48 protein-coding genes and 3 pseudogenes (2 of these 51 only partly in view) are annotated in these 56,728 nt (G+C 68.3%); 22 read left to right on the plus strand and 29 right to left on the minus strand.

The window, feature by feature from the left end:
- The 4 genes from ftsA to ACHMXA_RS08485 all read left to right on the plus strand — a co-directional run.
- Nucleotides 1–1,171, plus strand: the 3' portion of a protein-coding gene (gene ftsA, locus ACHMXA_RS08470) for a cell division protein FtsA (RefSeq protein ID WP_093196937.1). 59 nt of this gene lie to the left of the window's left edge; 1,171 of the gene's 1,230 nt are visible here — the last part of the coding sequence; its start codon lies beyond the left edge, outside the window; it ends in the stop codon at nt 1,169–1,171.
- A gap of 170 nt (nt 1,172–1,341) precedes the next feature.
- A complete protein-coding gene (ftsZ, locus tag ACHMXA_RS08475; RefSeq protein WP_176667833.1) occupies nt 1,342–2,556 on the plus strand; it encodes a cell division protein FtsZ in 1,215 nt (404 codons plus the stop codon).
- A gap of 255 nt (nt 2,557–2,811) precedes the next feature.
- The gene (lpxC, locus tag ACHMXA_RS08480) at nt 2,812–3,735 is read left to right on the plus strand and encodes a UDP-3-O-acyl-N-acetylglucosamine deacetylase (RefSeq protein ID WP_176667834.1); all 924 of its coding nucleotides are present in this window, start codon (nt 2,812–2,814) and stop codon (nt 3,733–3,735) included.
- Nucleotides 3,736–3,750: 15 nt separating this feature from the next.
- Nucleotides 3,751–3,927 (plus strand): hypothetical protein, encoded by a 177-nt coding sequence (locus ACHMXA_RS08485; RefSeq protein ID WP_019656766.1) that lies wholly within the window; start codon nt 3,751–3,753, stop codon nt 3,925–3,927.
- Nucleotides 3,928–3,963: 36 nt separating this feature from the next.
- Here ACHMXA_RS08485 and ACHMXA_RS08490 read toward each other — a convergent pair whose 3' ends face one another.
- The gene (locus tag ACHMXA_RS08490) at nt 3,964–4,917 is read right to left on the minus strand and encodes a LysR family transcriptional regulator (RefSeq protein ID WP_395320063.1); all 954 of its coding nucleotides are present in this window, start codon (nt 4,915–4,917) and stop codon (nt 3,964–3,966) included.
- Nucleotides 4,918–5,034: 117 nt separating this feature from the next.
- Here ACHMXA_RS08490 and glyA point away from each other — a divergent pair, with 117 nt between their 5' ends.
- Nucleotides 5,035–6,360, plus strand: coding sequence for a serine hydroxymethyltransferase (glyA, locus tag ACHMXA_RS08495; protein WP_395320065.1), 1,326 nt, complete (start codon nt 5,035–5,037; stop codon nt 6,358–6,360).
- Nucleotides 6,361–6,373: 13 nt separating this feature from the next.
- On the opposite strand, the gene ruvC is transcribed toward glyA, so the two are convergent.
- Nucleotides 6,374–6,922 (minus strand): crossover junction endodeoxyribonuclease RuvC, encoded by a 549-nt coding sequence (ruvC, locus tag ACHMXA_RS08500; protein WP_395320067.1) that lies wholly within the window; start codon nt 6,920–6,922, stop codon nt 6,374–6,376.
- A 149-nt stretch (nt 6,923–7,071) separates the two neighbouring features.
- Between ruvC and ACHMXA_RS08505 the strand changes: the two genes are divergently transcribed.
- Nucleotides 7,072–9,150 carry a tetratricopeptide repeat protein gene (locus ACHMXA_RS08505; RefSeq protein ID WP_395320069.1) on the plus strand — a complete coding sequence of 693 codons (2,079 nt, stop codon included), beginning with the start codon at nt 7,072–7,074 and terminating at the stop codon, nt 9,148–9,150.
- 330 nt (nt 9,151–9,480) lie between these two features.
- On the opposite strand, the gene ACHMXA_RS08510 is transcribed toward ACHMXA_RS08505, so the two are convergent.
- The 3 genes and pseudogenes from ACHMXA_RS08510 to ACHMXA_RS08520 form a co-directional block, all read right to left on the minus strand.
- Nucleotides 9,481–10,470: a phosphatidate cytidylyltransferase gene (locus tag ACHMXA_RS08510; protein WP_395320071.1), complete on the minus strand. Its 990-nt coding sequence runs from the start codon at nt 10,468–10,470 to the stop codon at nt 9,481–9,483.
- 10 nt (nt 10,471–10,480) lie between these two features.
- Entirely contained in the window at nt 10,481–11,017 is a 537-nt protein-coding gene (locus ACHMXA_RS08515) for a lysophospholipid acyltransferase family protein (protein ID WP_395320073.1), read from the minus strand.
- Between the two features lie 124 nt (nt 11,018–11,141).
- Nucleotides 11,142–11,369 (minus strand): annotated as a pseudogene (locus tag ACHMXA_RS08520) (1-acyl-sn-glycerol-3-phosphate acyltransferase); the annotation flags it as partial.
- Nucleotides 11,370–11,378: 9 nt separating this feature from the next.
- Between ACHMXA_RS08520 and ACHMXA_RS08525 the strand changes: the two are divergent.
- Complete coding sequence (locus tag ACHMXA_RS08525; RefSeq protein WP_395321257.1) at nt 11,379–11,801, plus strand: DUF2809 domain-containing protein; 423 nt, start codon at nt 11,379–11,381, stop codon at nt 11,799–11,801.
- On the opposite strand, the gene mtgA is transcribed toward ACHMXA_RS08525, so the two are convergent.
- The 5 genes and pseudogenes from mtgA to ACHMXA_RS08550 form a co-directional block, all read right to left on the minus strand.
- Nucleotides 11,767–12,510: a monofunctional biosynthetic peptidoglycan transglycosylase gene (gene mtgA / locus ACHMXA_RS08530; RefSeq protein WP_176667841.1), complete on the minus strand. Its 744-nt coding sequence runs from the start codon at nt 12,508–12,510 to the stop codon at nt 11,767–11,769. The genes ACHMXA_RS08525 and mtgA overlap by 35 nt on opposite strands.
- Nucleotides 12,507–13,358, minus strand: a complete 852-nt coding sequence (gene aroE, locus ACHMXA_RS08535; protein ID WP_395320076.1) for a shikimate dehydrogenase — start codon at nt 13,356–13,358, stop codon at nt 12,507–12,509. The genes mtgA and aroE overlap by 4 nt, the downstream gene beginning before the upstream one ends.
- Nucleotides 13,359–13,408: 50 nt before the next feature.
- Nucleotides 13,409–14,263 carry an energy transducer TonB gene (locus ACHMXA_RS08540; protein ID WP_395320078.1) on the minus strand — a complete coding sequence of 285 codons (855 nt, stop codon included), beginning with the start codon at nt 14,261–14,263 and terminating at the stop codon, nt 13,409–13,411.
- Nucleotides 14,264–14,318: 55 nt separating this feature from the next.
- Nucleotides 14,319–16,386, minus strand: a pseudogene (locus ACHMXA_RS08545) (ribonuclease catalytic domain-containing protein).
- A 124-nt stretch (nt 16,387–16,510) separates the two neighbouring features.
- Nucleotides 16,511–17,104, minus strand: a complete 594-nt coding sequence (locus ACHMXA_RS08550) for a YqiA/YcfP family alpha/beta fold hydrolase (protein WP_176667845.1) — start codon at nt 17,102–17,104, stop codon at nt 16,511–16,513.
- A gap of 399 nt (nt 17,105–17,503) precedes the next feature.
- On the opposite strand from ACHMXA_RS08550, the gene ACHMXA_RS08555 reads away from it, so the two are divergent.
- The 6 genes from ACHMXA_RS08555 (at nt 17,504) to ACHMXA_RS08580 (ending at nt 24,840) form a co-directional block, all read left to right on the plus strand.
- A complete protein-coding gene (locus tag ACHMXA_RS08555) occupies nt 17,504–18,238 on the plus strand; it encodes a response regulator (protein ID WP_395320080.1) in 735 nt (244 codons plus the stop codon).
- 33 nt (nt 18,239–18,271) lie between these two features.
- Nucleotides 18,272–20,107 carry a sensor histidine kinase gene (locus ACHMXA_RS08560; protein WP_395320082.1) on the plus strand — a complete coding sequence of 612 codons (1,836 nt, stop codon included), beginning with the start codon at nt 18,272–18,274 and terminating at the stop codon, nt 20,105–20,107.
- Between the two features lie 32 nt (nt 20,108–20,139).
- Entirely contained in the window at nt 20,140–21,294 is a 1,155-nt protein-coding gene (rodA, locus tag ACHMXA_RS08565) for a rod shape-determining protein RodA (RefSeq protein ID WP_176667848.1), read from the plus strand.
- 119 nt (nt 21,295–21,413) lie between these two features.
- A complete protein-coding gene (gene tldD, locus ACHMXA_RS08570) occupies nt 21,414–22,874 on the plus strand; it encodes a metalloprotease TldD (protein ID WP_395320085.1) in 1,461 nt (486 codons plus the stop codon).
- Between the two features lie 83 nt (nt 22,875–22,957).
- On the plus strand, nt 22,958–23,491 hold the full coding sequence (locus ACHMXA_RS08575) for a hypothetical protein (protein WP_395320087.1): 534 nt from the start codon (nt 22,958–22,960) through the stop codon (nt 23,489–23,491).
- A 230-nt stretch (nt 23,492–23,721) separates the two neighbouring features.
- Nucleotides 23,722–24,840 carry a 3-deoxy-7-phosphoheptulonate synthase gene (locus ACHMXA_RS08580; RefSeq protein WP_395320089.1) on the plus strand — a complete coding sequence of 373 codons (1,119 nt, stop codon included), beginning with the start codon at nt 23,722–23,724 and terminating at the stop codon, nt 24,838–24,840.
- A gap of 6 nt (nt 24,841–24,846) precedes the next feature.
- Here the strand turns inward: ACHMXA_RS08580 and ACHMXA_RS08585 are convergent, their stop codons facing one another.
- Together ACHMXA_RS08585 and mpl are read right to left on the minus strand one after the other, a co-directional pair.
- Nucleotides 24,847–25,356 carry a cupin domain-containing protein gene (locus ACHMXA_RS08585; RefSeq protein ID WP_395321259.1) on the minus strand — a complete coding sequence of 170 codons (510 nt, stop codon included), beginning with the start codon at nt 25,354–25,356 and terminating at the stop codon, nt 24,847–24,849.
- A gap of 5 nt (nt 25,357–25,361) precedes the next feature.
- On the minus strand, nt 25,362–26,765 hold the full coding sequence (gene mpl, locus ACHMXA_RS08590; RefSeq protein WP_395320091.1) for a UDP-N-acetylmuramate:L-alanyl-gamma-D-glutamyl-meso-diaminopimelate ligase: 1,404 nt from the start codon (nt 26,763–26,765) through the stop codon (nt 25,362–25,364).
- A gap of 111 nt (nt 26,766–26,876) precedes the next feature.
- Between mpl and ACHMXA_RS08595 the strand changes: the two are divergent.
- The 7 genes and pseudogenes from ACHMXA_RS08595 to ACHMXA_RS08625 all read left to right on the plus strand — a co-directional run bounded on the left by ACHMXA_RS08595 (nt 26,877) and on the right by ACHMXA_RS08625 (nt 33,427).
- Nucleotides 26,877–27,474, plus strand: a pseudogene (locus tag ACHMXA_RS08595) (hypothetical protein).
- Nucleotides 27,475–28,023 carry a TlpA family protein disulfide reductase gene (locus ACHMXA_RS08600; RefSeq protein WP_395320093.1) on the plus strand — a complete coding sequence of 183 codons (549 nt, stop codon included), beginning with the start codon at nt 27,475–27,477 and terminating at the stop codon, nt 28,021–28,023.
- A gap of 100 nt (nt 28,024–28,123) precedes the next feature.
- Nucleotides 28,124–28,594 (plus strand): acetyl-CoA carboxylase biotin carboxyl carrier protein, encoded by a 471-nt coding sequence (gene accB / locus ACHMXA_RS08605; RefSeq protein ID WP_395320095.1) that lies wholly within the window; start codon nt 28,124–28,126, stop codon nt 28,592–28,594.
- A gap of 2 nt (nt 28,595–28,596) precedes the next feature.
- Nucleotides 28,597–29,946, plus strand: coding sequence for an acetyl-CoA carboxylase biotin carboxylase subunit (gene accC / locus ACHMXA_RS08610; RefSeq protein WP_125948340.1), 1,350 nt, complete (start codon nt 28,597–28,599; stop codon nt 29,944–29,946).
- Nucleotides 29,947–29,961: 15 nt separating this feature from the next.
- Nucleotides 29,962–30,852: a 50S ribosomal protein L11 methyltransferase gene (gene prmA / locus ACHMXA_RS08615; protein WP_395320097.1), complete on the plus strand. Its 891-nt coding sequence runs from the start codon at nt 29,962–29,964 to the stop codon at nt 30,850–30,852.
- An 85-nt stretch (nt 30,853–30,937) separates the two neighbouring features.
- The gene (locus ACHMXA_RS08620; protein ID WP_395320100.1) at nt 30,938–32,467 is read left to right on the plus strand and encodes a zinc-ribbon and DUF3426 domain-containing protein; all 1,530 of its coding nucleotides are present in this window, start codon (nt 30,938–30,940) and stop codon (nt 32,465–32,467) included.
- Nucleotides 32,468–32,524: 57 nt separating this feature from the next.
- Nucleotides 32,525–33,427, plus strand: a complete 903-nt coding sequence (locus tag ACHMXA_RS08625) for a carbohydrate kinase family protein (protein ID WP_395320102.1) — start codon at nt 32,525–32,527, stop codon at nt 33,425–33,427.
- Nucleotides 33,428–33,530: 103 nt separating this feature from the next.
- On the opposite strand, the gene ACHMXA_RS08630 is transcribed toward ACHMXA_RS08625, so the two are convergent.
- The 8 genes from ACHMXA_RS08630 to ACHMXA_RS08665 form a co-directional block, all read right to left on the minus strand.
- Nucleotides 33,531–34,040, minus strand: coding sequence for a histone H1-like DNA-binding protein (locus ACHMXA_RS08630; RefSeq protein ID WP_019656794.1), 510 nt, complete (start codon nt 34,038–34,040; stop codon nt 33,531–33,533).
- A gap of 196 nt (nt 34,041–34,236) precedes the next feature.
- A complete protein-coding gene (locus tag ACHMXA_RS08635; RefSeq protein ID WP_176667860.1) occupies nt 34,237–35,493 on the minus strand; it encodes a ribonucleotide-diphosphate reductase subunit beta in 1,257 nt (418 codons plus the stop codon).
- Between the two features lie 192 nt (nt 35,494–35,685).
- Entirely contained in the window at nt 35,686–38,601 is a 2,916-nt protein-coding gene (locus tag ACHMXA_RS08640) for a ribonucleoside-diphosphate reductase subunit alpha (RefSeq protein WP_395320104.1), read from the minus strand.
- A 349-nt stretch (nt 38,602–38,950) separates the two neighbouring features.
- On the minus strand, nt 38,951–39,556 hold the full coding sequence (gene ampD, locus ACHMXA_RS08645) for a 1,6-anhydro-N-acetylmuramyl-L-alanine amidase AmpD (RefSeq protein ID WP_395320106.1): 606 nt from the start codon (nt 39,554–39,556) through the stop codon (nt 38,951–38,953).
- Nucleotides 39,543–41,114, minus strand: a complete 1,572-nt coding sequence (locus ACHMXA_RS08650; protein WP_395320108.1) for a sigma-54-dependent transcriptional regulator — start codon at nt 41,112–41,114, stop codon at nt 39,543–39,545. Before ACHMXA_RS08650 ends, ampD begins: the two co-directional genes overlap by 14 nt.
- A 4-nt stretch (nt 41,115–41,118) precedes the next feature.
- Nucleotides 41,119–42,816, minus strand: a complete 1,698-nt coding sequence (locus ACHMXA_RS08655) for a nitrogen regulation protein NR(II) (protein WP_395320110.1) — start codon at nt 42,814–42,816, stop codon at nt 41,119–41,121.
- A complete protein-coding gene (locus tag ACHMXA_RS08660; protein ID WP_176667865.1) occupies nt 42,813–43,076 on the minus strand; it encodes a PP0621 family protein in 264 nt (87 codons plus the stop codon). Before ACHMXA_RS08660 ends, ACHMXA_RS08655 begins: the two co-directional genes overlap by 4 nt.
- A gap of 1 nt (nt 43,077) precedes the next feature.
- Complete coding sequence (locus tag ACHMXA_RS08665) at nt 43,078–43,893, minus strand: inner membrane protein YpjD (RefSeq protein WP_395320113.1); 816 nt, start codon at nt 43,891–43,893, stop codon at nt 43,078–43,080.
- A gap of 115 nt (nt 43,894–44,008) precedes the next feature.
- Between ACHMXA_RS08665 and ffh the strand changes: the two genes are divergently transcribed.
- A complete protein-coding gene (gene ffh / locus ACHMXA_RS08670; protein WP_395320115.1) occupies nt 44,009–45,397 on the plus strand; it encodes a signal recognition particle protein in 1,389 nt (462 codons plus the stop codon).
- An 86-nt stretch (nt 45,398–45,483) separates the two neighbouring features.
- Here the strand turns inward: ffh and ACHMXA_RS08675 are convergent, their stop codons facing one another.
- The 9 genes from ACHMXA_RS08675 to ACHMXA_RS08715 form a co-directional block, all read right to left on the minus strand.
- Nucleotides 45,484–46,623, minus strand: coding sequence for an AAA family ATPase (locus tag ACHMXA_RS08675; protein WP_395320117.1), 1,140 nt, complete (start codon nt 46,621–46,623; stop codon nt 45,484–45,486).
- On the minus strand, nt 46,620–47,519 hold the full coding sequence (locus tag ACHMXA_RS08680; protein WP_395320119.1) for an RNA ligase family protein: 900 nt from the start codon (nt 47,517–47,519) through the stop codon (nt 46,620–46,622). The genes ACHMXA_RS08675 and ACHMXA_RS08680 overlap by 4 nt, the downstream gene beginning before the upstream one ends.
- Before the next feature lie 293 nt (nt 47,520–47,812).
- Nucleotides 47,813–49,825, minus strand: a complete 2,013-nt coding sequence (mdoH, locus tag ACHMXA_RS08685; RefSeq protein WP_176667871.1) for a glucans biosynthesis glucosyltransferase MdoH — start codon at nt 49,823–49,825, stop codon at nt 47,813–47,815.
- A 5-nt stretch (nt 49,826–49,830) separates the two neighbouring features.
- Nucleotides 49,831–50,034 (minus strand): hypothetical protein, encoded by a 204-nt coding sequence (locus tag ACHMXA_RS08690; protein WP_093056182.1) that lies wholly within the window; start codon nt 50,032–50,034, stop codon nt 49,831–49,833.
- Nucleotides 50,035–50,227: 193 nt separating this feature from the next.
- A complete protein-coding gene (locus ACHMXA_RS08695) occupies nt 50,228–51,616 on the minus strand; it encodes a sigma 54-interacting transcriptional regulator (protein ID WP_176667872.1) in 1,389 nt (462 codons plus the stop codon).
- A gap of 61 nt (nt 51,617–51,677) precedes the next feature.
- A complete protein-coding gene (locus ACHMXA_RS08700) occupies nt 51,678–52,343 on the minus strand; it encodes a hypothetical protein (RefSeq protein WP_395320122.1) in 666 nt (221 codons plus the stop codon).
- A gap of 58 nt (nt 52,344–52,401) precedes the next feature.
- Nucleotides 52,402–53,829, minus strand: a complete 1,428-nt coding sequence (locus tag ACHMXA_RS08705; protein ID WP_395320124.1) for a sensor histidine kinase — start codon at nt 53,827–53,829, stop codon at nt 52,402–52,404.
- Complete coding sequence (gene miaB / locus ACHMXA_RS08710) at nt 53,829–55,142, minus strand: tRNA (N6-isopentenyl adenosine(37)-C2)-methylthiotransferase MiaB (RefSeq protein ID WP_395320126.1); 1,314 nt, start codon at nt 55,140–55,142, stop codon at nt 53,829–53,831. Before miaB ends, ACHMXA_RS08705 begins: the two co-directional genes overlap by 1 nt.
- Before the next feature lie 127 nt (nt 55,143–55,269).
- The gene (locus tag ACHMXA_RS08715; RefSeq protein ID WP_395320128.1) at nt 55,270–55,566 is read right to left on the minus strand and encodes a hypothetical protein; all 297 of its coding nucleotides are present in this window, start codon (nt 55,564–55,566) and stop codon (nt 55,270–55,272) included.
- A gap of 415 nt (nt 55,567–55,981) precedes the next feature.
- On the opposite strand from ACHMXA_RS08715, the gene ACHMXA_RS08720 reads away from it, so the two are divergent.
- Nucleotides 55,982–56,728, plus strand: partial view of an efflux RND transporter periplasmic adaptor subunit gene (locus ACHMXA_RS08720; RefSeq protein WP_395321261.1) — the 5' portion only. It continues 441 nt past the right edge of the window; only the first 747 of its 1,188 coding nucleotides appear in the window; its start codon is at nt 55,982–55,984; the stop codon falls past the right edge of the window.

Below are 56,728 nucleotides of genomic sequence, written 5' to 3' on the forward strand. Positions count from 1 at the left end.
GGTGGTCGTGGCCGAGGTGCTGCCCGGCGGCGAGCTCAAGCTGGCCGGCCTGGGTATCGCGCCGAGCAACGGCCTCAAGCGCGGCGTGGTGGTGAACATCGACGCCACCGTGCAGAGCATCCAGCAGGCGCTGAAAGAGGCCGAGCTGATGGCCGACTGCAAGATCAGCCGCGTCTACACCGGCATCACCGGCAGCCACATCCGCGGCATCAACTCCAGCGGCATGGTGGCGGTGAAGGACAAGGAAGTGACGCCCGCCGACGTGGCCCGCGTGGTGGAGACGGCGCGCGCCATCAACATCTCCAGCGACCAACGCCTGCTGCTGGTGGAGCCGCAGGAGTTCGTGATCGACGGCCAGGACGTGAAGGAGCCGATCGGCATGAGCGGCATGCGCCTGGAGGCCAAGGTGCACATCGTGACCGGCGCGCAGAGCGCGGCCGAGAACATCATCAAGTGCGTGCGCCGCTGCGGCCTGGAAGTCGACCAGCTCATGCTGAACCCGCTGGCCTCCAGCCAGGCGGTGCTCACCGAAGACGAGCGCGAGTTGGGCGTGGTGCTGGTGGACATCGGTGCGGGCACGACCGACGTGGCGATCTTCACCAACGGCGCGATCCGCCACACGGCAGTGATCCCGATCGCGGGCGACCTCATCACCAGCGACATCGCGATGGCGCTGCGCACGCCCACGAAGGACGCGGAAGACATCAAGGTCGAGAACGGCTTCGCCAAGCAGCTGCTGGCCGACCCCGAGACGCAGGTCGAAGTGCCGGGCCTCGGCGACCGCGGCCCGCGCATGCTGAGCAAGCAGGCGCTGGCCGGCGTGATCGAGCCGCGCATCGAGGAGATCTTCTCGCTGGTGCAGCAGGTGGTGCGCGAGTCGGGCTACGAAGAGGTGCTGTCGTCGGGCGTGGTGCTCACGGGCGGCAGCGCCGTGATGCCCGGCATGGTCGAGCTCGGCGAGGACATCTTCCTCAAGCCCGTGCGCCGCGGCATCCCGAAGTATTCGAGCGCGCTGTCGGACATGGTCGCGCAGCCCCGCGCCGCGACGGTGATGGGCCTGCTCGAGGAAGCACGCTTCGCACGCATGCGCGGCTTCAAGGTCGCGCAGAAGAATGGGTCGGTAAAGACTGCATTCGGACGTTTCAAGGACTTCATCGTGGGGAATTTCTAGCCATGATCAAGTCTCCACTCTGGCTCGCCCGCGGCAGCCCCCCAATGCATTTCAACGAGCGATGGCGACGAACAGGTCCACCATCGCGACGGGCTCTTCGTTGATCCCGTCAGTACACAAGAAATATTCACAGACACATAACGGCAACTGCAAGATTCAAGGAGTTAAAAATGACCATCGAAATGATCGAAGTCGAAGAGTTCAACCAGGGCACGCAGATCAAGGTGATCGGTGTCGGCGGTGGCGGCGGCAATGCGGTCGCCCACATGATGGAGCGTGGCGTGCAGGGCGTTCAGTTCGTCTGCGCGAACACCGACGCACAGGCCCTGCAGCGCAGCAACGCGCACAAGATCATCCAGCTGGGCACCAGCGGCCTGGGCGCCGGCAGCAAGCCCGAGAAGGGCCGTGACGCGGCCGAAGCCGCGGTGGACGACATCCGCGCCGCCATCGACGGCGCGCACATGCTGTTCATCACGGCCGGCATGGGCGGCGGCACCGGCACCGGCGCCGCTCCGGTGATCGCGCGCGTGGCGAAGGAAATGGGCATCCTCACCGTGGGCGTGGTGACCAAGCCCTTCGACTGGGAAGGCGGCCGCCGCATGACCAACGCCGACGCCGGCCTGGCCGAGCTCGAAGCCAACGTCGACTCGCTGATCGTCGTGCTCAACGAGAAGCTGCTCGACGTGCTGGGCGAGGACGTCACGCAGGACGAAGCCTTCGCGCAGGCCAACGACGTGCTGAAGAACGCCGTGGGCGGCATCTCGGAAATCATCAACGAGTACGGCGGCGTGAACGTCGACTTCGAAGACGTGCGCACCGTGATGGGCGAGCCCGGCAAGGCCATGATGGGCACGGCCGCGGCCGCCGGCCCCGACCGCGCGCGCATCGCCGCCGAACAGGCCGTGGCCTGCCCGCTGCTCGAAGGCATCGACCTCTCGGGCGCCAAGGGCGTGCTGGTGCTGGTGACGGCATCGAAGGGCTCGCTGAAGCTGAACGAGTCGAAGCTGGCGATGAACACCATCCGCGCCTACGCTTCGCCGGATGCGCACGTGATCTACGGCGCCGCCTACGACGACAGCCTGGGCGACGAGATGCGCGTGACCGTGGTGGCCACCGGCCTCTCGCGTCCCGACGCTCGCCGCCAGCAGCCGACGCTGGAAGTCATCCGCACCGGCACCGACAACATCCCCTTCACCGTGCCGACGCTCGGTGGCGTGGGTCATGCCGGTGGCACGGGCGGCAGCCAGCCCAACTACGACGGCATGGCCGTTCCCAGCGTGTGGCGCACCAACCGCACGATGGCCGCCGCGAAGGTGGACGCGCTGTCTTCGGGCGGCATGGACGACTTCGAGATCCCCGCGTTCCTGCGTCGTCAAGCTGATTGAGAGAACACCCCATCCGATGGCCTCGCTGAGGCCACCGCAGGGGTGAACTCGGCCAGACGCAGAGGGCACGAGAGGGCGTAAGGGGCACGGGGACGACCCGAAAGGGACGTCCGCTGGCTCTAGGCGCTGCGCTCGCCTCGTGCCCTTTGCGTCCATTTCGGGCCAACTCGAAGCAATTGCATAGAACCCATGTCTATCGGTGCCATAGCGAGGGGCATAGGCCGCCACGCCCGTCGGGCGCCTAAAATCCCGGCCGTGCTGCAACAACGAACCCTCAAGTCCATCAGCCGCGCCGTGGGCGTGGGGCTCCACAGCGGCCAGCGCGTGGAGCTGACACTGCGGCCGGCGCCGGCCGATACGGGCATCGTGTTCCGCCGCGTCGACCTGCCCGAGCCGGTCGAGATCCGCATGACCGCCGAGTCGGTCACCGACACGCGCCTCGCGTCCACCGTCTCCACCGGCGGCGCCAAGGTGCAGACCGTCGAGCACATCATGTCCGCCTGCGCGGGCCTGGGCATCGACAACCTCTACATCGACATCACGGCCGACGAAGTGCCGATCCTCGACGGATCGGCTTCCTCCTTCGTGTTCCTGCTGCAGAGCGCGGGCATCGCGCTGCAGAAGGCGCCGCGCCGCTTCATCCGCGTGACCCGCAAGGTCGAGGTGCGCGAAGGCGAGGGCGCCAACGAGAAGTGGGCGAGCCTGGAGCCGTACCACGGCTACAAGCTGAGCTTCGAGATCGACTTCGACCACCGCGTCGTCAACTCCACCGGCCAGCGCGTGGAGTTCGACCTGGGCACCGACTCCTACAGCCGCGACATCGCCCGTGCGCGCACCTTCGGCTTCACGAAGGAGGTCGAGTACATGCGCAGCAAGGGCCTCGCGCTCGGTGGCGGGCTCGACAACGCCATCGTGATGGACGACACCAAGGTGCTGAACGAGGGCGGCCTGCGCTACGACGACGAGTTCGTGAAGCACAAGATCCTCGACGCGATGGGCGACCTCTACATCATCGGCAAGCCGCTGCTGGCCGCCTACAAGGCGTTCCGGTCGGGCCATGCGCTCAACAACAAGCTGCTGCGCGAACTGCTTTCGCACAGCGACGCCTACGAGGTCGTGACCTTCGAGGACGAGAAGCGCGCACCGCGCGGTTTCGGCGAAGTCGCGCGGGCCTGGTAAGGCCCCGCTCCTGACATGCTCCTGTTCCGCTGGGCCATCCTGCTGCTCCTGCTGGTGGCCGGCGTTTGCTTCGCGTTCTACGCGGGCACGGGGCAGGTCAAGTACCGACGCATCGGCTGGATCGTGCTGAAGTGGACGCTGCTGGCTGCCTTCGGCTTCTTCGCGGTGCTGATTGCCGAGCGAGTCGCGTAGAACCGGCTTCCCGACGGCAGGCCGGCTGATCGCCTCTCACGCCAGCGCCTGCAAGGCCTGCACCTGCCGCGTGAGCAGCGGCCCCTTGCGATGTGCGGGCACCAGCAGCATCACCGTATCTCCCAGCGCCTTCGGCCTTCCCCAGGGTGCATGCAGCTTGCCTTGCGCCAGCAGCGGCGCGACAAGGTGTTCGCGCCCCATCAGCACACCCTCGCCATCCACCGCGGCCTGGAGCGCCAGGCTGTAGAGCGAGAAGTCCGGCCCTGCGGCGAGCGCGTCTGCGTCGGCCGCCGTGGTGCCGGGCCGCACGGCCTGCAGCCAGCGCTGCCAGTCGTCCCGCCAGACGGTGTCGTGCAGTCCGCCGCTGTGCTGCAGCAGGTCGGCCAGGTCTTCGAGGGTGCGCGGGCGGCCGCTGGGCAGGGGCTCGCGAAGGCGCGGGCTGCACACGGGCAGCAGCCGGTCGCGCACCAGCGGAATCGCCTGCGCGCCCGCCGCGCTTTCGATGCGTTCGCTCGCGCGCGCATAGAACAGGCCCAGGTCGAAAGGCTCGCGGCGGAAGTTCGGCGGCTGCTCCAGCGCGGTCACCGACACCTGCACGCCGGGCAGTTCCGCCTTCAGCCGCGACAGGCGAGGAGACAGCCACAGCTGCGCCACGGCCGGCAGCGCGGCCACCTGCAGCGTGCTGCGGCGCGCGGCAGTCTGTGTCTCGTGGCGCAGCGCCTGCACGGCGAGGCCGAGCTGGTCGACGGCTGCGCTGAGGGCCGGCAAGGCGCGACGCCCGTGCGCGCTGAGGCGAATGCCCTGGCTGTGGCGCTCGAAGAGTGCGCCGCCGGCCCAGGTTTCCAGCGCCTTGATCTGCTGCGCGATGGCTGCCGGCGTGACGAACAGCTCCTCGGCCGCGCGCGCGAAGCTGCCATGGCGTGCGGCCGCCTCGAAGGCGCGCACCGCGGTGTGCGGCGGCAGGCGGGGACGCGGCGGTGCGAGCGGCATGGGGCGGGTCCTTCAGGCCAAGTTTTTCTATGGCTCGGGGCCAGATTATCCGGCTTGCCGCATCGGCGGGGGCAGGCGACGATGCAGCCATCCACCACTTCCTGCGAGATCCGCCGCATGCCTGCCGCCGCCCTGCAACGCCGCCCCTGGGTTCCCGCCGCCAGCGAGGACCACGTGCTTTCCATCGCCGCCGATGCCGCCGCGCGAGACGCCGCGGGCGTCGCCGCCGAGATCGAACGGCTGGTGGCCGACAACCATCGCATCCACGACGTGGACGGACTGAACCTCAACCCCGCCACCAACGTGATGAACCCGGCGGCCGAGGCGCTGCTGTCGCGCGGGCTGGGCTCGCGCCCGTCGCTGGGCTATCCGGGCGACAAGTACGAGATGGGGCTGGAGGCCATCGAGCGCATCGAGGTGGTCGCCGCCGAGCTGGCGGCCGAGGTGTTCGGTTCGAAGTTCGCCGAGGTGCGCGTGAGCTCGGGCGCGCTGTCGAACCTCTACGTGTTCATGGCGACCTGCCGGCCCGGCGACACCATCGTCGTGCCGCCGCCCAGCATCGGCGGCCACGTCACGCACCATGCGGCGGGCGCCGCGGGTCTCTATGGCCTGAAGCCGGTCTCCGCGCCGGTGGATGCCGACGGCTACACGGTCGACGTGGCCGCGCTCGCGAAGCTGGTGCGCGAGGCGAAGCCGAAGCTCATCACCATCGGCGGCAGCCTGAACCTGTTTCCGCATCCGGTGCCCGAGATCCGCGAGATCGCCGACAGCGTGGGTGCAAAGCTGCTGTTCGACGCGGCGCATCTCTCGGGCATGGTGGCCGGCAAGGCGTGGCCGCAGCCGCTGGAGCAGGGCGCGCACGCGATCACCATGAGCACCTACAAGAGCCTGGGTGGTCCGGCGGGCGGGCTGATCGTGTCGAACGACGCGGCGCTGATGGAGCGCATCGACGCCATCGCCTACCCCGGCCTCACGGCCAACTCGGACGCGGGCCGCACGGCCGCGCTGGCCCGCGGGCTGCTCGACTGGAAGGTGCACGGCGTCGCCTACGCGGCGGCGATGCGCGAGACGGCGCAGGCGCTGGCGCGCGAACTCGATGCGCTGGGCCTGCCGGTGTTCGCGAAGGCGCGCGGCTTCACGCAGTCGCACCAGTTCGCGATCAAGGCCGCGCGCTGGGGAGGTGGTCAGCACGCGGCGAAGAAGCTCGCGCAGGGCGGCCTGCTGGCCTGCGGCATCGGCCTGCCGATCGCGCCCGTGAAGGGTGACATCAACGGCCTGCGCCTGGGCGTGCCCGAGATCGTGCGGCTGGGCTTCACGCCCGAAGACATGCCGCCGCTGGCCGGCTGGATCGCGCGTGCACTCGAAGGCGATGCCGCATCGGTGGCCGCCGAGGTGCGCGAGCGCCGCAAGCGCCTGGGCGAACTGCGCTACATCGTGCGCTGAAGGCCGCTTCGCCTCAGCGTGAACGCCCCTGCCGGTAGGTGCCGGCATGGGTCTTCGACAGCTCCGCCGCCTCGGCCAGCCGCGCCATCGAGCGCCCCACCTGCGCGTGCGTGATGGCGATGCCCAGCGCATCCGCCGCGTCGGCGCCCGGCAGGCCGGGCAGGTCGAGCAGGCGCCGCACCATCTCCTGCACCTGCGCCTTGGCCGCCTGGCCGTGGCCGGCCACCGCCTTCTTCATCTGCAGCGCCGTGTACTCGGCCACCGAGAGGTTGTTGCTGACGAGCGCCGTCACGCATGCGCCGCGCGCCTGCCCCAGCAGCAGCGTGGATTGCGGATTCACGTTGACGAAGATGATTTCCACCGCCGATGCATCGGGCTGGTAGCGCGAGGTGATTTCCGCGATGCCGTCGAACAGCACCTTCAGGCGGGCCGGCAGGTTGCCGGTGCCCAAGTGCCGCGTGCTGATGGTGCCGCTGGCCACGTAGCGCAGCGCATGGCCGTCCGCATCGACCACGCCGAAGCCGGTGGTCTGCAAGCCGGGGTCGATGCCGAGAATGCGCATGAAAGGAAACGTAAAGGCCTAAGCCTGGGAAAAGATTGTCAAAGAGTTGCGAAGAGAGGGCCGAAAGCCGGCTGATCGTGGGCAGAATGCGCCCCGGTCCGTACCGTCCGCCCCGCCCCGCGCGGGGCGCGCCATTCAAGGAAGCGAATGTGAATGTAGTCGAGTCCTCCGCGCAGCAGCAACTGGACGAGGTGCAAGCCTTGATCGCACGCCTGCAGATGCACCCCGCCGAACGCGCGGCCGCCAGCTTCAGGCGCGTCGAACTGCTCGACGACATGGGACGCCGCCAGGAGGCGTTGGCCGCATGCGCGCGCATGCTCGACGAGTTCGCTTCGAAGCCCGAGGTCGGCGTCGTCGTGCCCTGCTGCCAGGCCTTGCGCCTGCTGGCGCACATGCTGCGCCAGATGCATCGCCCCGCCGACGCGCTCGCCACGCTCGACCGCCTGATCGCGGCGCACGGCCAGCGCGCCGAACCCGAGATCCGCGAGCACATCGCGCATGCGCTCTACCAGCGCACCTGGTGGATCGACGAGCCCGCCGCGCGTTGCGAAGCCTGCGACGCCATGAGCGAGCTCCTCGACGGCCAGCCCGATGCCGCGCTCGACACCTGGCACGTGGAGGCCCGGCTGCTCAAGGCCGAGATCGAGCACCACCGCGGCCTGCCGCAGGACGCGCTGGCCACGCTGGAGGCCGTCATCGAGCGTTTCGACGGCAGCACCGACCCCGGCGTGGTGCTGCGCGTCGCGCGTGCGCGCCTGGCTTGCGTGCTCAACCTGCGCGAGCTGGCGCAGCATGCGCAGGCGCAGGTGATGTGCCTCGCGGTGGCCGACCAGATCGAAGCCGACCTTGCCCATGCGGCGCCGGAGTTGCGCATCGAGGGCGTGCGGGCGCTGACGCTCTTCTTCGACGGCTTCGGCATCGACGAGCATGCGAACCGCGCCGAGCTGGTGGGCTGGCTGCTCGACCGCTACGGCCACGACGCGTCGCCGCAGGTGCGGCGCATGGCCGTGCGGCGCGCCTACGACTGGTCGGTGGGCCTGCGCGAATCGGACGACGGCGAGGCCGCGCTGGCCGCCTGCGATCGGCTGCTCGCCACCTTCGGCGCGGACACCGACGCGGTGGTGCACCGCACCGTGGCGAGCGCGCTGCTCAACAAGGGCTTCGTGCTGCTCGAGCGGCTCGGCCGCGCCGAGGAGGCGCTGCAGGTCTACCAGCAGCTCGCGAGGCAGCTGCAGGGCGCGTCCGAGGCCGAGCTGCAGGACGCGCTCGCCAAGGCCACCGCCGGCCGGCAGGCCTGCCTGAAGCGGCTGCGCAAGGCCGATGCCGAAGGCAACCTGCCGGAGCTTCCGGCAGAGCTGCGCGACGAGGTGCGCGACAAGGTCAGGCAAGGGCGCAGGTACGGCGACGCGGGCGAGTCGCGCGAGGCCATCGCGCTGTTCGACGAGGTGCTGGCCGCGCATGCCGCCTCGCCGCATCCGGAGCTGCGCCGCCAGTGCGCGCGGGCACTGGTCCACAAGGCCTTCTGCCTGGTCGCGCTGGAGCGTTTCGACGAAGTCGTCGCGGCCGCCGAGGCGATGGACGCGCGCTACGGCGCCGACCCCTCGACCGAGATGCAGGAGACGGTCGCGCTGTGCATGCAGTACAAGAGCACCGCGCTCGACCGCCTCGGCCGGCACGACGACGAGATGCGCGTGCACGACGAGATCGTCGCGCGCTGGGGCAATTCCGAACTGCCCGACCTGCGCGGACGCGTGGTCGGCGCGCTGTTCCGCAAGGGCGCCACGCTGCGCCAGACCGGCCGGCTCGAGGCGGCGGTGGCCTGCTACGACGAGGCCATCGCACGCACCAGCGGCGCGAGGGAAGGCACGCTGCAGCTCTGGGCCGCGAAGTCGCTGATCAACAAGGCCAAGGCGCAGGACAAGCTCGGCGACCCGGCTGGCCAGATCAAGACCTATCGCGCGCTCATCGCACGCTTCGGCGATTCGGGCGATGCCGCGCTGCGCGAGCGCGTCGTCAACGCCTGCGAGTGGCTCGCGGAGGCCGAAGGCCGGCAGGGGCGCGTGGAGGCGCAGCGCGCAGCGCTCGAGGCCGCGCTGGGCCGCTTCGGCACCGCGCTCTCGGCCGACCAGCGCGCTCGCCTCGCGCGCGAACTGCAGGCGCTGAAGGCCAGGGCCATCGGACGCAAGGCGAAGGAAGTCTTCGGCCGCGTGGTGCGGCGCAGGGCCTGAACCCACCACCCAACCCGATCAGCCCCAGGCGTTCTTCCAGGAATACCGTGGAACCGGCTTTGCCGGGCCACCGGTATTGCCCCCTGCAAGGGGGTGGCGAAGCGACACGAAGTGCGCAAGCCTGGGGGTTTGCCCAGCCTCCCGTGGAACCGGCTTTGCCGGGCCACCGGTATTGCCCCCTGCAAGGGGGTGGCGAAGCGACACGAAGTGCGCAAGCCTGGGGGTTTGCCCAGCCTCCCGTGGAACCGGCTTTGCCGGGCCACCGGTATTGCCCCCTGCAAGGGGGTGGCGAAGCGACGCGAAGTGCGCAAGCCTGGGGGTTTGCCAAGTTCAGACGTTGAAGTACCAGCGGATGGAATGGAAGAAGATGGGCGCGGCGAAGCACAGGGCATCGACGCGGTCCAGCAGGCCGTTGGCCCCCGTCACGCCCACGCCCTTCTTGCCCCAGTTCGGAATGCCCCGGTCGCGCTTGAGCGCCTTCATCACCAGGTGCCCCATCGACCCCGAGATGCACGCGATGACCGACACCGCGAGCGCCTGTCCGAACTTGAACGGCGTGATGAACGAGAACAGCGCGCCCACCAGGCTCGCCACCGCGATGCCGACGGCCCAGCTGGTCCAGTTGAAGCTGCGGCTCACGTTGGGCGCGAAGGGCGCGCGCTGCATGCGCCGCGAGATCAGGTGCTGCACCAGCACCGAGGTCTGCACCACGAACACCAGGAAGAACACGAGGAACGCGCTCTTGCCCTCGTAGCCCGGAAAGCTCAGCAGCAGCAGCGCCGGCACATGGCTCATGCCGTAGACGCAGACCATGATGCCCCACTGCAGCTTGGCGTTGCGCTCCAGGAACTGGCTCGGGTCGTTGGCCAGCGCGCTCGTCACCGGGATCGCGAGGAACACGTACACCGGGATGAACACGGTGAACAGGTCGAAGCGCGCCGTGGCCACCAGCCAGAACTGGATCGGCAGCACCACGAAGAAGGCCAGGATCAGGCTGCGGTGGTCGCCGCGCCGCGTGGGCGAGAGCGTGATGAACTCGCGCAGCGCGAAGAAGGAGATGAGCGCGAACAGCACCGTGGCCACCGTCTCGCCGAGCGCCCAGCCGATCCAGAAGACCAGCACCATGAACCAGGTCGTGCCCAGCAGGGCGCGGAAGTGCGCCAGCTCGGCCTGCCAGGCGGCGTCGTGCACGGGGTTGCGCTTTTCCCTGAAGCTCAGGAAGAAGGCGGTGGCGCTCACGATCGCGAGCACGCCGAAGATGATGAGGAAGAGCGCCGCGACCTGCTGGGTCGGGCTGAGGCTGCGCAGGAACTGGTTCATGTCGTCGGCGTCAGACGTCGCGCAGGGCGATCACGGCGGCGCGCGCCCGGTCGAGGAAGGGGCGGCGCTCCTCGCCTTCCTCCACGCGGATCGGCGCGCCGAAGGTAACGGAGCAGAGGATGGGCACCGGCACGATCTCGCCCTTGGGCATGACGCGCTGCACGTTGTCGATCCATGCGGGCACCAGCACCACCTCGGGGAACATCGTGGCCAGCGTGTAGAGGCCCGACTTGAACTTCTGCGGCTCGCCTGTGTGGCCGCGCGTGCCTTCGGGAAAGATGATGATCGAGTCGCCGCTGCGCAGGGCTTCGACCAGCGGGGCGAGCGGGTCGACAGGGGGAGTGGCCGCGACGGGCGGGGCTTCGGGCTCCGCCGGTGGTGGCGGCTCGGGCGGTGGCGCAGGTGGTGGAGCAGGGGGCTCCGGCAGGTCGAGCTGGCCCTGTGCGCCGGACGCGACGGTTTCCAGGGGAGCCTCGGGCGGGGTCAACGGCAGCAGCGGCTCCATCGAGGGCTCGATGCGCTCGGCCGGCGGGGGGAACCGGTGCACGTGCGACGGGCGGCGGTGGCGGCGCTTCGGCCACCACCGGTGCCGTCGGTGCGCTTGCCGCTGCAGCGGGCGTCGCCTGCCGCTCGACGTACACCGCGTTGAACACCTCCGTCGTGATCCAGCGCTTGACCGGCGTATTGGCCCAGTAGTCGCGCGCCGCGATCGGCCGGGTGATGCTGCGCAATTCTTCCGGCAGCGCCGCCCAGATCATCACCAGGTCAGCATGGCTCTGGTGATTGGCGAAGTAGATGCGCTGTTCGGCCTTGGGCGGACAGCCGTACCAGCGCGCCTGCGCGCCCGTGAGCAAGCGGACGATCCCAAGAAGCAGCCAACCCGTGAGCTTTGCCAGCATATGGGCGCGATGATACGGGCCATGCGATGGCGTTTCGATCCTCTTTCACTGGCGTGGGCGGTGGCCCTGTTTCTCGTTCTGCTGCTGCTGGCCACCGTCGGCGCGCGCTGGGGCTGGCTGCGCAGCTTCTTCGGCGACGTGCTTGCCGTGGTGTGGGTGTACTTCGTGTTCAAGACCGCGATTGGCGCGCGCGTGCTGCCGCTGGCGCTGGCCGCGCTGGGCGTGGGCCTTGCCGTCGAACTAGGGCAGTACCTGGCGGCGACGTGGCACCTGCACATTCCGAACCGCGCGCTGCGCATCGTGCTCGGCAGCACGGCCGACTGGTGGGACGTGCTGGCCTACACCATCGGCTTCGCCGCCGTGCTGGCCATCGAGGGCCTGCGCGGCGCTGCCGTCTTCAGGGCAGCTCGGCCGCGGGCATCCGCGCCATGACCGTCGAGGCGCGCCCGCTCAGGTAGGGCGAGCCGGTCCGGCGCTCGAAGAACTTGGGGCTGGGCAGCATCACCGCCAGCCGTGCCGCCTCTCCAGTGCCCAGGCGCGAGGCCGGCTTGCGGAAGTAGTACTGCGAGGCCGCCTGCGCGCCGAACACGCCTTCGCCCCACTCCACGTTGTTGAGGTAGATCTCCAGGATGCGCCGCTTGTCGAGCAGCACTTCGAGCAGCGTGGCCAGCACCAGCTCCTGCCCCTTGCGCAGCATGGTGCGCTCGCCCGACAGCAGCAGGTTCTTGGCGAGCTGCTGCGTGATGGTCGAGCCGCCGCGCAGCTGCACCGGCCGCACCGGCTTGCCGCGCGCGGCCGCACGTGCGGCCCGCTTGGCGGCCAGTTCCTCGGCCCTGGCGTTGCGCTGGCGCGCCCGCTCGATGGCCTCCCACTCCACGCCGTTGTGATCGACGAAGCCGGAGTCCTCGCTCGCGATGACCGCGCGCTTGAGCGTGTCGCTGATCTGCGAGTAGGGCACCCATTCCTGGCGCCAGCCGCCGCCGCTTCCCTGGTGGATGGCGATCTGGTAGGCCTCGGAGCGCTGGAACGCGGTGCTCTGCGGATCGATCACCGCCATCGCCGCGATGCGCGCCACGAAGAAGAGCTGCAGTGCCAGGCCCGCCACCGCGATGCAGGCGATCAGGCGCAGCGCGGCTTTCATTTCAGTTCGGCACGGATCTCGGCGAGCACCTGCGCCGAAGGCGGACGCACGCCGCGCCAGATCTCGAAGGACTCGGCCGCCTGCTCGACCAGCATGCCGAGCCCGTCGCGCGCCACCGCGCCGTGCGCCTGCGCCCAGGCCATGAAGCCGGCGGCGGCGGGGCCGTACATCATGTCGACCGCGAGCCCGCCTTCGCGCAGCACGCTGGCCTTCACGGGCACCGCGTCGCCCGCGAGGCTGGAGGCGGTGGCATTGACCACCACGTCGAAGGCGCCCGGCACCTCGTCGAGCGCCCAGGCTTCGAGCGAGGCGCCGTGGCGCAGCGCGACGGCCGCGTGGCGGCGCACCAGCTCGACCGCCTTGTCCACGGTGCGGTTGGCGACCACGACGCGCGAGGCGCCCGCATCGAGCAGCGGGCCCAGCACGCCGGCCGCGGCGCCGCCCGCGCCGATCAGCAGCAACGCCTTGCCCTCGAGCGGCACGCCCGCGTTGCGCACGATGTCGTTGACCAGGCCGATGCCGTCGGTGTTGTCCGCGTAAATGCCGCCGTCGGCGTCGAAGCGCAGCGTGTTCGCCGCCTGCGCGAGCAGGGCGCGCTCGCTGGTGTGCTGCGCCAGCGCCGCGGCCTCGAACTTGAAGGGCACCGTGATGTTGCAGCCGCGCGCGACGTCGCCGCGCTCGGCGGCCTCGCTGCGGAAGGCTGCGATGCCTTCGGCGAACGCGCCGAGCGGAATCAGCCGCCGGCCGTATTCCATCTGCTGCCGGCCGCAAAGCTCGGCGAAGCGCGCGTGGATGCGGGGCGAGCGGCTGTGCTCGACGGGGTTGCCCATGACGCAGTACAGGTCCATGGTGTCTGCCTCCTGTCTTTCGTTCTTGTCGTGTCCTGGCGGTCTTCCGGCTACTGCGATGAGAGTTCGACCGAGCCGTCGTGCGCGAAGCGGAAGTGCGGCCGGATCACGATCTGGTCGGCGTGCTCCTTGCGCATCGCGTCGGTGAAGGTGCCGAAGTTGCCCACGCTCGCGACGATGGCCTGCGCGCGCTTGTCCAGCACGGCCTGGCCCGAGCTTTCGTCGACCACCGTCGAGAGCAGCCGGCCGTCGAAGTTGACGGTGATGGTCATCGTGAGCTCGCCGTAGAGCTTCTTGCCGGCCAGCGTCGGGAAGTTGGCCGTGCCCTGCGCCTCTACCCGGCGGCGCAGCGAATCGACGTAGGTGGCGAAGGCTGCCTCGCGCGTGAAGGGGCTCAGGTAGCGCTTCTTGGGGCGCGCGTTTTCCTCGTTCACGCGGCGCTCGATCTCGGCCAGCAGGTTGATCATCTGGCGGCGCTTGTCTTCCTGCGCCTTGGCCTCGGCCGGGTCGCCGGGGTTGCGCGGGTCGGGCGCGGGCATCGCGGCCAGGTCGCGCTTGAGCTGGGTGAGCATCTGCATCTGCTCGGCCTGCATGGCGTCGACCTTGCGCTGCGCGTCCTCGAAGGAGTCGCCCACGGTGGTGAAGCTCGACGGCGGCAGCGGGCTGGTCGCGCGGCCCTTGTCGAGGTCGCCGCCGCCCGCCAGCGAGGTCTGCGCGCGCAGCCGGGCGGCGGGGTCGGGCCTGTCGTTGGTCTTGCTGTTGACCAGGATGACTTCGAGCGGCGTGTCGCTGAAGACCTTGTTGAACGACTCGGGATCGACGAAGCGCACCGCGAGCAGCGCGGCATGCACGACGACCGACACGCCCAGAGCGATCTGCAGCGTGCTGAGGTCCTTGAAGTTCATTCTCGAAACTCCTCCAGGAGCCGCATCATTTCTCCGGACGACGATCCGCCGGGTTTCATGCTGGCGTGTTTTCTTCTGGCGCGGCCTCGCTGTCGTTCAGGTCGACGGCAATGGCGATCGGGCCCGCAACCACTTCTTCTTCCTCTTCGTCGCTTTCCTGGCCGGCGGCCGCGTCGGCCTTCGGCGAGTCGAGCCGTTCGAGCACGGTGCCACTCACGTCGAGGGCGATCTCGTCGATCTCGCCGAGCTTCACGCGCAGGCGCGCGCCGCGCTCCTGCTGCCCGGCCACCGGGAACACCAGCGGCAGCGTGTCTGCACGCACCAGGGCACCGTTGGGCATGTCCTTGATGACGGTGGCTTCCAGCTCGGTGATGCCCTGCTGCTGCAGGTACTTCAGCGTCCAAAAGCGCTCCATGCCGCCCTGGTAGGCGTTGTACGCGGCATAGGCGGCGTCGAAGCCCGAGAGGATGGAGAACAGGTCGGCGTCCTTCGGCTTGAAGGGCGCGGCCAGCGCGGCGGTCTTTCCGTGGCGCGCGGCGGCGATGATCTGCCACTGGTTCACCAGGTCGGTGTAGCGGCGCAGCGGCGAGGTGCTCCAGGCGTAGCTCTTCACGCCCAGGCCCGCGTGCGGCAGCGCGCGCGTGCCCATGCGCACCTTGATGCCGGGCGCGAGGCTGGCCTGGCTGCGGTAGAGCCCCGGCACGCCGAGCTCGCCGAGCCAGCCGCCCCAGCTGCTGTTGGCCAGGATCATGGCCTCGGACACGATCAGGTCGAGCGGTGCGCCGCGCTGGCGCGTGCTGATCTGCACCTGCTCGTTCCCGGTGGGTTCGGCGCCGTCGTTGCCGACGAGGCGGAAGTTGTAGTCGGGCCGGTTGAAGCTCTCGGGCTTGCCGCGCACCACCTCGCGCTGCGCCTTCAGCTGTTTCGCGAGGCGGAACAAGAACGACAGGGGCGCGCGCATGCGGGCCGCGGCCTCGGGCGTGCTGTCGGCGTTGAACGTGGCATCTTCCAGCCACTGCTGCGTGACGACGGTGTCGAGCTGGTCGTGGCGCAGGTTGGCCACGATGGGCACGCGCTTCGAGCTTCGTCTCGGTGCCCTGCAGCTCCAGCGTGGCCTCGTCGAAGCGTGCGTACAGCGACACGGCCGGGCGGTCGCCGCCTTCGAGCAGCGTGTAGGTGTCGACCACTTCGTCGGGCAGCATCGTGATCTTGTAGCCCGGCATGTAGACCGTGGACATGCGCGCACGCGCCACGTTGTCGATCGGGCTGCCCGGCGTCAGCGCGAGGGCCGGCGCGGCGATGTGGATGCCGACCGTCACGGTGCCGGTGCCCAGGCCCTGCACCGAGAGCGCATCGTCGATTTCGGTGGTCTGCGAATCGTCGATGGAGAAGGCCTGCACGCCCTCGGCCAGCGGCAGGTCGTCGGCGATGGCGGGCGCCGCGAGCGCCGGGAAGCCGGTGCCCTTGGGGAAGTTCTCGAACAGGAAGCGCCGCCAGTGGAACTGGTAGGGCGAATCGATGGCGCCGGCGCGCTCCAGCAGGTCGAGCGGCGGGCGCTGCGTGGTGCGCGCGGCCTCGACGACGGCCTTGTACTCGGGGGCGTTCTTGTCGGGGCGGAAAAGAATCTTGTAGAGCTGCTCGCGCACGGGCGCCGGGCACACGCCCTCGGCCAGCTGCACGGCCCATTCGGCGATCTGCGCCTGGATGGCCTTCTTCTTCTCGATGGCGGCCAGCGCCTGCTGCACGATCTCGGCCGGGGCCTTCTTGAAACGGCCCTTGCCGGCGCGGCGGAAGTAGTGCGGCGCCTCGAACAGCGCGAACAGGGCGGCGGCCTGCTGGGCGAGCGAGGGCTTCTCGCTGAAATACTCGGCTGCCAGCTCGGCGAAGATGAATTCGCCCTCGGGCGCGAATTCCCAGGCGAGGTCGAGGTCCATGCCGGCGGCGAGCGCGCGCGCCTCGGCGATCAGGTCGGCGGGCGACGGTTTCTCGAAACGCAGGACGATGTTGGCGCCCTTGACCTTGACGCGTTTGCCGGTGTCGAGCTCGACCTGCGCCGACGCTTCGGCCTCCGACAGCACGCGGCCGCCGAGGTACTTGCCGGCTTCTTCAAACAATACAAACATCCGTCGATTGTCCCACGCGGAGTTAGGCTCACCCCAGGCTTGCCCACTTCGTGTGGCCTCCTTCCCCCTTCCGGGGGCGACACCTGCAGCCCGGCGAAGCCGGTTCTGCGGTGTCCCTGGAAATTCAAACGGGGTTGATGAAGGCCATCACGTCGTCGAGGTGGGCCTTTTCGAAGTCCGACAGGGCATGGTCGCCGCCTTCGAGCAGCTTGATGTTGCTGTCGGGGTAGCGCGCGGACATCTCGTGCCAGTCGAGCGCCTCGTCGCCCTTGGCGATGATGGCGAACACGCGCTCGGGCCGGGTGAGCGGGCCGACTTCCATCGCGCGCAGCTCATGGATGTATTCGGGGCGGAAATAGAAATGCTCCGCCGGGTCGTGCCAGAGGGTCTGGTCGCCGATGTAGCGCATGAGGTCGCGCGCGGGATGCACCGCCGGGTTGAGCAGTACCGCGCGGCAGCGCGTCATGCCGGCCACGTAGGTGGCGTAGTAGCCGCCGAGCGACGAGCCCACCACCGCCATCGACTTGCGCGGCCAGTGGGCGATGCCCTTCATCACCATGTCGATGGCGTCGTGCGGCGACGGCGGCAGCTGGGGGCACCACCACTGCAGGTTCGGATGGCGCCGCGCGACGCGGTCCGCGACGACCCGGGCCTTGGTCGAGCGAGGCGAGGAGCGGAAACCGTGCAGGTAGAGCAGGTGGGTGGTTTGCGGATCCATGCGAGGAAAAGACGGGAGGTGCGGCAACCGCACCTCGCTTGCCGGGAACGGGTAATTCTGCATGAGGTCTGTTCTCGCGAGGCCGCCTCCGACATACAAAAAACCCCGCGGGGCGAGTTCTTCGGTAAAGCCCCGGCCTGCAGGGGCCCCGGCTCGAGCCGGCATCCCGCCTGTCCCGTTCCAGTGCATGCCGCACGCCTGGAATTCGAAAGTATTCAGGTTTCGTTCGCGCGCTGGGCGAACCGCCTACGTTCCGGTTACTTCGTCCGCGCGGGGCAGCGGGGCAAGGTGCCCAAAAAAAGCGGCCAGAGTTTCCGACAGGCCCCGTGCCGGGCGTATCCCATGAACGGGGGATGAGCATATGGATTCCCCGTACGCGCCGAGGCTTATGCTCGGAGCATGAACATCGAGGCTCAGGACGACGCGACGCTACGCCGCTGGGGCGTGCTCGTCGTCGAAGACGACAGCCGCGCGCGCGCCTTTTTCGAGGCGAGCGTGCAGCGCAGCCCGCGCCTTTTCTGGCTCGGCAGCGCGGGCACCGTGCAGGAAGCGCTGGGCTGGCTGTCCCGCACCACCACCATCCCGGACGTGCTGCTCGTCGACCTGGGCATGCCCGACGGCACCGGCCTCGACGTGATCCGCGACGCGGTATCGCGCTTTCCCGGCTGCGAGCCGCTGGTCGTGTCGGTCTTCGGCGACGAGGAAAACGTTCTCGCCAGCATCGAGGCCGGCGCCGTGGGCTACATCCACAAGGACGCCGCGCCCGAGGACATCGCGCAGACCATCGTCGAGATGAAGGCCGGCGCCTCGCCCATCTCTCCCATGATCGCGCGGCGCGTGCTCGCCAAGTACCGCAGCCTGCAGACCGCGGCGCCCACCAGTGCAGCGCCGGGCTCTGCGCCCGAGGCCGCCGCCGAGGAGGCCGACCGCGGCCTGCTCTCGGCGCGCGAGCACGAGGTGCTGACGCTGATCGCGCGCGGCTTCTCCTATGCCGAGATCGCCCGGCTCAAGGGCCTGAGCGTTCACACGGTGCAGACCCACATCAAGAATCTCTACGGGAAGCTCGCAGTGCATTCCAAGAGCGAGGCGGTCTTCGAGGCGACGCGTCTCGGCCTGCTGTCTCATCCGGGCTGAGCGCAGATGCGGCGGAACCGGGTGTCGCTGGTGATGTCTTGGCTGGCGACGCTCCTGATGGGCGTTGCCGGCGTTTGCGGCCTGTTCGGCGTTTCCGGTGCGATCGCCGCCGAGGCGCCGATCGAGCTGCGCCAGGGCACGGTGACCACCACGGTCGACGGCGTCACGCGCACGGAGCCGGTCGAGCTTTCCTATCACTGGGACCGGCAGTTCAACGGGCGCCCCGGCACCGCCAGCTTCGACCTGCCGTTCACGCTGGAGGCCGAGCCCGAGACGCCGTGGGGCATCTTCATCCCGCGCGTGGGCAACGTCTTCGAGGTGCAGCTCAACGACGCGCTGCTGCAGACCTACGGCGACATGAAGCGCAGCAACGACGCCGACTACGCCAAGGCACCCATCTACGTGCCCGTGCCCGGCAAGCTGCTGCGCAAGGGCGACAACCTGCTGCAGATCCGCCTGCATGCCGACACCGCCCGTCTCGCGGGGCTGTCGCAGGTGGTGATCGGGCCGGCCGCGACGGTGCGCGGCGAGCTCTTCGAGGGCGCCAACGCATGGCGCTTCACCGGCTCGGTGCTGCTGATGGCCTTCAGCCTGATCGTGGGCGGCATCGCGCTGGCGCTGTGGCTCACGCAGCTCGACGTCGACGCCAGCGGCGTGCCGCGGCGCGTGGGCATCTATCTCTGGGCCGCGTTGGCGGAGTTCTTCTGGGCGGTACGCATGGCCGACGGACTGGTCGCCGAGCCGCCGCTGTCCTGGGGGCCGTGGGGCGTGCTGATGGCGGCCTCCTATGCAGGCTGGGCGGCGGCCTCCATGATGTTCGTCTACCACCTCGCGGGCTGGGCGAACGAGCCGCGCCACCGCTGGGTGCGCTGGCCGGTGGCCGGCGTGGTGGTGGGAACGGTGCTGTTCAGCGCGCTGTCGCTGCAGCGGGACGAGCCTGCATGGTTCACCGCCTGGCTCGCCGTGGAGCTGGTGTTCGTTGCCGCCTTCGTCGGCGCCTTCGCCTTCGCCACGCTGCGCCACCCGAACGACGACCGCCTGCTGATGGCCGGCGCGGCCCTGGTCACGGTGGCCTTCGCCGCGCGCGACTGGCTGGTGGTCCGCCTGAGCGACGCCTACGGCGAAACCACCTGGGTGCGCTATTCGTCGGTGTTCTTCGGCGCGGTGCTGCTCCTGATCGTGCTGCGGCGCTTCCGCGCGGCGGCCCTGCAGGCGCGCGGTTCGGTTGCCGCGCTGGCCGAGCGCGTGGCGCAGCGCGAGCGCGAACTGGCGGCCACCTACGCCGAGCTCGAGGCCGCGGCGCAGGTGCAGGCGCGCACCCACGAGCGCGAGCGCATCCTGCGCGAGATGCACGACGGCGTGGGCTCGCACATCAGCTCGGCGATCCGCCAGTTGCAGTCGGGCCAGAGCAGCTCGGGCGACCTGCTGCGCACCCTGCGCGATTCGCTGGACCAGCTCAAGCTGCAGATCGATTCCATTCACCTGCCACCGGGCGACGTGGGCGCGCTGCTTGCCGCGGCGCGCTACCGGCTGGAGCCCCGGCTGGCGTCCTCGGGCATCGAGTTCGAATGGGCGGTGGACGAGGTGGAGCCGGTGGCAGGGCTGGACGCGCACGGCATGCGCCAGCTGCAGTTCCTGCTGTTCGAGTCGATCTCCAACGTGCTGCGGCACGCCGAGGCCACCGTGCTGCGCTTCGAGGCCGGCATGAAGGGCAGGACGGTGCAGCTGCGGGTGATCGACAACGGCAAGGGCTTCGACACCGCCAAGCACATGCCGCGCTCGCTGGCGGAGCGCTCCGGCGCCATCGGCGCGCGCCTGACGGTCGAAAGCCGACCGGGGCGCACGGTCGTTCAGCTCGAATTCGATTGAGGGGCCGGGCGGGGCTGGGATAATCCGCCCTCATGTCCGCCGTGTTCAATCAGCCCTCCCTGGCGCGTCGAATTGCGCCCATCTTCCAGGGCTTCGACGGCTTCCTGGCCTTTGCCGTCCTGCTGCTCGCCTTCGCCGGGCTGCTCACCATGTATTCATCGGGTTACGACCACGGAACCCGTTTCGTCGACCATGGCCGCAACATGCTGCTGGCCGGTTTCATCATGTTCGTGGTGGCGCAGGTGCCGCCGCAGCGGCTGATGCTGGCGGCGGTGCCGCTCTACACCATGGGCGTGGCGCTGCTGGTGGCGGTGGCGCTCTTCGGCATCACCAAGAAGGGCGCCCAGCGCTGGATCAACGTGGGCGTGGTGATCCAGCCCAGCGAAATCCTGAAGATCGCCATGCCGCTGATGCTGGCCTGGTGGTTCCAGCGGCGTGAGGGCCAGCTGCGGCCGCTCGACTTCGTGGTGGCGACGGTGTTGCTGGCGGTGCCGGTGGGGCTCATCATGAAGCAGCCCGACCTGGGCACCTCGCTGCTGGTGCTGGCGGCGGGGCTGTCGGTGATCTTCTTCGCCGGGCTGCCCTGGAAGCTGATCGTGCCGCCGGTGGTGATCGGCGCGGTGGCCATCACGCTGATCGTGAGCTTCGAGTCGCGGCTGTGCGCCGACGGCGTCGACTGGCGCGTGCTGCACGACTACCAGAAGCAGCGCGTGTGCACGCTGCTCGACCCGAGCAAGGACCCGCTGGGCAAGGGCTTCCACATCATCCAGGGCATGATCGCCATCGGCTCGGGCGGCGTGGGTGGCAAGGGCTTCATGCAGGGCACGCAGACGCACCTCGAATTCATTCCCGAGCGCACCACCGACTTCATCTTTGCCGCCTATTCCGAGGAATTCGGGCTCATGGGCAACCTGGCGCTGATCTCGGCCTTCATCCTGCTGATCTTCCGGGGGCTGGTGATCGCGGCCAACGCCGGGACGCTGTTCTCGCGCCTGCTGGCGGGGGCGGTGACGATGATCTTCTTCACCTACGCCTTCGTGAACATGGGCATGGTCAGCGGCATCCTGCCGGTGGTGGGCGTCCCGCTGCCGTTCATCAGCTACGGCGGCACGGCCATGGTGACGCTGGGGCTGGGTCTGGGGATCCTGATGTCGATTGCCAGGGCGAGGAAGCTGGCCCAGAACTGAGCCAGGCCAGGAACATCGGGGAACCGGCTTCGCCGGGCCCCTGGTGTTGCCCCCGGTCGGGGGGTGGCGAAGCGACACGAAGTGCGCGCAGCCTGGGGGCGAGCCCTGAGAATCCCGAGATGATCTCTCGCGAACCCACCATCGAGCGCCTCGCCACGGCGCAACAGCTCCTTCTCACGCCGTTCGGCCTCGACGAATCGCACCTGAGCAAGGCCCTGGCCGAGATCACCGCGCACCGGGTGGACGACGCCGACCTGTACTTCCAGTACACGCGCAGCGAGGGCTGGAGCCTCGAAGAGGGCATCGTCAAGACCGGCAGCTTCAGCATCGACCAAGGCGTCGGCGTGCGCGCGGTCAGCGGCGAGAAGACTGCTTTCGCCTATTCCGACGACATTTCCGAGGCCTCGCTGCTCGATGCGGCACGCACCGTGCGCTCCATCTCTTCCGCTGGCCGCGCCGGCAAGGTGAAGACCGCGCCCCGCAAGATCGCCTCCAGCCGCTCGCTCTACCAGGGCATCGACCCGATCGCCACGCTCGACAGCACCGCCAAGGTGAAGCTGCTCGAGAAGGTCGAGAAGCTCGCCCGCTCGCGCGACCCGCGCGTGGCGCAGGTGATGGCGGGGCTGGCCAGCGAATACGACGTGGTGCTCGTGGCGCGCGCCGACGGCACGCTGGCCGCCGACGTGCGGCCGCTGGTGCGCCTGTCGGTCACGGTGATCGCCGAGCAGAACGGCCGCCGCGAGATCGGCTCCGGCGGCGGCGGCGGGCGCTTCGGCCTCGCCTACTTCACCGACGAGCAGATCGCCGAGTACGTCGACCATGCCGTGAAGGCCGCCCTGACGAATCTCGACGCGCGCCCGGCTCCCGCCGGCGAAATGACCGTGGTGCTCGGCTCCGGCTGGCCCGGCATCCTGCTGCACGAGGCCATCGGCCACGGGCTGGAGGGCGACTTCAACCGCAAGGGCTCGAGCGCGTTCTCGGGCCGCATCGGCCAGCGCGTGGCGGCCAAGGGCGTGACGGTGCTCGACGACGGCACCATCGCCGACCGCCGCGGCTCGCTCAACGTCGACGACGAGGGCAACGCCAGCCAGCGCAACGTGCTGATCGAGGACGGCATCCTCAAGGGCTACATCCAGGACGCGCTCAATGCCCGCCTGATGAAGGTCAAGCCCACGGGCAACGGTCGCCGCGAAAGCTACGCCCACGTGCCGATGCCGCGCATGACCAACACCTACATGCTCGGCGGCGACAAGGAACCCGACGAGATCGTCGCGAGCATCAAGAAGGGCCTGTACGCCACCAACTTCGGCGGCGGGCAGGTCGACATCACCAGCGGCAAGTTCGTGTTCTCGGCCAGCGAGGCCTACTGGGTCGAGAACGGCAAGATCCAGTACCCCGTGAAGGGCGCGACCATCGTGGGCAACGGCCCCGATGCGCTCACCCGCGTGACCATGATCGGCAACGACATGGCGCTCGACTCCGGCGTCGGCACCTGCGGCAAGGAAGGCCAGAGCGTGCCGGTGGGCGTCGGCCAGCCCACCCTGCGCATCGACGGCCTGACTGTAGGTGGAACGGCTTAGGACTTTCGGCACTTGTGTACTGTTTCTTCCGGTTGCTAAGCTGCGCTCCTTTTTTGCGAACGACGAGTTCAAGGAGCAATTCGATGGGGAACAGGATCAATTCGCCCGCCATGCTGTGGGCCGTGACCGCCGTGGTGGCGCTGGCCACCGCAGGTTGCGCATCCCGCGGCGGTTCGGGCAGCCAGCCCGAGGCGGCGCCCGCTGCTGCAGCTCCGGCGCCCGCCGCGCGTGGCGGTTCCAGGGCCGGCATGGATGCCCAGGGCAATGTGGTCGACTCGTCAAAGGTCGAAGCCGGCAGCGGCAAGACGGTCAAGGGCCTGAACGGCTACGAGGGTGAGATCACCGGCAACCCGGCTCGCAACAGCAAGTTCGCGCGCCTGCAGATCGGCATGAGCGCCCGGCAGGTCACGGACATCGCCGGCCAGCCCACCGACCAGGGCGCATATGTAACCGGCAAGGCCTTCATTCCGTTCTATTTCGGCAGCGACCGCCATCGTTTCGAGATGACTTACAAGGGCCAGGGCCGCCTGATCTTCGCGGGCGGCGGCATGGGGGACTTCTCCTCCGGCAACCTGATCTGGATCATTCACAACCCCAACGAATCGGGCTACCGGTAAACAACAGCGAGCCCGGTCTCTTGACCGGGTTTTGCTTTTCCGTGCTACATTGCCAACCCATGTTCGCTGTCCGCGCTTACTTTTTTGCCTACTTTTGGTTCCCGGTTTCCGGCGGACGAGAGGCGAGCGCGTAAAAAGCACACACGAATACCCTCCCAGAACCGCCGGTGGCCTCAAGCCCCCGGCGGTTTTTTATGCCCTGACGAAACCACTCCAACAAGGAAGCACCCATGAGCACGAACACTGCCCCCGCCAGCGACAGCTGGTATGCGAACGTCGAAAAAACCAGCAAGACCGACGACGAACGCATCAAGGACATCAACGTGCTGCCCCCTCCCGAACATCTGATCCGCTTCTTCCCGATCCGCGGCACACCTGTTGAAACCCTGATCGAAGGCACCCGCCGCAGCATCCACAACATCATGGCCGGCAAGGACGACCGGCTGCTGGTGATCATGGGCCCGTGCTCCATCCACGACCCGGCCGCCGCGCTCGAATACGCCCGCCGCCTGAAGGCCGAGCGCGAGAAGTACGCCGGCACGCTGGAGATCGTGATGCGCGTGTACTTCGAGAAGCCACGCACCACGGTCGGCTGGAAGGGGCTGATCAACGACCCGTACCTGGACGAGAGCTTCCGCATCGACGAAGGCCTGCGCATCGCGCGCCAGCTGCTGATCGACATCAACCGCCTGGGCCTGCCGGCGGGCAGCGAGTTCCTCGACGTGATCTCGCCGCAGTACATCGGCGACCTGATCTCCTGGGGCGCCATCGGTGCGCGCACCACCGAAAGCCAGGTGCACCGCGAGCTGGCCTCGGGTCTGTCGGCGCCCATCGGCTTCAAGAACGGCACGGACGGCAACATCCGCATCGCCACCGACGCCATCCAGGCGGCGGCGCGCGGCCATCACTTCCTCTCGGTCCACAAGAACGGCCAAGTTGCGATCGTGCAGACCAACGGCAACCGCGACTGCCACGTGATCCTGCGCGGCGGCAAGGCGCCCAACTACGACGCCGCCAGCGTCGAGGCCGCCTGCAAGGACCTGGAAGCCGCCAAGCTGCCGCCCACGCTCATGGTCGACTGCAGCCACGCCAACAGCTCCAAGCAGCACCAGAAGCAGATCGACGTGGCGAAGGACATCGCCGCGCAGATCGCGGACGGCTCCAAGCGCGTCTTCGGCGTGATGGTCGAGAGCCACCTGCAGCCGGGCGCCCAGAAGTTCACGCCGGGCAAGGACCAGCTCTCGGGCCTCGAATACGGCAAGAGCATCACCGACGCCTGCCTGGGCTGGGAAGATTCGGTGCAGGTGCTGGACACGCTCTCGCAAGCGGTCAAGCGCCGCCGGGGCTGAGCGGGCCTAGAGCAATCCGGCCAGGTCGGGCCAGTGGTGCCGCATCGACGCAGCTTCGTCGCTGTCGGGCGGCACCAGGGAGAAATCGGCGAAATCGAAGCCCGGCCCGACCATGCAGGCGACCAGCGTGTAGTCGCCCGCGCTATGGCTCTGGATCGGCTGCGCCGCCTGCCACTGGCCGGCGGGCACCACGTGCTGGGGGCGAGTGCCGTGGACGTCGACCGGGCCCAGCCGCGTGTGGGCCGGCGCGGTCCGCATCGCAGCGTCGCAGGTCCACAGCGCGAGCGGCACGCCTTCCAGGTGCACCCAGACTTCGTCGGACAGAACCCGGTGCCAGCGCGAATGCTGGCCCGCTTCGAGCAGGTAATAGATGCTGGTCAGCGCGCTGCGCGGCGCGCGGCCATCGGCCGGGGTGACGCTCGATGCGGAGCGGAACACCTCGCCGTACCAGCCGCCTTCAGGGTGCGGCTGCAGCTTCAGCGTCTCGATCAGTTCGCGGGCACGGGCGGCGGACATGGCGGTCATGATGCGGCCGGCGCGCGCAGGGCGGCAAGCAGTTTGTCGTGCACGCCGCCGAAGCCGCCGTTGCTCATGCAGACGATGTGATCGCCCGGCCGCGCTGCGGCGACGACCTGCTTCACCAGCGGCTCGATGGCCCCGGCGACCTGCGCGCGCTCACCCATCGGCGCGAGCGCGGCGGCCACGTCCCAGTCGAGCCCGGCCGTGTGGCAGAACGACAGGTCGGCCGATTCCAGGCTCCACGGCAGCTGCGCCGCCATCACGCCCAGCTTCATCGTGTTGCTGCGCGGCTCGAAGGCGGCGAGGATGCGCTCACTCTCGCGGCCGGCGTCGTCCAGCTTCTTGCGCAGGCCGTCCAGGGTGGTGCGGATGGCGGTGGGATGGTGGGCGAAGTCGTCGTAGACGGTGATCGCGCCGCCGTCGCGCTCGACCGTGCCGCGCAGTTCCATGCGGCGGCGCACGTTGCGGAAACTGCCGAGCGCCCGGGCCGCATCGGCCGGCGCCACGCCCACGTGCTCGGCCGCGGCGATGGCTGCCAGTGCATTCATCTGGTTATGCAGGCCGGAGAGTTCCCATTCGACCCGGCCGACCGTCTCGCCGCGCAGCAGCACGTCGAAGGCGTCGTGCGTGCCGCTCGCCTGCCATTCGCCCTTGGCGCCGAAGCGCGCGAGCTCGCTCCAGCAGCCCTGGGCCAGCACGCGCTGGAGGCTTTCTTCCGTTGCGTTCACCACCAGCCGCCCGGTGCCCGGCACGGTTCGCACAAGGTGATGGAACTGCCGCTCGATGGCGGCCAGGTCGTCGAAGATGTCTGCGTGATCGAACTCCAGGTTGTTCAGCACGGCTGTGCGCGGCCGGTAGTGCACGAACTTGCTGCGCTTGTCGAAGAAGGCCGTGTCGTACTCGTCGGCCTCGATCACGAAGGCAGGGCCGTCGCCGAGCCGGGCCGAGACGCCGAAGTCCAGCGGCACGCCGCCGACCAGGAAGCCGGGGGACTTGCCGCCTTTTTCGAGGATCCAGGCGAGCATCGAGGTGGTCGTCGTCTTGCCGTGGGTGCCGGCCACCGCCAGCACATGGCGCCCCAGCAGAACGTGCTCGGCCAGCCACTGCGGGCCGCTGGTGTAGGGCTTGCCGGCGTCGAGGATGGCTTCCATCAGCGGGAACTTGGGGCTCCCGTCGGCCAGCCGCGCGCGGGACACCACGTTGCCGACCACGAACATGTCGGGGGCGAGCGAGAGCTGGTCGGCGCCGAAGCCCTCGATCAGGTCGATGCCGAGGGCGCGCAGTTGGTCGCTCATCGGCGGGTACACGCCGGCGTCGCAGCCCGTGACCCGGTGGCCTGCTTCGCGCGCGAGGGCGGCCACGCCGCCCATGAAAGTGCCGCAGATACCGAGGATATGAATGTGCATCGGTCGATTCTAGGTAAGCGATGCGCCGGTCCCGTGGCGGGCGCGCGCGTTTGTCCCGGGCTTCGTACTGATGTTCATGTGAGGGGCGCCTACTGCGGGCAAAATGCCCCGATGGACACGTCCAAGCGCGAAATCGCCGCCGCAGCAGCCCGCCTCGTCGTCGAGGAGGGGCTTCGAGTACGGCCCGGCCAAGCGCCGGGCCCTGCGCGACCTGGGGCTTCCTACGCGCACCGCGCTGCCGAACAACGACGAGGTCGAGGCCGAGGTCCGCGAATACATCGAGCTCTTCTGCGCCGACACCCAGCCGCAGGAATTGCATGCCTTGCGCCTGCTCGCGCTCGAATGGATGGAGCGCATGGCGGCCTTCCGGCCTCATGTGGGCGGCGCCGTGTGGCACGGAACGGCCACCCGGCTGTCGGACATTTATATTCAGTTGTTCTGCGATGATTCCAAATCGGCGGAGATAGCGCTGATCGATCACCACGTCGACTACGAGCCGCGCATGGTGACCGGCTTCCACGGCGAGCAGGTCGAGGCCCTCAGCGTGCATGCATCGAGCCGTGCGCTTGGCGAGGAAATCGGCGTGCACCTGCTGGTGTACGACCTCGACGACCTGCGCGGGGCGCTGAAGCCCGATGCGCAGGGGCGCGTACCGCGCGGCGACCTTCCCGCACTGCGCCGGCTGATTGAACGAGAAAAGGACAAGTGAATGACTTCTTCGCCCACCCGACGCGGCATGCTCTATGCCGGCGTGGCGGCAGCGGCCGCGGCCGCCGGCGCCGGTGGCGCCTGGTGGAAGGAGCGCGGCAGCAGCGCGGGCGGGGGCGAGATGCTCGACGCGGCCTTCTGGGCCCAGAGCTTCGAGCGGCCCGAAGGCGGTAACCTCGTCCTGTCCAGCCTGCGGGGCAAGCCGCTGCTGCTGAACTTCTGGGCGACCTGGTGTCCGCCCTGCGTCGAGGAAATGCCCATGATCGATGCTTTCTTCCGCCAAAACGGCGCGAACGGGTGGCAAGTGGTGGGATTGGCCATCGATCAGCCCAGCGCCGTGCGCAAGTTCCTGCAGCGTACGCCCGTCACCTACCCGACCGGCCTGGCCGGTCTGCAGGGCACCGAACTGGTCAAGAATCTGGGCAATACGGGCGGCGGGCTGCCCTTCACGCTGGTGCTGAATGCCAGCGGCTCCGTGGCCGCCCGTAAAATGGGCAAGCTCGAGACCACCGACCTGGACACTTGGCGGCGTGAACTGGTTCATGGTTAGAATCAGTTCCTTACGCTGGCGTTAGACGCCGAACGCCGAAAATCACCGATTTTCGAACAAGTTATGCCCTGAAGACCGGCTCAGCCGGCACTGGAGTCTCATGGATCTGCGCAAACTCAAGACACTGATCGATCTGGTGTCCGAATCGAATATTTCCGAACTGGAAATCACGGAAACCGAAGGCAAGGTTCGCATCGTCAAGGGCGGCGGCGCCGCCCCGGTGCAGTATGTGCAGACCCTGGCGGCTCCCCAGGCCGCCGCGGCGGCGCCTGTCGCTGCAGCCGGTGCTCCGGCGGCTCCCGTGGCCAGCGCGCCGGCGGCCGAGGCCGCACCGGCCGGCCATGCAGTGAAGTCGCCGATGGTCGGCACCTTCTATCGTTCGTCGAGCCCGGGCGCTGCCGCGTTCGTCGAGGTCGGCAGCAAGGTCAACGAGGGCGACACGCTCTGCATCATCGAGGCGATGAAGATCCTCAACGAAATCGAAGCCGACAAGTCCGGCACCATCACCCAGATCCTCGGCGAAAACGGCCAGGCGGTCGAATACGGACAGCCGCTGTTCATCATCGAGTAAGCATGTTCAAGAAGATCCTGGTTGCAAACCGGGGGGAGATTGCCCTCCGGATTCAGCGTGCTTGCAGCGAGTTGGGCATCAAGGCCGTGATGGTCTATTCGGAAGCCGACCGCGACGCCAAGTACATCAAGCTCGCGGAAGAGGCTGTCTGCATCGGCCCCGCCCCTTCGGCTCAGAGCTACCTCAACATGCCGGCGATCATCTCGGCGGCCGAGGTGACGGACGCCGAGGCGATCCATCCCGGCTACGGCTTCCTGAGCGAGAACGCCAACTTCGCCGAGCGTGTGGAGCAAAGCGGCTTCCAGTTCATCGGCCCGACGCCCGACAACATCCGCACCATGGGCGACAAGGTGTCGGCCAAGCAGGCGATGATCAAGGCCGGCGTGCCCTGCGTGCCCGGCTCGGAAGGTGAGCTCTCGGACGATGCAGCCACCAACAAGCGCATCGCGCGCGCCATCGGTTACCCCGTCATCATCAAGGCGGCGGGCGGCGGCGGTGGCCGCGGCATGCGCGTGGTGCACACCGAAGCGGCCCTGGTCAACGCGATCCAGATGACCAAGGCGGAGGCCGGCGCGGCCTTCAACAATCCGGCCGTGTACATGGAGAAGTTCCTCCAGAACCCGCGCCACATCGAGATCCAGGTGCTTGCCGACAAGCACAAGAACGCCGTTTACCTGGGCGAGCGCGACTGCTCCATGCAGCGCCGCCACCAGAAGGTGATCGAGGAATCGCCCGCGCCCGGCATCCCGCGCAAGCTGATCGAGAAGATCGGCGAGCGCTGCGCCGCCGCGTGCAAGAAGATCGGCTATCGCGGCGCCGGCACCTTCGAGTTCCTCTACGAGAACGGCGAGTTCTACTTCATCGAGATGAACACGCGCGTGCAGGTGGAGCACCCGGTGACCGAGTTCACCACCGGCATCGACATCGTCAAGACGCAGATCATGGTCGCCGCCGGCGAGAAGCTGCCGTTCACGCAGCGCCAGATCCAGATGCACGGCCACGCGATCGAGTGCCGCATTAACGCGGAAGACGCCTGGAAGTTCACGCCGTCGCCGGGCCGCATCACCATGTGGCATCCGCCGGGCGGCCCGGGCGTGCGCGTCGACTCGCATGCGTACACCAACTACTTCGTGCCGCCGAACTACGACTCGATGATCGGCAAGATCATCGTCTACGGCGACACGCGCGAGCAGGCCATGGCCCGTATGCGCACGGCGCTGAACGAGACGGTGATCGAAGGCATCCAGACCAACATCCCGCTGCACCGCGAACTGATGGTCGACGCCAAGTTCATGAGCGGCGGCACCAACATCCACTATCTGGAAGAGTGGCTGGCCGCACACAAGCGCTGAGCCTGGAACATCGCGATGTTTGAACTTCGCCTCATGGCGCCGGAAGACCGGGTCGAGACGCTGTGCGAAGCGCTCGATGCACTCGATGCATTGAGCGTGTCGGTGGAAGACGCCGACGCGCAGACCGATGCCGAGCAGGCGCTGTTCGGCGAGCCGGGCATGCCGCCGCCCAAGGAGGGCTGGCAGCGTTCGCGCGTGATCGCGCTCTTTCCCGACGAAGCGCAGGCGAAGGAGGCCTCGTCGGTACTCGCGCTGCAGGACTTCTTCGAAGGCTGCGAGGTGCTCGGCATCGCGACGGTGCCCGAGCAGGACTGGGTGCGGCTCACGCAGTCGCAGTTCGCGCCGGTCGAAGTCACGCCCGAGTTCTGGATCGTGCCGACCTGGCACGAGCCGCCCGAGCAGGCGAAGCAGGTCATCAGGCTCGATCCGGGCCTGGCCTTCGGCACCGGCACGCATCCCACCACGCGCATGTGCCTGCGCTGGATCGCGACGCGAGGCGAGGGCGCGCTGGCCGGCAAGCGCGTGCTCGACTACGGCTGCGGCTCCGGCATCCTGGCGATCGGCGCCGCGAAGTTCGGCTCTACCGACATCGACGCCGTCGACATCGACGAAGCGGCGGTCTCCTCGACCGTGCTCAATGCCGAAGCCAACGGCGTGAAGCTGAAGGCCGGCCTGCCCGATGCCGCCAAGGGCGAATACGACATCGTGCTCGCCAACATCCTGGCCACGCCGCTCAAACTGCTCGCGCCCTTGCTGCGCGGCCATGTGAAGGCGGGCGGATCGCTCGTCATGGCCGGCATCCTCGAGCGCCAGGCCGACGAACTGAAAGAGGCCTACGCGCCCTACGCAACGCTCGAAGTCAGCGATGCCGAGGACGGCTGGATCCTCATGACCGCTCGCTGCTGAGCGGTCGTCGCGCGCGGCTGGCCGGCTTTTTGCGTCGCCTCGCGGCTCTCCCGCGGCGAGGGCGCAACCCTACAATCGCCCGGTCATGAGCCTCGTCACGCGCTGCCCCGCCTGCACCACCACCTTCAAGGTGGTGCGAGACCAGCTTCGCATCTCGGATGGCTGGGTGCGCTGCGGCCGCTGCAGCAACGTGTTCGATGCCACGCTCGACCTGCACGAGACGCCAGAAGGAGCCGGCGGCACTGCTGCTGCATCCGGTGCGGCGCCGGCAGGGCCGGGCGGCGGCTACATGCCGGGGCTGGTCGGGCAGCCTGCTGCGGAGCCGGCGTCCCGGCCCGAACCTCCGGCACCGCCGCCATCTCCCAAGGCGCCTGAGCCCTGGCCCCAGGCAGAAGCCGGGTCGACCGATCAGGAGTCACTGCCGTCGTCCACCGAGGATGCGGACTTCTTCGAAGACGAACCCGAACATCAGCGCCAGCGTCAGGACTGGCATGCGCATGAGGATCACCTGCTTCCGCCCGACGCCCTGGTGCTCGACCACACCCCGGCGAACCTGCGGCCGCCCCCGGTGCAGCCGCCTCCCCCTGCGCCGCCAGCATCGCCTCTGCCCGCGTTCTCGCTGACCTTGCCCGAGCACGGCCTCACCGCCGACGAGCCGTGGTCCGACCTCGACACCACGCAGCCCACCTGGAAGCCGCCGGCGAGCACGCTGCCGCCGTTTCCTAACATCGACCTGAACCTCGCGTCGCCGCCGCCCCCTCCACCCCCGCCGGCGCCGCCGCTTCCGGTCACGCCGCGCGTCTTCAAGACGCGCGCGCTCATCGAGCGCGCGAGCGATGACGATGCCGATGGCGCGGCGGACGAGCGCGAGCAGCTCGAGAAAGACCATGACCAGGTGCAGATGCAGAAAGCGCTGCGCCGCGCCCGCATCAAGTCGGCCAAGATCGCGAGCGCCAAGGCGCGCGAGGAGCGCGCGGCCGCGAAGGCGCCGGTCGTGGTGGCGCGCGAAGAGGCCGAAAGCGAAGTCGACAGGCTCGATCCCGTGCTCTCCCCGGTCTTCGAGCCGCCACCGGAGCATCACTTAGCGGAAGACGACGAAGCCCTGGAAAAGGTACCGGGCTTCTGGCAGCGCAGGGGCGTGCGCGTGCTGCTTGTTCTGCTGGTGGTGCTTGCGGCATTGCTGCTCGTTCTGCAGATCATTCGCCACGAGCGCGACGGCATCGTCGCGCGCCAGCCCAACCTGCGGCCCGCGCTCACGGCGCTATGCCAGTACACGGGCTGCGAGCTCGGCGCGCTGCGCCAGATCGGCGACATCGTGATCGAAGGCGCGGCCTTCGCGCGCGAGAAGAGCGGCAGCAACGACTACCGCCTGAGCTTCACCCTGCGCAACAGTGCCACCGTGCCGCTGGCAATGCCGGCCGTCGAGCTCTCGCTGCTCGACACGCAGGAGCGCGCCGTGGTGCGCCGCGTGCTGATGCCGTCGGACTATGGTGCTCCCGCAGTGCTGGCCGCGCGCGCCGATCGTGCCGCCTCGCTGCCTCTGACCCTGTCCGCTTCCGAAGCAGCGGCGCTGCCGCCCGTCGCGGGTTATCGCGTCGAGGCCTTCTATCCCTGAGCGGGGCGCGCACGCGTCCCTCTTGTTTCATCCACTCAACACAACCAACGGCTAACCATGGCAGCAGTGATTTGCGGTTCCCTCGCATTCGACACCATCATGACTTTCGAGGGCCGGTTCGCCGACCAGATCCTTCCCGACCAGCTGCACATCCTGAATGTGTCCTTCCTGGTTCCCACGCTACGCCGCGACTTCGGCGGCTGCGCGGGCAACATCGCCTACAGCCTCAACGCGCTGGGAGGCACGGCGCTGCCCATGGCCACGCTCGGCAGCGACGGCGCCACCTACCTTGAGCGCATGCGCTCGCTGGGCATCAGCACGGAGTTCGTGCGCCAGCTCGACGACACCTTCACCGCGCAGGCGATGATCATGAGCGACGTCGACAACAACCAGATCACAGCCTTCCACCCCGGTGCGATGCAGCAGGCGCACATCACCAAGGTGGCCGCGCGCGAGGACATCAAGCTGGGCATCGTCGCGCCCGACGGCCGCGACGCCATGCTGCAGCACGCGGAGCAGTTCGCCGCCGCGGGCATCCCCTTCGTGTTCGATCCGGGCCAGGGCCTGCCGATGTTCGATGGCGAGGCACTGCGCCATTTCGTCGAGCTCGCGAGCTGGGTGGTGGTGAACGACTACGAAGGCAAGATGCTGTCGCAGCGCACCGGCTGGAGCCTGGCCGAGATCTCGAAGCGCGTGCGCGGCCTGGTGGTCACGCTGGCGGCCGAGGGCTGCGAGGTGTGGACGAACGGCGAGCGCGAACACGTGCCGGGCGTGGTGGCCACCGAGGTCGTCGAGCCCACGGGCTGCGGCGATGCATGGCGCGGCGCGCTGCTCTTCGGCCTGGAAAAGGGCTGGTCGCTCGCGCAATGCGCGGCACTGGGCAACAAGGTCGGCGCGATCAAGATCGCGCAGCGCGGCCCGCAGAACTACGAGATCGATCGCAAGGCGCTGGGCCTTTGAACTTCTTCCCCGCGAGGGGATGGATGCCGGCAGGGCCGGCGCCATGAAAAAAGCCCGGCACCGTGAGGTGCCGGGCTTTTTGCCTTCAAGGCCGCTGAGAAACTCAGGGCTTGCTGGCCGTGGGGAACGGCCAGGCTGCCTGGGGATTCAGCGTCGTTTGCGCCGCAGGGGCAGGCGCTACGGCGGCAGCCTTGGCAGGGGCAGCGGCCTTGGGAGCCTTCTTCGCAGCAGGCTTCTTGGCAGCAGGCTTTTTCGCGGCTTTCTTGGCCGCAGCCTTTTTGGCAGGGGCCTTCTTGGCAGCAGCCTTCTTCGCAGGCGCCTTCTTGGCAGCGGCCTTCTTCGCCGGGGCCTTCTTGGCAGCAGCCTTCTTCGCAGGCGCCTTCTTCGCTACGGCCTTCTTCGCCGGAGCCTTCTTGGCAGCGGCCTTCTTGGCCGGTGCTGCCTTCTTCGCTGCTACCTTCTTGGCAGGAGCCTTCTTGGCAGCGACCTTCTTGGCCGGTGCCTTCTTGGCGGCTACCTTCTTGGCAGGAGCCTTCTTGGCGGCGACGGCCTTCTTAGCCGGAGCCTTCTTTGCAGCGGCTTTCTTAGCCGGAGCTTTCTTTGCAGTTGCCATTTCTATTTCTCCTTGATCAAGTTGAAAAAATCAACCTATTGAAGCACTCCACGCACGTTGGGTAACGTGAAGCGATTCATGGTGTTGGAATCTTTGCTCCAGCACCATGAACACCTGAGCCCTCGTCCATGCCGCGCTCTTCGGCGCGATCGGTGGCAAGGGCAATTCTTGAATTCATTAATTCTTGTCGAAAGATTCAATCCCAGGAGAGCGCGCCACCCGACTGGTATTCAATCACGCGGGTTTCGAAGAAATTGCGCTCTTTCTTCAGGTCAATCATTTCGCTCATCCACGGGAACGGATTTTCTTCGTTCGGGAAGAGCGTTTCGAGGCCGATCTGCTGGGCACGCCGGTTGGCGATGTAGCGCAGGTAGCCCTTGAACATGGAGGCGTTCATGCCGAGCACGCCACGGGGCATGGTGTCTTCGGCGTATTTGTATTCGAGCTCGACGGCGCGCAGGAAGAGCGCCTTGATCTCCGCCTTGAACTCTGCGGTCCAGAGGCCGGGGTTCTCGAGCTTGAGCTGGTTGATCAGGTCGATGCCGAAATTGCAGTGCATCGACTCGTCGCGCAGGATGTACTGGTACTGCTCGGCGGCGCCGGTCATCTTGTTCTGGCGGCCCAGCGCGAGGATCTGCGTGAAGCCGACGTAAAAGAAGAGGCCTTCCATCAGGCAGGCGAACACGATGAGCGACTTGAGCAGCTTCTGGTCGGCCTCGGGCGTGCCGGTGTGGAAGTTGGGGTCGCTGATGGCGTCGATGAACGGGATCAGGAACTGGTCCTTCTCGCGGATCGACGGCACTTCGTTGTAGGCGTTGAAGATCTCGCTCTCGTCCAGGCCGAGCGACTCGACGATGTACTGGTACGCGTGCGTGTGGATCGCTTCCTCGAAGGCCTGGCGCAGCAGGAACTGGCGGCATTCGGGCGCCGTGATGTGGCGGTAGGTGCCCAGCACGATGTTGTTGGCGGCCAGCGAGTCGGCGGTCACGAAGAAACCGAGGTTGCGCTTGACGATGCGGCGCTCGTCTTCGCTCAGGCCGTTCGGATCTTTCCACAGCGCGATGTCGCGCGTCATGTTCACTTCCTGCGGCATCCAGTGGTTGGCGCAGGTGGCGAGGTACTTCTCCCACGCCCACTTGTACTTGAACGGCACCAGCTGGTTGACGTCGGTCTGACCGTTGATGATGCGCTTGTCGGAAGCCTTGACGCGCTGGGTGGATTGGGTGGCGGCGGCAGGCGTTGCTGCTGCAGAAGATGCGGTGGCAACCGGGCGCACTGCAGCGCCGTCATCGAGCGTGCTGAATGTGCGGAGGGCGGGTTGCGCGATCGACGAAGTCGGAGCGTCCACCGAACGGCCTGCGGGCAACCCGCTGGTCGATGCGTTGTGGTGCTGCAAACCTTGTTGCATATCCTTTGGTAAGGAGGGCTTGACTTCTTCGTCCCAGGTCAACATAGAAAAATCCAATGCTCAAATTATCGGAGTAACGATGTGAGTTGCAAAGTGCTCGTTCACATCGCACGCCATTTATGTGGTTGTTATGTTGCTCGCATGCATCGCGCGATGTCAGTCAATGGCTTCATTGAATGAGCGTCGCGCGATTTTTCGCATGCACCTCACTGATTCACGGTCGCGAGCATCGACGCGTCATTGGCACGCTTCGCAGGTCGGATCGTCCACGCCGCAGAACGCGATGTCGGTGGCGGGAATCGCGCTCATCTGAGCCTTTGCCGCAGCAGCGGCGGCTTCGAGCGCGCTCATGCCCGAAGGTGCATCGCTGCCCGACGACACCGCGTTGAGGCGGCCCGACTGCACCGTCGACTTCTCGGCGTGCGTCGCGCTCTGCGTGCGCAGGTAGTACGTCGTCTTCAGGCCGCGCAGCCATGCCAGCTTGTAGGTGTCGTCGAGCTTCTTGCCCGATGCGCCGGCCATGTAGATGTTCAGCGACTGCGCCTGGTCGATCCACTTCTGGCGACGCGCGGCGGCTTCCACCAGCCAGGTGGTCTCGATCTCGAACGCGGTGGCGTAGAGCGCCTTCACGTCCTGCGGCACGCGGTCGATGGGGCGCAGCGAACCGTCGAAGTGCTTCAGGTCCATCACCATCACGTCGTCCCACAGGCCCAGGCGCTTCAGGTCGCGCACCAGGTAGTGGTTGATCACGGTGAACTCGCCCGAGAGGTTCGACTTGACCGAAAGGTTGCCGAAGCACGGCTCGATCGAGGCGTCCACACCGATGATGTTCGAGATGGTCGCGGTCGGGGCGATGGCCACGCAGTTCGAATTGCGCATGCCGTCGGCCTTGATCTTCGAGCGCAGGGCGTCCCAGTCGAGGGTGGCCGAGCGGTCGACCTCGACGTAGCCGCCGCGGGCCTTTTCGAGCAGGTCGAGCGAGTCGATCGGCAGGATGCCCTTGTCCCACAGCGAGCCCTTGTAGCTCGAGTACTTGCCGCGTTCCTTGGCCAGCTCGGTCGAGGCCCAGTAGGCGTGGTAGCAGATGGCTTCCATCGACTCGTCGGCGAACTGCACGGCTTCCTGCGAGGCGTAGGGAATGCGCAGTTCGTACAGCGCGTCCTGGAAGCCCATCAGGCCCAGGCCGACCGGACGATGGCGCAGGTTCGAGTCGCGCGCCTTCTTCACGGCGTAGTAGTTGATGTCGATCACGTTGTCGAGCATGCGCATCGCCGTCGACACGGTCTTCTTCAGCTTCTCCTGGTCGACCTTGCCGTCCTTCAGGTGCTGCAGCAGGTTCACCGAACCCAGGTTGCACACGGCGGTTTCGGTGTCGCTGGTGTTCAGCGTGATCTCGGTGCACAGGTTCGACGAGTGCACGACGCCGGCGTGCTGCTGCGGCGAGCGCACGTTGCAGGCGTCCTTGAACGTGATCCAGGGGTGGCCGGTCTCGAACAGCATCGTGAGCATCTTGCGCCACAGGTCGGTGGCCTGGATGGTGCGGCTCGGCTTGATCTCGCCGCGGGCAGCCTTCTCCTCGTAGGCGACGTAGGCCTTCTCGAAGTCGGCGCCGAACAGGTCGTGCAGGTCGGGCACGTTGGAGGGCGAGAACAGCGTCCAGGTGCCCTTTTCCATCACGCGGCGCATGAACAGGTCGGGGATCCAGTTGGCGGTGTTCATGTCGTGCGTGCGGCGGCGGTCGTCGCCGGTGTTCTTGCGCAGCTCCAGGAACTCCTCGATGTCGAGGTGCCAGGTTTCCAGGTACGTGCAGACCGCGCCCTTGCGCTTGCCGCCCTGGTTCACGGCCACGGCCGTGTCGTTCACCACCTTCAGGAAGGGCACCACGCCCTGCGATTCGCCGTTCGTGCCCTTGATGTGGCTGCCAAGCGCGCGAACGCGGGTCCAGTCGTTGCCCAGGCCGCCGGCGAACTTCGACAGCAGCGCGTTTTCCTTGATTGACTCGTAGATACCGTCCAGATCGTCGGGCACGGTGGTCAGGTAGCAGCTCGACAGCTGCGAGCGCAGCGTGCCGGCGTTGAACAGGGTGGGCGTGCTCGACATGAAGTCGAACGACGACAGCACTTCGTAGAACTCGATGGCGCGCGCTTCGCGGTCGATCTCGTTGAGCGACAGGCCCATGGCCACGCGCATGAAGAAGGCTTGCGGCAGCTCGATGCGGGTCTTGCGCACGTGCAGGAAGTAGCGGTCGTACAGGGTCTGCAGGCCGAGGTAGTCGAACTGGTTGTCGCGCTCGGGCTTCAGGGCCGCGCCCAGGCGGGCCAGGTCGTACTGCAGCAGCTTCTCGTCGAGCAGGTCGTTGTCCACGCCCTTCTTGATGAACTGCGGGAAGTAGTCGGCGTAGGCGGTGGCGCGCTCGGCGGGCAGCACTTCGCGGCCGATGATCTCCTTGAAGATCGTGTGCAGCAGCAGGCGCGCGGTGGCGAAGGTGTAGTCGGGGTCCTTCTCGATCAGCGTGCGGGCAGCCAGGATCGAGGCCTTGTAGACCTCGTCGAGCGGCACGCCGTCGTACAGGTTGCGCATCGTCTCGGCGACGATGGGGGCGGCGGTGATGCTGTCGCCCAGGCCTTCGCAGGCCGATTCGATCAGGCTCTTGAGTTCGTTCAGGTCGAGCGCGACCCGCTCGCCGTTGTCCAGCACGTGCAGCGCGGGCGTGGCCGGCGCTTCCTGCTCGCCCTGCTTCGAGCGTTCCTGCGTGCGGCGTTCGCGGTACAGCACGTAGGCGCGGGCGATCTCGTGGTGGCCGCCGCGCATCAGGCCGAGCTCGACCTGGTCCTGCACGTCCTCGATGTGGAAGGTGCCGCCGCCCGGACGCGAACGCACCAGCGCGCGGATCACGCCCTGCGTGAGCACGTCGACCGTCTCGCGCACGCTGGCCGAGGCCGCGCCCTGGGTGCCGTGCACCGCCAGGAAGGCCTTCATCATCGCGATGGCGATCTTGTTCGGCTCGAAGGGAACCACGGCGCCGTTGCGGCGGATGATCTGGTAGTGGGCCAGGTTCTGGCCGGTGGGCGAGCCGGCAGTGTCTCGCTGCGGCTGCGACGGCGTGGAGGGGATGGCACGCGGGGTCGATTGGGGGTTCAGGGCTGTTTGCATTCGCTTCCTCTCGGTTGGCAATTCTTGTTGGATGGCGGCACCTGGTCCGGCGCCGCACCGGTGTACGGGACCGGACGGAAGACACTATATCTAGGGTGCAAGGGGCATACAACCCACTAGATGTAGCGTTTTCCAATGGATACAAGGATTGCCGGTATTACTTCCGCAATAGGCCACGGGCGAAGACGCCCCGTGAATACTGGCCTATGGTCACGCAACCCGCATGGGGCGTGGCTTGCAGGCCGATTTGGGCCTGCAAGGCGCATGGTTGCTGCATCGCGCGTTTGCGATTTTCGCATTGCTGCGCCGCGGGAACGGCGCATCGCGAGGCGCCGCGCGATTGAAAAAATTAGAGCCGCCTGAGCTGCTCGGGAAACATCTGTGGATTCCAGCCCAGTTGTTCGCGCAGCAGGCGCCAGTCGAAGCCCGCGCCCGGGTCCTGCTTGCGGCCCGGCGCGATGTGCTCGTGCCCCGCGATGTGGGCGACCGGAAAGTGCTGCGCGATGGCGGCGCACACGCTCGCGAGCGTCTCGTATTGCGGCTCCTCGAAGAGCTCTCCTTCGAGGCCCTCGAGCTCGATGCCGATGGAGTCGTCGTTGCAGTTGCCGCGGCCGCGCCACGACGACACGCCGGCGTGCCAGGCGCGATCGTCGCAGCTCACGAACTGCCAGAGTTCGCCGTTGCGTCGCACGTAGAAATGCGACGAAACCTCCAGCCCGCGGATCGACTGGAAATAGGGATGCGCGTCCCAGTCCAACTGGTTGGTGAAGAGCTTTTGCACCGCGTCGCCGCCGTATTCGCCGGGCGGCAGGCTGATCGAGTGCAGCACGATGAGGTCGATCTGCGCGCCCTGCGGCCGGGGCCCGAAGTTGGGCGAGGGCAGGGCCTTTGCGAAGCGGTACCAGCCGGCCTGCCAGAGTCCGTCTTCGGCCGGGGCTTCTTCAGTCGTCGGCATTGCTGCTGCTCGCGCCGTCGTCGCCGTTGGGCGTGGTGATGCCCAGCCGCGCGATGCGGTAGCGGATCTGGCGCAGGCTCATGCCGAGGCGCGCGGCGGCCGCGGTGCGGTTGAAGCCGCTCTCGTGCAGCGCGCGCACGAGAATCTCGCGCTCCTGCTGGTCGAGGTAGGCCTGCAGGTCGGAGGGCAGCGGCGGAGGTGCGGCCTTCGCAGGCGCGACCGGCGCGGCGATCGGCTGTGCAGCCGCCGGGGCGAGGGGCGCATCCGCAGCCGGCGACAGCGCAGCCGGCGCGGATGCCGCGGCTTCGGCAGCCGCCGTGAAGCCGCCCATCAGGTCGAGATGCAGTTCGTCGCCGTCGTTCAGCGCCACCGCGCGGTGCAGCAGGTTCTCGAGCTCGCGCACGTTGCCGTTCAGCGGATGCTGCGCGAGGCGGCGCAGCAGGTCGTCGGACAGGTGCGGCACCGGCAGCCCGCCGTCCTGCGCGATGCGCGAGAGCAGCGCGTTGCACAGCGCGGGCAGGTCCTCGCGGCGGTCGCGCAGCGCGGGCACCGCGATCTCGATCACGTTGAGGCGGTAGAAAAGGTCTTGCCGGAAACGGCCCGCCTGCACTTCGGAGTGCAGGTCCTTGTGGGTGGCGCTCACGATGCGCACGTCGACCGCGTCTTCCTGCGTCGAGCCGATCGAGCGCACGCTGCGCTCCTGGATCGCGCGCAGCAGTTTCGACTGCATGGCCAGCGGCAGGTCGCCGATTTCGTCGAGGAACAGCGTACCGCCGCGCGCGGCCTGGAAGTAGCCGTCGCGGTCCTGCGACGAACCGGTGTAGGAGCCCTTCTTCGCGCCGAAGAATTCGGCCTCGAGCAGGTTTTCGGGAATCGCGCCGCAGTTCACCGCGACGAAGGGGCCTTCGCTGCGCTGGCTGCAGGCATGCACCGCGCGCGCGACCAGTTCCTTGCCGGTGCCCGATTCGCCGCGCACCAGCACCGGCGCCATGCCGCGCGCCACCTTGGCGATGCGCGACTTGACCAGCCGCATCGGCTCCGACTCGCCCACGAGGCGGTCGAGCGCGGCGATGCCGGTGCCGGAGGTGACCGGTGCCGCCTCGCCAGCCGCATTGCCGGTGGTGGAGGGGGCAGCCTGAGCGGGCTTGGCCACCGGCTGAGGCGCCGTCCGCGCCTGCACGGCGGAAGCCACGACCGCGCGGAACTGCTTGAGGTCGACCGGCTTCGTGAGGTAGTCGAAGGCGCCGGCCTTCAGCGCCTCGACCGCGTTCTCGGCGGAGCCGTAGGCGGTCATCACCACGCAGCGCTCGCTGCGCTGGTCTTTCTGGATGCGGTGGATGATCTCCATGCCCTGCCCGTCGGGCAGCCGCATGTCGGTGATCACCGCGTCGAAGCGGCCGGCTTCCAGGTGCTGCCAGGCTTCGGACACGCTGCCCGCAGCCTCGACGCGATAGCCCTCGCGCAGCAGCGTCAGCTCGTAGAGCGTGCGCAGGTCGGGCTCGTCGTCGATGACCAGGATCTGCGCCGGGCGCTGGGTGGAAGAGGTCGGGGTGCTCACGGCGCTATTGTGTCAGCCGGTTTTCGCTGGCGGCGAAGCTGACGAAGAATTCGTTGCCCTCGGCCCCGCCCGGCACCAGCGCGCGCCGCTCGTAGCCGATGGTGGCGCCGTGCCGCCGGCACAGCTCGCGGCAGAGGAACAGGCCCAGCCCGCTGGAGCGGCTCTCGGAAGAGAAGAAGGGCTCGAAAAGGTGCCGCTGCACCGCCGGTTCCAGCGGCGCGCCGTCGCTCCACACCATCAGGCTCGGGCGGTTGCTGCCGCTGCGCTGCTGCGCGGTCAGCACCTGGATCGCGCCTTCGCGCGTGCTGGCGTAGCGCGATGCGTTGTCCAGCAGGTTCACGATCAGGCGGCGCAGGTGCTCGGCGTCGAAGCGCACGTCGCAGTTGGCCGCGTCGAGCGACACCAGCACGCCCTTGCGCTGGGTCTGGCGCACCCATTCCTCGGCCAGCGCCTGCACGGCCGGGTCGAGCACCAGTTGCTCGCCCAGGGAGAGCACGCGCTGCTGGCGCGCGCGGGAGACGTCGAGCACGTCGTCCACGATGCGCGCGAGGCGCTGGGCGTTGTGCTGCACCATGCTCGTGAGCTTGCGGTGCGCGGGGTCGGTCAGGTCTTCGCTGAGCAGCGCGCTGGCCTGCGTGATGGCGGCCAGCGGGTTGCGGATCTCGTGCGCCACGGCCGCCGACATGCGGCCCATCGCCGCCAGCTTCTCGGTGCGGATGCGGGCCTCGAGTTCGCGCAGGTCCTGCAGGAACATCACGCAAAGGCTGTCGGCGCGCTTCTCGCTGGTGGGCGTGAGCCGCGTGCGCACGCGCACCTCGCGCGCCGCGCCTCGCGCCTGCGCCACCGGGATTTCCTCCGACTGCGGCGCCCGCCGCGCGAAGGTCTGGCGCGCCAGCGCCGCCAGCGCATGCCAGGCCGGCTGGGCGTGCAGCGGGAACGGCAGCGTCAGCTTCGCCAGCCCCTGGCCGAGGATGGCGTCGGCCGCCGGGTTGGCCGCATGCACCAGGCCTTCGGCATCGATCACCAGCACGCCTTCGCTCAGCGTCTCGATTACCAGGTCGTTGACCTGTGCCTGCATCTGCGCGCTGCTGCGGTTGCGCTGCGCCACCGCCTCTTCGCGGGCCAGGCGGCGGGCCATCTCGTGCGCGAGCAGCGCCACCACGAAGAAGCCGGTGCCGGTGAGTGCCGCCTGCACGAAACGCGGCGACGAGTCGCCCGACTGCTGCAGCCAGTGCCAGCCCGCGTCGGCCAGGAGCAGCAGCGTGACGGTGGCGGAGGTGCCCAGGCTCACGATCATGGTGCCCAGCACCGCGCTCATGAGCACCGGCAGCGCGAACAGCGGCGTGTAGTTGACGTTGCCGCCCTGCAGCACCTGCAAGGCGGTGAAGGCCGCCAGGTCGATGCCGATGGTCAGCAGCCACGGGGTGGTGAAGCCGCGGATCGGCGGCTGGAAGCGCGTATAGCGCATTCCCAGCCAGGCCGAGGCCAGGTACAGCGCCGAGGTGGCGATGGCCGCCGCCTGCATCGTTTGACCGATCGCGAAGGACACGCCCTGCAGCAGCACCAGCACCAGCGCGACGAAGCAGCGCGCGCCCATGAAGCCGCGCCAGAGCCGGCCCAGCGCCGTGGTCTCGCCGGGGCCCTGGTCGAGCACGTCCCAGTCGGTGACCGGCTCGCCGCGCGACCAGAGGGGCGTGCTCATTGCCGGGCGGCGGCTTCGCGGTGCGCGGTGCTGCAATAGACCGCGCCGCCGGGACCGGCGATGGCCTCGGTCGCGGGCAGGTGCAGCCCGCAGTGGGCGCAACGCACCATCGCCTGCGGCGTGCCGGCCGCCGTGCGCTGCTGCTGTTGCTGCGCCTTGGCCGCGCGCTCGCGCATGGCGTCGCGCATTTCTTCGCGCCGGTTCTTGCGCCAGAGCCATATCGCGACCCAGAGCACCGCGAGGACGAGGAGGTATTTCATTTCAGGCGGGGGGGCGCGCGAGGACCACTTCGAGCACGAAGCGCGAGCCCACGTAGGCCAGCAGCAGCAGCGCCGAGCCGGCGTAGAGCACGCGGCGCGCCGTGCGGCCGCGCCAGCCGAAGCGGGCCCGGCCGATCAGCAGGATCGCGAAGCTGATCCAGGCGAGCACCGAGAAGATGGTCTTGTGGTCCCACTTCCAGGCGCGGCCGGCCAGCCCGTACAGCTGCTCGCTGAAGAACAGGCCCGCCAGCAGCGTGGCCGACAGCAGCACGAAGCCGGCGGTGACGAAGCGGAAGGTGAGCCGCTCGAGCGTGAGCAGCGGCACGCCGCCCTGCGGCTCGACGGCAGCGGCCAGGCGGATCTGCTTTTCGGCGCGGGTGATCAGCCAGGCATGCACCACCGCGGCGCCGAACAGGCCGTAGGAGGCGATGCCCAGCGCCAGGTGCAGCGGCAGCCACGGCGATGCCGTCACGTGCAGCGGCGTGCCTGGAAACAGGATGGCCAGCAGCACCGCGGCCGCGCCCAGCCAGGCGAGCGCGCGCCGCACCTTCAGCTGGGGATACATGCGGCTTTCGACCGCGTAGACGGTGAGCACCAGCCACGCCGTGACCGACAGCGCCGGCGCGAAACCGAAGCGCGGCTCGCTGCCGACGAGACCATGGGCGAGGGCCGCAGCGTGCAGCAGCCATGCGATCCCGAGCGTCCATTGGGTCGATTGGCGGCTGAATCTGGCGCCGGCGGCGGCGACAAAACCGTAGGCAACCGCGGTGGCGATGCCCAGAGCCACGCCGAGCGGGGAGGGGATCGCTAAAATCATCGGCCGGAGTTTAGCGTCTCGCTATTGCGTTCCCGGCGCCCGGCTTCAAGTTCTTTCCCGTCTCCCAGGCTTCTCATCCGGCCCGCGCCACAGCGGGCAGCAAGGCATCCCCCTCATGGCCACCGCCCTCACAGAAAAGTTCTCCCGCCTCGTCAAGACGATGAGCGGCCAGGCCCGCATCACCGAAAGCAACGTGCAGGACATGCTGCGCGAGGTGCGCATGGCGCTGCTGGAGGCCGACGTGGCCCTGCCCGTGGTGCGCGACTTCGTCGCCCGCGTGAAGGAAAAGGCGCTCGGCCAGGAAGTGCTGGGCTCGCTCAAGCCGGGCCAGGCGCTGGTGGGCATCGTCAACCGCGAACTCGCCGCCACCATGGGCGAGGGCGTGTCCGACATCAACCTCGCGGCCCAGCCGCCGGCGGTGATCCTCATGGCCGGCCTGCAGGGCGCCGGCAAGACCACCACCACCGCCAAGCTCGCCAAGCACCTGATCGAGAAGCGCAAGAAGAAGGTGCTCACCGTGTCGGGCGACGTCTACCGCCCCGCCGCCATCGAGCAGCTCAAGACCGTCACCAGGCAGGCCGGTGCCGAGTGGTTCCCGAGCACGCCCGACCAGAAGCCGCTGGACATCGCGCGCGCCGCGCTCGACCACGCCAAGCGCCACTATTTCGACGTGCTGCTGGTCGACACGGCCGGCCGCCTGGCCATCGACGAAGTGCTGATGGCCGAGATCAAGCAGCTGCACGCTGCGCTCGACCCGGTCGAGACGCTCTTCGTGGTCGACGCCATGCAGGGCCAGGACGCGATCAACACCGCCAAGGCCTTCAAGGAGGCGCTGCCGCTCACCGGCATCATCCTGACCAAGACCGACGGCGATTCGCGCGGCGGCGCGGCGCTGTCGGTGCGCCAGGTGACGGGCGTGCCGATCAAGTTCGCGGGCGTGAGCGAGAAGATCGACGGCCTGGAGGTGTTCGACGCCGAGCGCCATGCGGGCCGCATCCTGGGCATGGGCGACATCGTTGCGCTGGTCGAGCAGGTCACGGCCGGCGTCGACGTGGCGGCGGCGCAGAAGCTCGCGGCCAAGGTCAAGAGCGGCGCGGGCTTCGACCTCAACGACTTCCTCGGCCAGCTGCAGCAGATGAAGCAGATGGGCGGCCTCTCCAGCCTGATGGACAAGCTGCCCACGCAGATGGCCGCCAAGGCCAGCGAGGCCGACCTGAGCCGCGCCGAGCGCGACATCCGCCGCAAGGAAGGCATCATCAACAGCATGACGCCGCTGGAGCGCCGCAAGCCCGAGCTGCTGAAGGCCACGCGCAAGCGCCGCATCGCGGCGGGCGCCGGCGTTCAGGTCCAGGAAGTGAACCGCCTGCTCAACGAGTTCGAGCAGATGCAGGGCATGATGAAGAAGATGAAGGGCGGGGGCCTCATGAAGATGATGAAGCGCATGGGCGGCATGAAGGGCCTGGGCGGAATGGGCGGCCCCGGCGGGCCGAAGCTGCCGTTCTGAGCGGACGCTGCACGCGCACACATATATATAAGAAGGCCCGCCGGGGTGAACCGGCGGGCCTTCTGCTTTTCAGGTCTGCATCTCCTTCAGGTCTGGACTTCGTAGACCGTCTCGTGCGCCTCCACCGGCGCCGGCAGCTCCCAGCGGTGCAGCATGCGCTCGATGCCCGCGTTCGACAGCGTGGTGTCGCGCTCGCGGTTGCGGCGCATCAGCTCCGGGTGCGGCACTTCCAGGTAGACCAGCTCGATGTGCGCGTGGTAGGCCCACAGCAGGTCGAGCGTCTTGGTGCGCATCTGCTGGCTCAGGTGCGTGGCGTTCCAGACGAAGTGCTCCTGCCTGCGCAGCAGCGCCTTCGCCTGGTCGATCGCGTGGTGCGCGGCGAGCCCGTCGTTCTCGCCGTGCTTGAGGCCGAGCTCGGCGCGCGCATCGTCGAAAGACACCACCGGCCAGCCCTTTCGATGCTGTGCCACCCAGTGGTTCTTGCCGCTGGCAGGCAGCCCGCACATCACCGTCACCTGCGATCCGGCGTTCTGGAACAGCGGGTAGTCGGGGCTGGTGTCGGCGCCGCGGAAGTAGGCCAGGCGCGTGTGGGCGTCGGCCATCTTCCGCGGGCCTTCCCAGCAGCCTTCCTCCTGCGCCAGCTGCTCGAAGAGCGCGATGTCGGCCATGCTGTCCGCGCGCTTCTCGTAGTGGCGCCCGAGCATGTCGCAGCGCGCCACGCAGCACAGGTCGGGCAGGCTCAGCTCCCATGAGAGCTTGTGCGCCAGCCACTCGGGCCGCACGCCCTTGCGCGAGGAGAAGGCATGGAACGGCACCTGGTGCACCGCGATGATCCGGCACACCGCCTCGCGCAGCGCGAAAGGCACGCGCGCTTTCCACATCAGCACGCGCACGTCGACCGCGCCCCGCCGCGAGTGGCCCGGCTGGCCGATGCGGCCGCTGGCCTCGTCGATCACCGTGGTGTCGGGCTTGGCGATGTCGTGCAGCAGGCAGGCCATGAACAGCACGAAGCGGCCGTCTGCGTCGGCGCGGCGGTAGTGCGCGTCCTGCATCAGCGCGTCGAGCACCATGCGGGTGTGGATGCCGACGTTGCCTTCGGCGTGGTAGTACGGGTCTTGCGGCGTCTCTTCGAGGCGCAGCAGGGCCGGCAGCAGTTCGCAGCATTGCGCCCAGTCGGTGTCCTTGCCGGGCTCGGGCACCAGGGCGCGGAGATCGTCGAAGTTCATCGCTTCCTCCCTGTGGTCGTCAGTTCGGCCGGATCGCGCAATGTGCGCAGGCCCAGGTCCTGCCAGGTCAGCTGCGGCGTCGGTGCGTAGAGATCCACGCCCGGCGCCAGCTGGTTGGGCAGCACCGGCCGGCGGCTGTGATGCGAGCCCGAGTCGAGGATGGTCTGGACGAAATCCGGGCGCACCCACTTGTAGCGGCCGGTCACCTGGCCGTCCGATTCGGTCTTGAGGTACAGGCCCTCGGCGAGGTCGGACAGGTCGGTCTGCTGCCGAACGAGATCGAGCGGCTGGCCTTCCTGCGCCACGGCGGCTTCGAAGGCGGGCTTCCAGTCCGTGCTGCGCGCCAGCGAGGGCTTCACAAGCGCCTGCAATGCCTTCGCGCTGCGCGGCATTTCGCCTTCGTAGAGCACGGGCACCGGCAGCACCGGGCTGCCTTCGAGCAGCGTATGCCGCGCTGGCGTCGACAGGAAGCACTGCGACTGCCGGTCGTAGATGTCGAACTCCAGGAAGAAGGCCGGCAGCCGGTCGTACCAGCAGCTGTGCTTGGCGAAGCACCACTCGCCGTACATCACGTAGCGGTCTTCGAGCCGCTCCAGCAGCGCCGCTTCATGTGCGGCGGCCCAGTGCTTGAACAGGTTGAACTGGCGCTCGCCGGAGCCGCCCGCGAGGTAGTGGCCGCGCGACTGCAGAAGCAGTTCGCCTGCGGAAGTGAACGACACGGCTGCATTGGCGCCATCGAGCTTTTCCTCGATGACGACGTGCATGCCTTGCAGTTCCGACAGCGGCGTCTGGCCGTCGTCGCTGTCACCGGCCTGCAGCCGGGAGCCTTCCAGGTGCGCAGTACGTGGGTACTTGAGCAGCGGGATCGATGAAAGAGAAGAAGAGAGAGGAAACACGTTTGTTCTCCGGATGGAACCAGGAAGAACCGACAACGTGCGGGAGCGAAGCTGGAAAGCTGGAAGAAGCGGATTGCGGTCAGCGGAAAGCGCAGCTTAGCGCCCGACATGACCGGCAATGAAGCGGCGTTGTCGGCGTCAGAGGGTGATGACGGCGAGACGGGGCACTTGGCGCTCCTGTGGATCGAAGGGATCCGTGGGTGGATGAAAAAAGAAGTCGGCGATTCTAGCCACGCGCCATGAAAAAAGCCGGCCCAGTGGCCGGCTTTTCGAGGCAGTGTGTCTTCAGCGCATCAGGCGGTGGCCAGCGCTGCCGGGCGAGCCAGGCGCAGCGCGTGCATCCATGCGCGGCGCAGCACGGCCGGCGAGCGCGATTCCTCGGGAATCAGCAGGTAGCCGCGGTCGCGCAGCGTGGTGCCCAGCGCGATCTGGCTGGTCAGCACGGTCAGCGGGATCGCCAGCAGCAGCGGCAGGCCGACGGGCATGAGCCAGACCAGCGCGCTCGGGTCGATCATGGCGACGCCGACGGCCAGCATCGCGATCACCAGCGTCATGGGAGCCAGCTGCGAGGCAGCGACCTTCCACGGCACGGCGGCGGCTTCCCGCGGGGGCGACTTCCAGTCGAGCTTGATGCCGGTGAGGGCGACCAGCACGAAGAGCGAATGGGCCAGCATGCGCACCGGTGCCTGAACGATGGCCAGGCCGGCTTCCATCACCGAGCTCTTCACCAGGCCCCAGAGGCCACCATACTGGCGCTGCTCGCCGCGCATCAGCACGGCGGCGATGCCCAGTACGCGCGGCAGGAACAGCAGGCACAGCGTCCAGACCCACAGGCCGGCCAGTTCGGCGGGCAGCACGCTCCAGCTGGAGACCAGGCTCGAGCCGCTCAGCCACAGGGCAGTGCCCAGCGTCAGGAATGCGAGCCACAGCGGGGCCGAGACGTAGGCCATGGTGCCGGTCACGAACATCGCGCGGTGGACCGAATGGATGCCGGGTTCGGCCATCAGGCGGGCGTTCTGCAGGTTGCCCTGGCACCAGCGGCGGTCGCGCTGCAGTTCGGCCAGCAGGTCCGGCGGTTGCTGCTCGTAGCTGCCGACCAGGTCGGACACCAGCCACACGTGGTAGCCGGCGCGGCGCATCAGCGCGGCTTCGACGAAGTCGTGCGACATGATGCCGCCCGACATGCCGCCGGTGCCCTTGATCGGGGCCAGCGCGCAGTGCTTCATGAAGGGTTCGACGCGGATGATCGCGTTGTGGCCCCAGTAGTGCGACTCGCCCAGCTGCCAGAACTGCATGCCCAGCGTGAACAGGCGGCCGGTCACGCGCGAGGCGAACTGCTGTGCGCGTGCGTGCAGCGTGACGTGGCCGATGGCCTGCGTCGCGGTCTGGATGATGCCGGCGGTGGGGTTGGCTTCCATCAGCTTGACCATCGAGGTCAGGCAGTCGCCGCTCATCACCGAGTCGGCGTCGAGCACGACCATGTAGCGGTAGTCCTTGCCCCAGCGGCGGCAGAAGTCGGCGACGTTGCCGGCCTTGCGGTGCGTACGGCGGGTGCGCAGGCGGTAGTAGACCTCGACCTGCGGCTGGTTCGGGCTCTCGGCCAGCGCGGCGCGAAGGTCTTCCCAGGCGGCGCGCTCGGCGGCAGCGGTCTCGGGGTTGTAGCTGTCGGACAGCACGAACACGTCGAACTGCTTCGCGTGGCCGGTGGCCGCGACCGATTCGCAGGTGGCGCGCAGGCCGGCGAACACGGTGGCCACGTCCTCGTTGCAGATCGGCATGATGATTGCCGTGCGTGCCTCGGGGTTCATCGGGTGGTTGGCCACCTGCTTCGCCGAGAGGGAGTGCTTGTCGCCGCGCACGGAAACGTAGAAGCCCATCAGCGCGGTCACGAAGCCGGTCACGACCCAGCCCGAGAGCAGGCCGTACAGGCCGATCTGGCCGTATTCGAGCCAGAGGTTGTCGTAGTCGGGCTGAACGCTGGCGAAGAGCGACGACGCGATCACGGTGCTCAGCAGCGTGAGCATCATGAAGGCGAAGCGGCGGCGGGCGGCGGCGCGCTGCCAGGGCTGCTTCGTTTCGTTGGCGGGGTGAGCGCCGGCTTCGGCGTCACGGCCCGCGCCGAGCTTGACCAGCGCGGCGGTGCCGAGGCTGTTCCAGAAACCGCGCCAGGGGCGCGGCGTCATGGAGCCGCGGTTGACCGGGGGGGCGGTGACCGAGTTGGGATGGCGTTCTTCGCGAACCGGGCTGCGGCGCGAGAAATCGGTATCGGCCAGCACGTTCAGTTGGGAGAAGTCGTTCGGCTTCATGTGATTTACCAACGTTGCTTGTCGAGGGAAGGGGTGTCGCCAATGGCAGGAAAGCGCTTGATCACGCAATCCGGTTCAGCGCCGCCGGCGCTTGCGAGCGCGGCCAGCGAATGGCCCGCGGCGCGGGGCCGCGAGGGGGAAAACTGCTTTTGACGCAGGCCGTCGCGCTGCTGGCGCAGTGCGAAAGATGGGCTGGTAAGTGCTGTCATGCCGGTACAGGGGCAAACCCTGTGCCAGGCTGGAAAAATGCTTTCAGATCAACGACTTGGAGCGATCCGAAGGCGTTTTTCGGGGCCCGAGGCCGCCGGACGGCCTCAAAACCCCTGTTTTTGTCGCCGAATCCCGACAAGCCGCGAGGGCGGGTAGGGATAGGCCATATAAATCAACGACTTAGCAGCGTCGCTACTCGGCGACAGCGTCGCTGCCCCCAGCGACAGCGTCGGCCTTGAAGTGCCCGGGAGTGAGTTCGTGCTTCTGCAGCAGCCGGTAGAACTCCGTGCGATTGCGGTCGGCCAGGCGGGCCGCGTCGGCCACGTTGCCGTCCGTCAGTTTCAGCAGGCCGACGAGGTAGTCGCGCTCGAAACGCTGCTTGGCCTCGGCGTAGGTCTGCACTTCGACCGTCGGCACGCGTAGCGCCCGCTGCACCAGCGCCAGCGGAATCAGCGGCGAGCTCGACAGCGCGCAGACCTGCTCCACCACGTTGTAGAGCTGTCGCACGTTGCCCGGCCACGCGGCCATGGTCAGCGCCTTCAGCGCCTCCGGCGCGAAGCCCGAGAGCCGCTTGCCGTACTTGGTCGACAGGCGCTGCAGGAAGTGGTTGGCCAAGAGCGGAATGTCTTCCCGGCGCGCCGACAGCGGCGGCAGCGTCAGCGTCACCACGTTCAGGCGGTAGTACAGGTCCTCGCGGAACTGGCCTGCCTCCATCGCGGCGTCGAGGTCGCGGTGGGTGGCCGAGACGATGCGCACGTCGACCTGGATCGACTGGCTCGCGCCCAGCGGCCGCACGGCGCGCTCCTGCAGCACGCGCAGCAGCTTGACCTGCAGGGCGGGCGGCATGTCGCCGATTTCGTCCAGCAGCAGCGTGCCGCCGTCGGCCTGCTGGAACAGGCCCTTGTGATTGGCGTGGGCGTCGGTGAAGGCGCCCTTCATGTGGCCGAAGAGTTCCGATTCGAGCAGCGCCTCGGGGATGGCGCCGCAGTTGACCGCCACGAAGGGCTTGTCGGCACGCGCGCTGGCCTTGTGGATGGCGCGCGCCAGCATTTCCTTGCCGGCGCCGGAGTCGCCGCGCAGCAGCACCGAGGCGTCCGACTTGGCGACCATGCGCGCCTCGGCCAGCAGCTCGGCCATGCGGTTGCTGCGGCTCACGATCTCGGAGCGCCAGCTGTCGTCGCCGGCTTTGCTCGGGGTGGCGGCGGGGGCGCCGAGCGCCAGCGCCTGCGCGATCTTGTCGAGCAGTTCGCGCCCGTCGTAGGGCTTGGTGAGATAGGTGAACACGCCGCGCGCCGTGGCCTCCACCGCGTCGGGAATGGTGCCGTGCGCGGTCAGCAGGATCACCGGCAGCGAGGGATGGCGCTTGCGGATCTCGTCGAAGAGCTGCAGGCCGTCGCGCCCGGGCAGGCGCACGTCGCTCAGCACCAGCTGGGGATGTTCGATCTCGAGCTGCGTGAGCGCCGTCTCGGCCGAGGTGACGGCCGTGACCTGGTAGCCCGCCGAGCTCAGCCGCATCGACAGCAGCCGCAGCATGTCCGGGTCGTCATCGACCACGAGGAGGCGGGCGCCGGTAGTACTCATCGAAAAACCTCCGTGCTTCGCACTACGGTGCGGGCTTGCCTGGTGCGGCCCGGCGCTGCGCTCATTGATTGGGCTTGGCGCTGGGCGGCGCGGCCGGCATGGCCGGTGCCGGGTTGTTGTTGGGCCGTGCAAAGCTGCGCTCGATGGCGCGCAGCGCTTCGATGCGGTCGTTGAGCTGGTCGATGCGGCGCTGGCTGTCGCGCAGCGCCTGCACCTGCTTGTCGCGGTCGTCCTCGACGCGGCGCTGCTCCACGTAGCGCGCGGCCAGCGCGCGCGCCAGCGGCTGCAGCGCCTGCGCCTCGGGCGCGGGGTTGGAGATCACGCGCTGCAGCAGGCCCAGCGCGCGCGCCAGGTCGGCCGGCACGCGGGTCTGCGAGAGCAGCAGCGCCAGCTGCATCTGCGCCGTGGGCGAGTCGCCGGGGTCGCCCACGCGGGCGATCTCCGCGCTGAGGTCGGCGCCGCTGAGCGGGCGCACCTTGTCGGCGTACGACAGCATCGAGGCCACCGGCCCCTGCAGCATCGTCGTGAACAGCGACGCGGCAGGCTGCGTGGCCGGCGCCTTGGGCTCGGCCTCCACCGGCATCACGCGCGGCACGACCGGCGGCGGCGGCAGCGCATCGGCCTCCGCGGGCGGCTTGGGCTGCGAGGCGCAGGCGGCCAGCAGCAGGACGAAAGGCACGGTCATCGCCCCGGCGAAGGAGGAACGGCGGACGAACGGAAAAGACATGGGTCGAAGAAAGGACGCGAGGCGGTCGGACAGTATCTGGAGAGGGGTGCCGGGGCGGTCAGGCCGTGCGCGGCAGTTCGATGCGGAAGCGGGCACCTGGACCGCCGGGCTGCAGGGTGATGCGGCCCCCGTGGGCTGCAATGTACTCCTGCACGATGGAAAGTCCGATGCCCGTGCCCTTCACGGTGTGTTCGGGCTGGCGCTCGCCGCGGAAGAAGGGTTCGAAGATCCGGTCGCGATCCCCCTCGGCGATGCCCGGCCCGGCGTCGTTCACGTCGATGTGCACCGCCTCGGGCGTCTGCGACACGGCCAGCGTGATGACACCGCCGGTTACCGAAAAGCGGATGGCGTTGCTCAGCAGGTTGGCGATGGCGGTGCCGAGCTTGGCGCGGTCGACCGTGACCGTGACGGGGTCGCCCTCGGCGCGCACACGCAGCCCGTGCGACTGCCACTGCAGGCGCTGGGCCTCGATCTGTTCCTCGATCAGCGGCAGCAGCTCGGTGCGCTCGCGGCGCAGCTCGCGCGCCTCGAAGGCGGCGGCGTTGAAGCGCAGCAGCGCCTCGATCTGGCCCTGCAGCGACACGGTGTTCTGGTTCAGGATCTGCGCGACTTCGAGCTGCGCCGGGTTCAGCGGGCCGGTCACGCCGTCTTCCAGCAGAGACACGCCCTCGCGCAGCGCGGCCAGCGGCGTCTTCAGCTCGTGCGACACGTGGCGCAGGAAGCGCGCCTTGTCGGCATCGAGCTCGGTCAGGCGCAGCCGCAGCCATTCGAGCTGCTGCGACACGCGCCGCACGTCGGCCGGGCCGCGGATGTCGATCGGCTCGTCGAGCCGGTTCTGCCCGAGTCCGACGATGGCCTGCTCCAGCCGCTTGAAGGGCCGCGCCAGCCAGATGCCGAAGGCCAGCGCCAGCACCACGGCCAGCACGCTGGCGGCCACCACCTCGCGCATCAGCCGGCGGCGCGCGTTCTCGATGCGCCGGGCCAGCGCGTCGTTCTGCGTCTCGATGAGGAACTGCGCCTGCTGCGCGATGTTGGTGTTGAGCGCATCGAGCTCGCGGAACTGCATCGCCATCGTGCTCTCGCGGGCCAGGGCGCTGTCGGCGCTGCCGCTCATCAGGCCCTCGATCACGCCGAGCTGCGTGCGCCACATGTCGATGCCGGCGGGCGGCAGGCCGTTCTTCTCCAGGCGCTCGAGCACCTGGTGCGCCTCGCGCGCGGCGTCGTCGAAGCGGCGGCGCAGCACGGCGTCGTTCAGCACCAGCGACTGGCGCCCGGCGCGCTCCATGGCCGCGCTGCGCTCGGCCAGCGACTGGGAGGCGCCCGACAGGCGCAGCGCGCGCGCGGCCGCGTCGCGGCTCTGCGTCATGAGCGCGTCGTACTGCAGCACCGAGCGCAGCGCCACGCCCACCAGCAGCGCGGTGATCAGCAGGAAGGCGAAGAGCAGGAGCTGCTGGAACGAGCCCCGTATGGACGGTCGCTTCGCCATCAGTGGTGGGCGAGCGCCATCGGCGATTCGTTCGTCACCACTTCGCCGCGCAGCGTGTAGGCCAGAGAGCGGGTGATGCGCAGGTCGATCATCTGGCCGACCAGCCGGGCGTCGCCCTCGAAGTTGACGACGCGGTTGCAGACGGTGCGGCCCATGAGCTCGTTCGCATCCCTGCGCGAGGCGCCTTCCACCAGCACGCGCTGCGTGGTGCCGACCAGCGCCTGGCCGAAGCGCTTCACGTTGGCGTCGATCACGGCCTGCAGCGTGTGCAGCCGCGCGAGCTTCGCTTCATGCGGCGTGTCGTCGTGCAGCGCGGCCGCCGGCGTGCCGGGGCGCGGGCTGAAGATGAAGCTGAAGCTGGCGTCGAACTGGCAGTCGTCGATGAGCTTCATCATCTTGTTGAAGTCGTCCTCGGTCTCGCCGGGGAAGCCGACGATGAAGTCGCTGCTGAGCGCCAGCTCGGGGCGGATGGCGCGCAGCTTGCGCACCGTGCTCTTGTATTCCATGGCGGTGTAGCCGCGCTTCATGGCCATCAGGATGCGGTCGCTGCCGTGCTGCACCGGCAGGTGCAGGTGGCTCACGAGCTGAGGCACCTTCGCGTAGGCCTCGATCAGGCGCGGCGTGAACTCGTTCGGGTGGCTGGTGGTGTAGCGGATGCACTCGATGCCGGGGATCTCGGCCACGTATTCGATGAGCAGCGCGAAGTCGGCGATCTCCGACGTATCGCCCATCCTGCCGCGGTAGGCATTCACGTTCTGGCCCAGCAGCGTGATCTCGCGCACGCCCTGGTCGGCCAGGCCGGCGATCTCGACCAGCACGTCGTCGAGCGGGCGGTTCACTTCCTCGCCGCGGGTGTAGGGCACCACGCAGTAGCTGCAGTACTTGGAGCAGCCTTCCATGATCGACACGAAGGCGGTGGCGCCTTCGACGCGCGCGGGCGGCAGGTGGTCGAATTTCTCGATCTCGGGGAAGCTGATGTCCACCTGCGGGCGGTCCAGGCGCTCGCGGTCGTTCAGCATCTCGGGCAGGCGGTGCAGGGTCTGCGGGCCGAAGACGATGTCGACGTAAGGGGCGCGCGCGATGATGGCCTCGCCCTCCTGGCTGGCGACGCAGCCGCCCACGCCGATCTTCACGCCCCTGGCCTTCAGGTGCTTCACGCGGCCGAGGTCGGAGAACACCTTTTCCTGCGCCTTCTCGCGCACCGAGCAGGTGTTGAACAGGATGAGGTCGGCCTCGTCGACGTTCTGGGTGGGCTCGTAGCCCTGGGCGGCGTTGAGCACGTCGGCCATCTTGTCCGAGTCGTACTCGTTCATCTGGCAGCCGAAGGTCTTGATGAATACTTTTTTTCATGGGAACTCTCTCTCGTGGCCCCCTGCTCGAAGCGGGGGCACGGCGGCCGGGCGCGCGGGAACCTGCCGCGCCGGCCGTCTTGTTGCTTGCTTACTGCGTGTTGAGGGTGTCGTTCGAGGTGAACGGCCAGACGTTCAGGAACGGCGTGTTCAGCGATTCGCGGCTGGCGGTGGCTTCGTCGGGCGTGAGGATCCACACCTCGCGCAGCAGGCCGGCGGCGTCGCGCGTGTAGTTGACGAGGTACTTCTGGCCGATGATGGCCCCGGGCATCACCAGCATGTTCTGGCCGCTGCGGATGCGCGCGCCGGCGCCCAGGCGGTCGGGCTTGCCGTCGAGTTCGACGTCGGGTGCGTTGGTCACCATGAACTTGCCGCGCAGGGTGCCCACGGGGAAGACGCGGCCGCCCAGGAGCGACTCGTTCTGGGTCTGGGGGCGGGGGACTTCGTCCTGTGCGCTGGCGGCCGCCGGGAAAAGGACTGCAGCAGCAATGGTTGCTGTGCAAGCCGCTATGAAAGTGAGAGCATTCGTGGATTGTTTCTTGCAGCGGTTCATGGGGTTTATCCAGAGGCTGTGGACCGGCGATTTTAGCGAGGGGCCCCTGTTCGCCTCGGCCGGCACAGCGAGTAGTGCGACTTTCGGTTGACCTGCTTTACATTTCTTTACGGGCCCCATGATCACCAGGAGTCGGCCGCTGATCCAATAGTCGGTGTCAGCCCAAAGTGCACAAGAACCCATGAAGAAAAATGTCGCCGTCGCCCTTGCGGGCGTGTTGATCGTAGCCGTCGCTGGCGGGTGGTGGAGCATGTCCGGAGACAAGTCCGCCACGCAGAATGCCAAGGCCCCGAACGCCAAGGGCGGCGCCGCGGCCGGCGGCGGCGCGCCCGCGCTGGTGACGCTGGCCACGGCGAAGAAGCAGGACGTTCCCGTGACGGTGCAGGTCAACGGCAGCGTGGTGTCACTCAACAGCGTCGACCTGCGCCCGCAGGTGACCAACACGGTGAGCGCGGTGCACGTGAAGGAGGGCCAGTTCGTCAAGGCCGGCCAGCTGCTCTTCTCGCTCGACGACCGCAACGACCAGGCCAACCTGGCTCGCGCGAAGGCCCAGCAGCAGAAGGACGAGGCCACGATGGCCGACCTCGAGCGCCAGTACAGGCGCAGCCAGGAGCTGGTGGCGCAGAACTTCATCGCCAAGAGCGCGGCCGACGCCACGCTCTCGCAGCTCGAGGCGCAGCGCGCCGCCGTGGCGGCCGACCGCGCGGCCGTGCAGTCGGCGCAGGTGGCGCTGGGCTATGCCACGCTGCGCGCGCCCATCGCGGGGCGCATCGGCGCGGTCAACATCTACCCGGGCACGCTGGTGCAGCCGACGCTGTCGCTCGTGACCGTCACCCAGCTCGACCCGATCGCGGTGAGCTTCCCCGTGCCCGAGGCCAACCTGCAGGACCTGCTGGAAGCCGCGCGCTCGCGCTCGAAGGTCGAGGCCGTCGTTCCCGGCCGCAGGGAGCCGCTGAACGGCACGCTCGACTTCGTCGACAACACCGTCGATCCGACG

The organism is Variovorax sp. UC74_104 (genome assembly GCF_044055375.1).
Taxonomy (GTDB): Bacteria; Pseudomonadota; Gammaproteobacteria; order Burkholderiales; family Burkholderiaceae_C; genus Variovorax.

Coding starts and splice junctions, on each gene's coding strand:
- ACHMXA_RS08635 (WP_176667860.1), bottom strand. CDS start 35,493: ATGTTGACCTGGGACGAAGAAGTCAAGCCCTCCTTACCAAAGGATATG.
- mtgA (WP_176667841.1), bottom strand. CDS start 12,510: ATGAAAGCCGCGCTGCGCCTGATCGCCTGCATCGCGGTGGCGGGCCTG.
- ftsZ (WP_176667833.1), top strand. CDS start 1,342: ATGACCATCGAAATGATCGAAGTCGAAGAGTTCAACCAGGGCACGCAG.
- ACHMXA_RS08525 (WP_395321257.1), top strand. CDS start 11,379: ATGATACGGGCCATGCGATGGCGTTTCGATCCTCTTTCACTGGCGTGG.
- tldD (WP_395320085.1), top strand. CDS start 21,414: ATGATCTCTCGCGAACCCACCATCGAGCGCCTCGCCACGGCGCAACAG.
- ruvC (WP_395320067.1), bottom strand. CDS start 6,922: ATGCGCATTCTCGGCATCGACCCCGGCTTGCAGACCACCGGCTTCGGC.
- ACHMXA_RS08600 (WP_395320093.1), top strand. CDS start 27,475: ATGACTTCTTCGCCCACCCGACGCGGCATGCTCTATGCCGGCGTGGCG.
- ACHMXA_RS08700 (WP_395320122.1), bottom strand. CDS start 52,343: ATGTCTTTTCCGTTCGTCCGCCGTTCCTCCTTCGCCGGGGCGATGACC.
- ACHMXA_RS08630 (WP_019656794.1), bottom strand. CDS start 34,040: ATGGCAACTGCAAAGAAAGCTCCGGCTAAGAAAGCCGCTGCAAAGAAG.
- ACHMXA_RS08490 (WP_395320063.1), bottom strand. CDS start 4,917: ATGCCGCTCGCACCGCCGCGTCCCCGCCTGCCGCCGCACACCGCGGTG.
- ACHMXA_RS08690 (WP_093056182.1), bottom strand. CDS start 50,034: ATGACAGCACTTACCAGCCCATCTTTCGCACTGCGCCAGCAGCGCGAC.
- ACHMXA_RS08560 (WP_395320082.1), top strand. CDS start 18,272: ATGTCTTGGCTGGCGACGCTCCTGATGGGCGTTGCCGGCGTTTGCGGC.
- ACHMXA_RS08625 (WP_395320102.1), top strand. CDS start 32,525: ATGGCAGCAGTGATTTGCGGTTCCCTCGCATTCGACACCATCATGACT.
- miaB (WP_395320126.1), bottom strand. CDS start 55,142: ATGAACGAGTACGACTCGGACAAGATGGCCGACGTGCTCAACGCCGCC.
- ACHMXA_RS08550 (WP_176667845.1), bottom strand. CDS start 17,104: ATGGATCCGCAAACCACCCACCTGCTCTACCTGCACGGTTTCCGCTCC.
- ACHMXA_RS08485 (WP_019656766.1), top strand. CDS start 3,751: ATGCTCCTGTTCCGCTGGGCCATCCTGCTGCTCCTGCTGGTGGCCGGC.
- ACHMXA_RS08675 (WP_395320117.1), bottom strand. CDS start 46,623: ATGAACTTCGACGATCTCCGCGCCCTGGTGCCCGAGCCCGGCAAGGAC.
- ACHMXA_RS08705 (WP_395320124.1), bottom strand. CDS start 53,829: ATGGCGAAGCGACCGTCCATACGGGGCTCGTTCCAGCAGCTCCTGCTC.
- ACHMXA_RS08665 (WP_395320113.1), bottom strand. CDS start 43,893: ATGATTTTAGCGATCCCCTCCCCGCTCGGCGTGGCTCTGGGCATCGCC.
- ACHMXA_RS08585 (WP_395321259.1), bottom strand. CDS start 25,356: ATGTCCGCCGCCCGTGCCCGCGAACTGATCGAGACGCTGAAGCTGCAG.
- ACHMXA_RS08580 (WP_395320089.1), top strand. CDS start 23,722: ATGAGCACGAACACTGCCCCCGCCAGCGACAGCTGGTATGCGAACGTC.
- mpl (WP_395320091.1), bottom strand. CDS start 26,765: ATGCACATTCATATCCTCGGTATCTGCGGCACTTTCATGGGCGGCGTG.
- ACHMXA_RS08540 (WP_395320078.1), bottom strand. CDS start 14,263: ATGAACTTCAAGGACCTCAGCACGCTGCAGATCGCTCTGGGCGTGTCG.
- ffh (WP_395320115.1), top strand. CDS start 44,009: ATGGCCACCGCCCTCACAGAAAAGTTCTCCCGCCTCGTCAAGACGATG.
- ACHMXA_RS08695 (WP_176667872.1), bottom strand. CDS start 51,616: ATGAGTACTACCGGCGCCCGCCTCCTCGTGGTCGATGACGACCCGGAC.
- ACHMXA_RS08640 (WP_395320104.1), bottom strand. CDS start 38,601: ATGCAAACAGCCCTGAACCCCCAATCGACCCCGCGTGCCATCCCCTCC.
- ACHMXA_RS08660 (WP_176667865.1), bottom strand. CDS start 43,076: ATGAAATACCTCCTCGTCCTCGCGGTGCTCTGGGTCGCGATATGGCTC.
- aroE (WP_395320076.1), bottom strand. CDS start 13,358: ATGGACCTGTACTGCGTCATGGGCAACCCCGTCGAGCACAGCCGCTCG.
- mdoH (WP_176667871.1), bottom strand. CDS start 49,825: ATGAAGCCGAACGACTTCTCCCAACTGAACGTGCTGGCCGATACCGAT.
- ACHMXA_RS08620 (WP_395320100.1), top strand. CDS start 30,938: ATGAGCCTCGTCACGCGCTGCCCCGCCTGCACCACCACCTTCAAGGTG.
- ampD (WP_395320106.1), bottom strand. CDS start 39,556: ATGCCGACGACTGAAGAAGCCCCGGCCGAAGACGGACTCTGGCAGGCC.
- accC (WP_125948340.1), top strand. CDS start 28,597: ATGTTCAAGAAGATCCTGGTTGCAAACCGGGGGGAGATTGCCCTCCGG.
- ACHMXA_RS08655 (WP_395320110.1), bottom strand. CDS start 42,816: ATGAGCACGCCCCTCTGGTCGCGCGGCGAGCCGGTCACCGACTGGGAC.
- ACHMXA_RS08575 (WP_395320087.1), top strand. CDS start 22,958: ATGGGGAACAGGATCAATTCGCCCGCCATGCTGTGGGCCGTGACCGCC.
- ACHMXA_RS08510 (WP_395320071.1), bottom strand. CDS start 10,470: ATGAACCAGTTCCTGCGCAGCCTCAGCCCGACCCAGCAGGTCGCGGCG.
- prmA (WP_395320097.1), top strand. CDS start 29,962: ATGTTTGAACTTCGCCTCATGGCGCCGGAAGACCGGGTCGAGACGCTG.
- rodA (WP_176667848.1), top strand. CDS start 20,140: ATGTCCGCCGTGTTCAATCAGCCCTCCCTGGCGCGTCGAATTGCGCCC.
- glyA (WP_395320065.1), top strand. CDS start 5,035: ATGCCTGCCGCCGCCCTGCAACGCCGCCCCTGGGTTCCCGCCGCCAGC.
- accB (WP_395320095.1), top strand. CDS start 28,124: ATGGATCTGCGCAAACTCAAGACACTGATCGATCTGGTGTCCGAATCG.
- ACHMXA_RS08555 (WP_395320080.1), top strand. CDS start 17,504: ATGAACATCGAGGCTCAGGACGACGCGACGCTACGCCGCTGGGGCGTG.